General features: G+C 62.4%; 46 protein-coding genes and 2 tRNA genes (1 of these 48 running past the window's edge). 31 read left to right on the forward strand and 17 right to left on the reverse strand.

What is annotated here, in order from left to right; genetic code table 11:
• Positions 1 to 374: 374 nt before the first annotated feature.
• Positions 375 to 2645: a heparinase II/III domain-containing protein gene (locus tag BLP88_RS13680; protein WP_175453562.1), complete on the reverse strand. Its 2271-nt coding sequence runs from the start codon at positions 2643 to 2645 to the stop codon at positions 375 to 377.
• A 248-nt stretch (positions 2646 to 2893) separates the two neighbouring features.
• The gene (locus tag BLP88_RS13685; RefSeq protein ID WP_175453563.1) at positions 2894 to 5173 is read right to left on the reverse strand and encodes a heparinase II/III domain-containing protein; all 2280 of its coding nucleotides are present in this window, start codon (positions 5171 to 5173) and stop codon (positions 2894 to 2896) included.
• Between the two features lie 638 nt (positions 5174 to 5811).
• Between BLP88_RS13685 and gltX the strand changes: the two genes are divergently transcribed.
• Both gltX and BLP88_RS13695 read left to right on the forward strand, forming a co-directional pair.
• The gene (gene gltX / locus BLP88_RS13690; protein ID WP_074590042.1) at positions 5812 to 7326 is read left to right on the forward strand and encodes a glutamate--tRNA ligase; all 1515 of its coding nucleotides are present in this window, start codon (positions 5812 to 5814) and stop codon (positions 7324 to 7326) included.
• 7 nt (positions 7327 to 7333) lie between these two features.
• A complete protein-coding gene (locus BLP88_RS13695; protein WP_245679871.1) occupies positions 7334 to 8086 on the forward strand; it encodes an HAD family hydrolase in 753 nt (250 codons plus the stop codon).
• On the opposite strand, the gene BLP88_RS13700 is transcribed toward BLP88_RS13695, so the two are convergent.
• A complete protein-coding gene (locus tag BLP88_RS13700; RefSeq protein ID WP_074590044.1) occupies positions 8083 to 9525 on the reverse strand; it encodes a hypothetical protein in 1443 nt (480 codons plus the stop codon). The two genes, BLP88_RS13695 and BLP88_RS13700, sit on opposite strands and share 4 nt — an antisense overlap.
• Before the next feature lie 341 nt (positions 9526 to 9866).
• Here BLP88_RS13700 and BLP88_RS13705 point away from each other — a divergent pair.
• Positions 9867 to 9938, forward strand: a tRNA-Gln gene (locus BLP88_RS13705).
• Between the two features lie 129 nt (positions 9939 to 10067).
• Positions 10068 to 10140 (forward strand) — tRNA-Glu (locus tag BLP88_RS13710).
• A gap of 1120 nt (positions 10141 to 11260) precedes the next feature.
• Here BLP88_RS13710 and BLP88_RS13715 read toward each other — a convergent pair.
• Positions 11261 to 11812 (reverse strand): DUF1697 domain-containing protein, encoded by a 552-nt coding sequence (locus BLP88_RS13715; protein ID WP_074590046.1) that lies wholly within the window; start codon positions 11810 to 11812, stop codon positions 11261 to 11263.
• Positions 11813 to 11905: 93 nt separating this feature from the next.
• Between BLP88_RS13715 and BLP88_RS13720 the strand changes: the two genes are divergently transcribed.
• Positions 11906 to 13177 (forward strand): GAF domain-containing sensor histidine kinase, encoded by a 1272-nt coding sequence (locus BLP88_RS13720; protein WP_074590048.1) that lies wholly within the window; start codon positions 11906 to 11908, stop codon positions 13175 to 13177.
• Between the two features lie 10 nt (positions 13178 to 13187).
• Here BLP88_RS13720 and BLP88_RS13725 read toward each other — a convergent pair whose 3' ends face one another.
• Positions 13188 to 13907, reverse strand: a complete 720-nt coding sequence (locus tag BLP88_RS13725) for an IclR family transcriptional regulator (protein ID WP_074590050.1) — start codon at positions 13905 to 13907, stop codon at positions 13188 to 13190.
• A 112-nt stretch (positions 13908 to 14019) separates the two neighbouring features.
• Between BLP88_RS13725 and leuC the strand changes: the two genes are divergently transcribed.
• Positions 14020 to 15465 carry a 3-isopropylmalate dehydratase large subunit gene (gene leuC / locus BLP88_RS13730; RefSeq protein ID WP_074590052.1) on the forward strand — a complete coding sequence of 482 codons (1446 nt, stop codon included), beginning with the start codon at positions 14020 to 14022 and terminating at the stop codon, positions 15463 to 15465.
• Between the two features lie 9 nt (positions 15466 to 15474).
• A complete protein-coding gene (gene leuD, locus BLP88_RS13735) occupies positions 15475 to 16074 on the forward strand; it encodes a 3-isopropylmalate dehydratase small subunit (protein WP_074590054.1) in 600 nt (199 codons plus the stop codon).
• 80 nt (positions 16075 to 16154) lie between these two features.
• On the opposite strand, the gene BLP88_RS13740 is transcribed toward leuD, so the two are convergent.
• A complete protein-coding gene (locus BLP88_RS13740) occupies positions 16155 to 17519 on the reverse strand; it encodes a hypothetical protein (RefSeq protein WP_175453564.1) in 1365 nt (454 codons plus the stop codon).
• A gap of 265 nt (positions 17520 to 17784) precedes the next feature.
• Between BLP88_RS13740 and BLP88_RS13745 the strand changes: the two genes are divergently transcribed.
• The 5 genes from BLP88_RS13745 (at position 17785) to BLP88_RS13765 (ending at position 23046) form a co-directional block, all read left to right on the forward strand.
• Positions 17785 to 18528, forward strand: a complete 744-nt coding sequence (locus BLP88_RS13745) for a DUF6270 domain-containing protein (RefSeq protein ID WP_074590057.1) — start codon at positions 17785 to 17787, stop codon at positions 18526 to 18528.
• Positions 18529 to 18659: 131 nt separating this feature from the next.
• Positions 18660 to 19985 (forward strand): UDP-N-acetylglucosamine 1-carboxyvinyltransferase, encoded by a 1326-nt coding sequence (gene murA / locus BLP88_RS13750; RefSeq protein WP_074590059.1) that lies wholly within the window; start codon positions 18660 to 18662, stop codon positions 19983 to 19985.
• Positions 19986 to 19997: 12 nt separating this feature from the next.
• Positions 19998 to 20849 (forward strand): lysophospholipid acyltransferase family protein, encoded by an 852-nt coding sequence (locus BLP88_RS13755; protein WP_084111209.1) that lies wholly within the window; start codon positions 19998 to 20000, stop codon positions 20847 to 20849.
• Positions 20846 to 21895: an NAD(P)H-dependent glycerol-3-phosphate dehydrogenase gene (locus BLP88_RS13760; protein WP_074590061.1), complete on the forward strand. Its 1050-nt coding sequence runs from the start codon at positions 20846 to 20848 to the stop codon at positions 21893 to 21895. The genes BLP88_RS13755 and BLP88_RS13760 overlap by 4 nt, the downstream gene beginning before the upstream one ends.
• Before the next feature lie 2 nt (positions 21896 to 21897).
• Complete coding sequence (locus BLP88_RS13765; RefSeq protein WP_074590063.1) at positions 21898 to 23046, forward strand: D-alanine--D-alanine ligase family protein; 1149 nt, start codon at positions 21898 to 21900, stop codon at positions 23044 to 23046.
• A 48-nt stretch (positions 23047 to 23094) separates the two neighbouring features.
• Here the strand turns inward: BLP88_RS13765 and BLP88_RS13770 are convergent, their stop codons facing one another.
• Entirely contained in the window at positions 23095 to 23595 is a 501-nt protein-coding gene (locus BLP88_RS13770) for a DUF3515 domain-containing protein (RefSeq protein WP_074590065.1), read from the reverse strand.
• Positions 23596 to 23717: 122 nt separating this feature from the next.
• Between BLP88_RS13770 and BLP88_RS13775 the strand changes: the two genes are divergently transcribed.
• The 9 genes from BLP88_RS13775 to BLP88_RS18785 all read left to right on the forward strand — a co-directional run bounded on the left by BLP88_RS13775 (position 23718) and on the right by BLP88_RS18785 (position 34333).
• Complete coding sequence (locus tag BLP88_RS13775) at positions 23718 to 24767, forward strand: LCP family protein (protein WP_074590067.1); 1050 nt, start codon at positions 23718 to 23720, stop codon at positions 24765 to 24767.
• 533 nt (positions 24768 to 25300) lie between these two features.
• On the forward strand, positions 25301 to 25639 hold the full coding sequence (locus BLP88_RS13780; protein ID WP_175453565.1) for a hypothetical protein: 339 nt from the start codon (positions 25301 to 25303) through the stop codon (positions 25637 to 25639).
• 5 nt (positions 25640 to 25644) lie between these two features.
• Positions 25645 to 26904 (forward strand): glycosyltransferase family 4 protein, encoded by a 1260-nt coding sequence (locus BLP88_RS13785; RefSeq protein ID WP_074590071.1) that lies wholly within the window; start codon positions 25645 to 25647, stop codon positions 26902 to 26904.
• Complete coding sequence (locus BLP88_RS13790) at positions 26901 to 28646, forward strand: glycosyltransferase family 4 protein (protein ID WP_074590073.1); 1746 nt, start codon at positions 26901 to 26903, stop codon at positions 28644 to 28646. The genes BLP88_RS13785 and BLP88_RS13790 overlap by 4 nt, the downstream gene beginning before the upstream one ends.
• A gap of 47 nt (positions 28647 to 28693) precedes the next feature.
• A complete protein-coding gene (locus BLP88_RS13795; protein ID WP_245679872.1) occupies positions 28694 to 29527 on the forward strand; it encodes an ABC transporter permease in 834 nt (277 codons plus the stop codon).
• On the forward strand, positions 29514 to 30392 hold the full coding sequence (locus tag BLP88_RS13800) for an ABC transporter ATP-binding protein (protein ID WP_074590076.1): 879 nt from the start codon (positions 29514 to 29516) through the stop codon (positions 30390 to 30392). The genes BLP88_RS13795 and BLP88_RS13800 overlap by 14 nt, the downstream gene beginning before the upstream one ends.
• A gap of 107 nt (positions 30393 to 30499) precedes the next feature.
• Positions 30500 to 32272 carry a glycosyltransferase family protein gene (locus BLP88_RS13805; protein ID WP_084111212.1) on the forward strand — a complete coding sequence of 591 codons (1773 nt, stop codon included), beginning with the start codon at positions 30500 to 30502 and terminating at the stop codon, positions 32270 to 32272.
• A 25-nt stretch (positions 32273 to 32297) separates the two neighbouring features.
• The gene (gene wecC / locus BLP88_RS13810; protein ID WP_074590080.1) at positions 32298 to 33584 is read left to right on the forward strand and encodes a UDP-N-acetyl-D-mannosamine dehydrogenase; all 1287 of its coding nucleotides are present in this window, start codon (positions 32298 to 32300) and stop codon (positions 33582 to 33584) included.
• A 2-nt stretch (positions 33585 to 33586) separates the two neighbouring features.
• Complete coding sequence (locus tag BLP88_RS18785) at positions 33587 to 34333, forward strand: DUF6270 domain-containing protein (protein WP_257028137.1); 747 nt, start codon at positions 33587 to 33589, stop codon at positions 34331 to 34333.
• Here BLP88_RS18785 and BLP88_RS13820 read toward each other — a convergent pair.
• The 6 genes from BLP88_RS13820 to BLP88_RS13845 form a co-directional block, all read right to left on the reverse strand.
• On the reverse strand, positions 34326 to 36713 hold the full coding sequence (locus BLP88_RS13820) for a polysaccharide lyase family 8 super-sandwich domain-containing protein (protein ID WP_084111215.1): 2388 nt from the start codon (positions 36711 to 36713) through the stop codon (positions 34326 to 34328). The two genes, BLP88_RS18785 and BLP88_RS13820, sit on opposite strands and share 8 nt — an antisense overlap.
• Positions 36634 to 38169 carry a hypothetical protein gene (locus BLP88_RS18790; protein WP_139163401.1) on the reverse strand — a complete coding sequence of 512 codons (1536 nt, stop codon included), beginning with the start codon at positions 38167 to 38169 and terminating at the stop codon, positions 36634 to 36636. Before BLP88_RS18790 ends, BLP88_RS13820 begins: the two co-directional genes overlap by 80 nt.
• Positions 38166 to 40937 (reverse strand): glycosyltransferase, encoded by a 2772-nt coding sequence (locus BLP88_RS13830; protein WP_084111218.1) that lies wholly within the window; start codon positions 40935 to 40937, stop codon positions 38166 to 38168. The genes BLP88_RS18790 and BLP88_RS13830 overlap by 4 nt, the downstream gene beginning before the upstream one ends.
• Before the next feature lie 11 nt (positions 40938 to 40948).
• Positions 40949 to 42205, reverse strand: a complete 1257-nt coding sequence (locus BLP88_RS13835; RefSeq protein WP_074590089.1) for a nucleotide sugar dehydrogenase — start codon at positions 42203 to 42205, stop codon at positions 40949 to 40951.
• Positions 42206 to 42443: 238 nt separating this feature from the next.
• Complete coding sequence (wecB, locus tag BLP88_RS13840) at positions 42444 to 43583, reverse strand: non-hydrolyzing UDP-N-acetylglucosamine 2-epimerase (protein ID WP_074590091.1); 1140 nt, start codon at positions 43581 to 43583, stop codon at positions 42444 to 42446.
• A 454-nt stretch (positions 43584 to 44037) separates the two neighbouring features.
• Positions 44038 to 44616 (reverse strand): YdcF family protein, encoded by a 579-nt coding sequence (locus BLP88_RS13845; protein ID WP_084111221.1) that lies wholly within the window; start codon positions 44614 to 44616, stop codon positions 44038 to 44040.
• Positions 44617 to 44691: 75 nt separating this feature from the next.
• On the opposite strand from BLP88_RS13845, the gene BLP88_RS13850 reads away from it, so the two are divergent.
• Genes BLP88_RS13850 through rsmD form a run of 4 tightly spaced genes read left to right on the forward strand, consistent with a single transcriptional unit; the run spans position 44692 to position 49709 of the window.
• A complete protein-coding gene (locus tag BLP88_RS13850; protein ID WP_074590093.1) occupies positions 44692 to 45705 on the forward strand; it encodes a thiamine-phosphate kinase in 1014 nt (337 codons plus the stop codon).
• Between the two features lie 22 nt (positions 45706 to 45727).
• Positions 45728 to 46801, forward strand: a complete 1074-nt coding sequence (locus BLP88_RS13855; protein ID WP_074590095.1) for a DAK2 domain-containing protein — start codon at positions 45728 to 45730, stop codon at positions 46799 to 46801.
• Between the two features lie 19 nt (positions 46802 to 46820).
• Positions 46821 to 49097 carry an ATP-dependent DNA helicase RecG gene (locus BLP88_RS13860; protein WP_074590210.1) on the forward strand — a complete coding sequence of 759 codons (2277 nt, stop codon included), beginning with the start codon at positions 46821 to 46823 and terminating at the stop codon, positions 49095 to 49097.
• Between the two features lie 45 nt (positions 49098 to 49142).
• Positions 49143 to 49709, forward strand: a complete 567-nt coding sequence (gene rsmD, locus BLP88_RS13865; protein WP_074590097.1) for a 16S rRNA (guanine(966)-N(2))-methyltransferase RsmD — start codon at positions 49143 to 49145, stop codon at positions 49707 to 49709.
• A 70-nt stretch (positions 49710 to 49779) separates the two neighbouring features.
• Here rsmD and BLP88_RS13870 read toward each other — a convergent pair whose 3' ends face one another.
• Positions 49780 to 50583: a spermidine synthase gene (locus tag BLP88_RS13870; RefSeq protein WP_175453567.1), complete on the reverse strand. Its 804-nt coding sequence runs from the start codon at positions 50581 to 50583 to the stop codon at positions 49780 to 49782.
• Positions 50583 to 51851, reverse strand: coding sequence for an aminotransferase class I/II-fold pyridoxal phosphate-dependent enzyme (locus BLP88_RS13875; RefSeq protein WP_245679873.1), 1269 nt, complete (start codon positions 51849 to 51851; stop codon positions 50583 to 50585). Before BLP88_RS13875 ends, BLP88_RS13870 begins: the two co-directional genes overlap by 1 nt.
• 91 nt (positions 51852 to 51942) lie before the next feature.
• Between BLP88_RS13875 and coaD the strand changes: the two genes are divergently transcribed.
• From coaD to BLP88_RS13905, 6 genes are all read left to right on the forward strand, one after another.
• A complete protein-coding gene (gene coaD, locus BLP88_RS13880) occupies positions 51943 to 52443 on the forward strand; it encodes a pantetheine-phosphate adenylyltransferase (RefSeq protein ID WP_074590099.1) in 501 nt (166 codons plus the stop codon).
• Between the two features lie 132 nt (positions 52444 to 52575).
• Positions 52576 to 53103 carry a YceD family protein gene (locus BLP88_RS13885; RefSeq protein ID WP_084111227.1) on the forward strand — a complete coding sequence of 176 codons (528 nt, stop codon included), beginning with the start codon at positions 52576 to 52578 and terminating at the stop codon, positions 53101 to 53103.
• Positions 53104 to 53136: 33 nt separating this feature from the next.
• Positions 53137 to 53340 carry a 50S ribosomal protein L32 gene (gene rpmF / locus BLP88_RS13890; protein WP_074590103.1) on the forward strand — a complete coding sequence of 68 codons (204 nt, stop codon included), beginning with the start codon at positions 53137 to 53139 and terminating at the stop codon, positions 53338 to 53340.
• A 25-nt stretch (positions 53341 to 53365) separates the two neighbouring features.
• Positions 53366 to 54085, forward strand: a complete 720-nt coding sequence (gene rnc / locus BLP88_RS13895; protein WP_074590105.1) for a ribonuclease III — start codon at positions 53366 to 53368, stop codon at positions 54083 to 54085.
• A gap of 6 nt (positions 54086 to 54091) precedes the next feature.
• Complete coding sequence (mutM, locus tag BLP88_RS13900; RefSeq protein WP_074590107.1) at positions 54092 to 55045, forward strand: bifunctional DNA-formamidopyrimidine glycosylase/DNA-(apurinic or apyrimidinic site) lyase; 954 nt, start codon at positions 54092 to 54094, stop codon at positions 55043 to 55045.
• Between the two features lie 43 nt (positions 55046 to 55088).
• Positions 55089 to 55565, forward strand: coding sequence for a hypothetical protein (locus BLP88_RS13905; RefSeq protein ID WP_074590109.1), 477 nt, complete (start codon positions 55089 to 55091; stop codon positions 55563 to 55565).
• A 55-nt stretch (positions 55566 to 55620) separates the two neighbouring features.
• Here BLP88_RS13905 and BLP88_RS19315 read toward each other — a convergent pair whose 3' ends face one another.
• The gene (locus BLP88_RS19315; RefSeq protein WP_084111230.1) at positions 55621 to 56265 is read right to left on the reverse strand and encodes a CatB-related O-acetyltransferase; all 645 of its coding nucleotides are present in this window, start codon (positions 56263 to 56265) and stop codon (positions 55621 to 55623) included.
• 58 nt (positions 56266 to 56323) lie between these two features.
• Positions 56324 to 57671, reverse strand: the final stretch of a protein-coding gene (locus tag BLP88_RS13915) for an FkbM family methyltransferase (protein ID WP_175453568.1). The gene runs 1766 nt beyond the window's last position; the window shows 1348 of its 3114 coding nt (coding positions 1767-3114); its start codon lies off the right edge, out of view; the stop codon is at positions 56324 to 56326.

Genomic DNA, 57671 nt, shown 5'->3' on the forward strand with positions numbered 1-57671 from the left:
CGGACGCCGGTGAGACGCTGGAACCGACGAAGGGCCGGATCAGACGCCGCGCAGGCTATGGCGGACGCTCACGCGTTACGCCGCTTCTAGCTTGGCGCCCGGCCCTTCGCCCCGGGTGCAGCCCGAACGACGCCAGATGACCCGGTGAAATGCCCGAGGTCGGATAAGTCAGCGTGGGCGCACCCCGAACCATCGCCGGTCCAGCCAACAAACCGTCAGCCGCCACACCCGATTACGCGCGCCCCCGGCCCCCTCCCCGAGGCGTGAACCGCCGCGCCCTGGACACAGCCTTGACACGACCTATAGCCAGCTAATTGGCCCTCTCAAATTTGGCAGAGGGAAATGTGGTCAGGGGGAAACCCTGGCAGAGGTTCCTATTTGAAGGTTGCGGTGAGTGTTGTCGTGGTGACTTTGGGTAGGGAGAGTGTGAGGAGGGTGAGGTTGGCGCCTGTGGAGCTTGTTTCGGGTGCTGGGGTGGCGGTGAGTTGGGCGGTTGCGGGTGCTCCGTTGAAGGTTATTGTGAGGGTTTGGGCTGATTTGGTCAGTGTTGCTTGTGACCCGGTTATTGTCACGGCGGCGTCGGTGACGATTTGCCAGCGGAGGTCTCGTGGCTGGGGTGCTTGGATTGAGTCGGTGAGATTGACGCCGGCGGTTGTTAGGGTTGCGCTGCGGAGGGCTTTGGTGGTGCCGGGAAGGGCGGCTCGGAGGTCCACCACGGCGCCGGTGGGTGATGGCACGGCCAGGGCGGCTGTTGCGGTGAGGGGTTGGTTTTTGCCTGAGTCGCTGATGGTTGAGTGGCTTGCTGTGCTGGTCTTCCAGTACGTCCAGCGTTGGGTGGACGAGAAATATCCGGGAAGACTGTATGAACCTGCGCCCGGGTCAACAATCCAATCGACGCCTTTGCTGTGGTAGCTGAACGTTCCGAGATCCAGGTGGCTGTGCAGGGATCCGTTGACTCCGCCCTTGAGTGCGGCAGTTTTTCCTGGAGCTTGTAGGACCGCAAGGCCTGTGGTGGAGAAGCGTGAAGATACGGGCTGGCGTGGGGCCGAGGGGCTGGTCCACCACCAGAGAAGCCGGACGTCCCTTGCTTTCTGGTATTCCCCGATGACCCACCCGGCAACTGTGGAGTCCTTGCGGGCGTAGGAGTCCCATGCCGGCATGAGCGGGGACATCCGTTGCGGGGAACTATCGGCGAAATCCACGGCTTGCCCGCTCGGTGTGGCAGCGTCGATTGCGTACTTTGATACGTTCGCGAGGGATGGCAAGGGAACGGGGGTGGTCCCGTAGACGTTTGCCGCGGTCGAGTACAGGGATGATAGGGCGGTGCTCTGATAGTTCCAATACCCCGGTCCCTCAAATGATCCGCCGTCTGTTGTGATCATTTTGAGGGCGGGCTGGACTGCTATGAGGGCTGCCTTTGACAGGGCGGCCGATTGAGTGGGGCGGTCTTTCAGGAAGGCTACTGCTGCAAGAAGCGCTGCGGAATCGTGAATGGCTGAGAGGTTCGTGGGTCCGTCTACCCAGTTGTCGTGATCAGACAACATGCAGCTCAGAGGTCCGATCCACTTGACGAGAACCGAATCGTTGACGACAGGCAAGCCTCCGATCCAGTCCGCGGAGGTCGCCGCTGCGGTCAGCACCGTCGCCGAACGAACATCGAGAGTAAGACCTGGGCCTGCCAGGAGGATATCGCGGGTGTCTGCTGCGAGTTTTTCGCGTGCAAGGATGTCTTGCCCCGCGAGCCAGCCGTAGCCAAGGCGCATGACCCTGGTGGGGAACCATATCCAGGGCGTTGCCGGATCGCGGACAATGGCTCCTTCTGCGATGGCTGACCTGAGCAGGTACGCATGTTCTTTTGCTAGCAGGGGGTCGGCCAGCATCCGGACTTTGGTGTCTTGGACCAACTTGCTTGTGGTGATGATCGAGGGTCCCTGGGAAAGCGGCTGGGGACGGAATGTGTCTTGTGCTGCCGGCAGGGCACAGCCGCCCGGGAAGCCGACCCAACCCGCGGCAGGAGTGATTGAGCCTGTTCCGGATTTAAGAGCCGCGAGCGGCGCCTCAACCGTCAGAGGCGGGGAGGTCACTGCTTTGCCGACTGTTTGCAGTTGGGTGTTCACCCCGGCGGAGAGGAGGGTGCTCAAAGCTGTGGCCCTCTCCTCCAGGTAGGCGTACGCCTGGCTTGAGATCTGGCCGTCCAGTTTGTCCTGCAGGGCTTTGGTCACGATAGAGGCATGTTCAAGCCGTATTTCCTGGAGCCGGACCAGTTTAGTGGCCGCTTGTTTGGCAGTGGATGAACGAACAGATTCTGTGGCGACAAGTTTTGCTGCCGCGTCGACTTCGGCCTGTGTTGTGGCAGCCGAGATGGCAGCGGCAGCAGCACGCATCGTCACCGACGTCCCCGAAATCGCTGACGCGAAGGTATCCGCCTGACCACGCGGAAGAGTCCGACCAGCCGCTCGCGCATAATCGAGTTCATTGGCGGACACGTAGTACGCAGCCCGCAACGCTGCCCTTTGTTCCGAGATGGTCTCTGTGGACTCCAGTAGAGGAGAGATCAAAGGAGCTCCGTGGCTGACCGATAATCCGGAACCACAAAAAGCCAAGATCAGAGTGGCCGCCAAGAGCGGTTTTGCGAGGATATTCAATGTAATTCCCCCTTGTGGCATCGCCGATTGCGACGATGTCACCTACCTCGATAATGCACTCTGCCAAGCTTCGGCTCTGGGCTGAGCCGACGAAGTTGAGACCATTCCTTCAACGAGTTAGGGTACGCCCCCGCGACAACGAACGTAAGGACCTGTGAGTGTCTTTTTCGTGCGCGAATTTCGTTCTAAGGCCCCTACGGGGACGACCTGAGCCCCTAGAGGGGGGTCTTCTATGCAGAAGGAGGCCTCTATTTGAAGGTGGCGGTGAGTGTTGTTGTGGTGATTTGGGGCAGGGTGAGTGTGAGGAGGGTGAGTTTGGCGCCCGTGGAGCTTGTTTCGGGTGCTGGTGCGGCTGTTAGTTGGGCGGTGGGTGGTGCTCCGGTGAATGTGATGGTCAGGGTTTGGCCGGATTTGTTCAGTGTTGCTTGTGTCCCGGTTATTGTCACCGTGGCGTCGGTGACGATTTGCCACCGGAGGTCTCTTGGCTGGGGTGTCTGGATTGAGTCGGTGAGGTTGACGCCGGCGGTTGTTAGTGCCGCGCTGCGGAGGGCTTTGGTGGTGCCGGGCAGGGCGGCCCGGAGGTCAACGACGGCGCCGGTGGGGGATGGTACGGCCAGTGCTGCTGTTGCGGTGAGGGGTTGGTTCTTCCCTGAGTCGCTGATGGTGGAGTGGCTTGCGGTGCTGGTCTTCCAGTACGTCCAGCGTTGGGTGGAGGAGAAATAGCCGGGAAGGCTGTATGAGCCGGCGCCGGGGTCGATTATCCAATCGACGCCTTTGCTGTGGTAGCTGAACGTTCCGAGATCCAGGTGGCTGTGCAGGGATCCGTTGGTTCCGCCCTTGAGTGCGGCGGTTTTTCCTGGAGCTTGTAGGACCGCAAGGCCTGTGGTGGAGAAACGGGCGGATACTGGCTGTCGTGGGGTCGTGGGGCTGGTCCACCACCAGAGAAGGCGGACGTCCCTTGCTTTCTGGTACTCGTTGATGACCCATCCGGCAACAGCGGAGTCCCGACGGGTGTAGGAGTCCCATGCAGGCATGAGCGGGGACATTCGTTGCTGGAAACTATCGGCGAAATCTATGGCTTGCCCGGTTGGTGTGGCTGCATCGATTGCGTATTTGGAGACGTTTGCGAGGGACGGGAGGGAAACGGGGGCGGTTCCGTAGACGTTTGCCATGGTCGAGTACAGGGATGACACGGCAGTGCTTTGATAGTTCCAGTATCCCGGTCCTTCAAATGAGCCGCCGTCTGTTGTGATCGATCTGAGGGCCGGCTGGACTGCCGTGAGGGTTGCCTTTGCCAGTGCGGCTGATTGTGTGGGGCGGTCCTTCAGGAAAGCTACTGCGGCAAGGAACATCGCCGAGTCGTGTATGGCTGAGAGATTCGTGGGTCCGTCTACCCAGTTGTCGTGATCTGCCAACATGCAGCTCATAGCCCCGATCCACTTGACGAGCACGGAATCGTTGACGGCGGGCACGCCTCCGATCCAGTCCGCGGCGGTCGCCGCCGCGGTCAACACCGTCGCCGAACGAAGAGACCCCATTGTTCCTGGGCCTGCCAGGAGGATGTCGCGGGTGTCTGTTGCGAGTTTGTCGCGTGCGAGGATGTCTTGCCCCGCGAGCCAGCCGTAGCCAAGACGCATGACCCTGGTGGGGAACCATATCCATGGCGTTGCCGGATCACGGACAATGATTCCTTCCGCGATGGCGGACCTGAGCAGGTACGCATGTTCTTTGGCTTGCAGGGGGTCGGCCAACATGCGTGCTTTGGTGTCCTGGACCATTTTGCTTGTGGTGATGATCGAGGGTCCCGGGGAAAGCGGCTGTGGACGGAACGTATCCTGCGCTGCCGGCAGGGCGCAGCCACCCGGGAAGCCGACCCAACCCGCGGCAGGAGTGATGGATCCTGTTCCGGACTTGAGCGCTGCGAATGGTGCTTCGACCGTCAGGGACGGGGAGGCCACCGCTTTGCCGACTGTTTGCAGCTGGGTGCTCACCCCGGCGGAGAGGAGGGTGCTCAATGCTGCGGCCCTCTCTTCCAAGTAGGTGTATGCCGGGCTTGAGATCTGACCGTCTAATTTGTCCTGCAGGGCCTTGCTCACGACCGAGGCATGCTCGAGGCGTATTTCCTGAAGCCGGACCAGTTTAATGGCCGCTTGTTTGGCAGTGGATGAACGAACAGATTCTATGGCGACAAGTTTTGCTGCCGCGTCGACTTCGGCCTGTGTTGTGGCAGCCGAGATGGCAGCGGCAGCAGCACGCATCGTCACCGACGTCCCCGAAATCGCTGACGCGAAGGCTCTTGACTGACCACGCGGAAGAGTCCGACCGATGGCTTGTGCGTCGCTAATCTCCTGGAGGGAAACGTAGTACGCAGCCCGCAGCGCTGCCCGCTGCTCGCTGATGGTAGGGAGTGACCCCGCAACCTGAAAACTTCCATTAACAGACAAACTCGCATAGGACGTCATGCCGGTGAGAAAGACAGACGTGAAAGCGAAAATTGTCAGTATTAAGCAATTAATGAGCCGCTTCATTGCTGCCCCCAGATTCGACAACGCTGACGCCGAGGAGTTCGACTTGGTACCGAAACTTTGGCATCGGGGGTGGTTTCCAACAATGAGCAGAAATACTCGTTTTTCGATTTTTGTAAAAGTCGGGTACATCTAGCGAAAGCGGCAAGTAGTCAGTCGCGAAAATATGAGTACGCCGGTACCCTCGGCGAGTACCCTGGGCGCCAGCGGCGTGCTCAGTACCGAGTACCCGAGCTCAGACGCAGGGTTGCTCAGGCGCCGGGCTTACTGATCCTCTGTATGAGGGATGGCTCGCCGTTCGAGCTACGGCAAAGGCAACTCCAACGGATTTGGGAACTTGACCTTAGACGCGAATTCCTAGTCAAAGTATTTGAAAGGATCACATCGAGCCGCCGCTTGAGAGAATGGGAGCGACGGGTCATATCATTGCCAGAGTGTAAATTGACAAGAGGCTTTCGGTTTCATCGGAAATTGTTGCGTAGGCGGCCATATATGGGTAGTCGAAAAAGTCCGGGTTGACTCTCTTCTTATGCGCGAGGATTGGCGACTTTGAGGCAGACCCGAAGAGCGTCGTTGCGATGCTTCCGGCGCCCGGCCCACCGCCGGGCGCCGCCCGCGCAGGCGGTAAAGTTGGAACCACTATGACTACTGCTCCCGCGTCCAACCCTGCCGCCATTCCTGCCGTCACCGCCGAAACCCCGGTCCGCGTCCGCTTCTGCCCGTCGCCCACCGGAACCCCGCACGTCGGCCTGATCCGCACTGCCCTGTTCAACTGGGCTTATGCGCGGCACACGAAGGGCACCCTGGTCTTCCGCATCGAAGACACGGACGCCGCCCGCGACAGCGAGGAAAGCTACCACCAGCTGCTGGACGCCCTGAAGTGGCTCGGCATCAACTGGGACGAAGGCGTCGAGGTCGGCGGCCCGCACGAACCCTACCGCCAGTCCCAGCGCAGCGGCATTTACCAGGACGTCATCGCCAAGCTGAAGGCCGGCGGCCACATCTACGAGTCCTACTCCACCCCGGAGGAAATCGAGGCCCGCCACCGCGCTGCCGGCCGCGACCCCAAGCTCGGCTACGACGGCTTCGACCGCCACATCACCGAAGAACAGCTCGCCCAGTACAAGGCCGAAGGACGCGAACCCGTGCTGCGCCTGCGCATGCCGGACGAAGACCTCACCTTCACCGACCTGGTGCGCGGCGACATCACCTTCAAGGCCGGATCCGTCCCGGACTTCGCGGTGGTCCGTGCCAACGGCGCCCCGCTGTACACCCTCGTCAACCCGGTGGACGACGCCCTCATGGGCATCACCCACGTGCTCCGCGGCGAAGACCTGCTGAGCTCCACGCCGCGCCAGATCGCGCTCTACCGCGCCCTGTACGCCATCGGTGTCGCCGAGTACATGCCGGAGTTCGGCCACCTGCCCTACGTCATGGGCCAGGGCAACAAGAAGCTCTCCAAGCGCGATCCCGAGTCCAGCCTGTTCCTGCACCGCGAACGCGGCTTCATCCGCGAAGGCCTGCTCAACTACCTGTCCCTGCTGGGCTGGTCGCTCTCCGCTGACGAGGACATCTTCACCGTGGAGCAGCTCGTGGAGAACTTCGACATCCACGACGTCCTGGGCAACCCGGCCCGCTTCGACCTGAAGAAGGCCGAGGCCATCAACGGCACCCACGTGCGCATGCTCTCCGCCGAGGACTTCCGTGAGCGGCTGGTGCCGTACCTGCGCGATGCCGGCCTGGTGGGGGAGATCCTCACCGCCCGCCAGGAAGAGATCCTCACCGAAGCCGCGCCGCTGGTCCAGGAACGCATCACCCTCCTGGGCGAGGCCCCGGAGATGCTCGCCTTCCTCTTTAAGTCAGACGACGCCGTCGACGTCGCCGACGACGCCCGCAAGGGGCTGCCGGAGAACCTCGGCGAGGTCCTGGACGCCGCACTGTCCGCGCTGGAGCCGATCGAGGACTGGAGCGCCGAGAACATCCAGACCGCCCTCAAGCAGGCGCTGGTGGAAGACCTCGGCATCAAGCCCCGCCTGGCCTTCGGACCGGTGCGCACGGGCATTTCCGGACGCCGGGTCTCCCCGCCGTTGTTCGAATCCATGGTCATCCTGGGCAAGGACTCCTCCCTCGCCCGCCTGCGTGCCTTCCGCGGCTAGGAACACCATGGGCAGCACGATGGAGGGCACTTTGAGCACAGCCCTGTTTGGTTCCGGAGTTGCCGTCAGGGGCGTTCTCTTCGACATCGACGACACGCTCGTTGACCTTGAGTACTCCATGACCACCGCGCTGCGCGACGTCAGCGAACACCTCCTGCCCGGGCTCGACGCGGCCGGGTGGGAGAAGTTCGGGCGGATTTTCACCCACGAGACCACGCACTTCTACGACCGTTACCTCGCCGGCGAGCTCACCTTCAATGAGCAGCGCCTGCTCCGCGGCCGGGCGGCGCTGGGGCATTTCGGCGTCGAACTCGGCGAGGGTGAGGAATCCCACGCCTGGCTCAGCGAGTACGCCCGGTTGCAGCCGAGCTACGTCCGCGCCTTCGACGACGTGGTGCCGGTCCTCGATGCCCTCGACGCCGCAGGGATTCCCTACGGCGCCGTCAGCAACAACGTGCACGACTACCAGCGGGTGAAGCTGGACAGCGCCGGCCTGTCCCGGATCTCGGTATTGGTGGGAACGGACTCAGTCGGCGTGCCGAAGCCGGACCCCGCCATTTATCTTGAGGGGGTCCGGCTGCTGGGCACCCGGCCGGAAGAGACTTTGTACGTGGGGGACAACCGACTGCTCGACGCCGACGGCGCCACCGCGGCAGGCCTGCGCGGCGTCTGGCTCAACCGGGTCGGGGAAACCGCTGAAGGCTTCAGCGGCCGTGAAATCGATTCGCTCGCCCGGCTGCTGGAGCAGGAACGGGTCTAGTCCCGGACGGCGCTGCGGCGCCTGCGCAGGAACACGAAGGTTCCGACAGACCCGGCACCGAGGGTGCCGACAACGCCGAGCGCCGCGGCCGTATGCGCGCTGTCCGCCGCGGCCGACGGCGACACGGCCGCCGCGCCCTTGTGCAGTTCGGCGGTACCCGCCGCGATTCCGCTGTTGCCGTCCGCGAGCTTGGCAGCTCCCTCGGAGAGGCGCAGGGAACCTGCTGCGAGCCGCGTGTTGCCGTCGGAGAGCCTCGCCGCGCCTGCCGCCAGGGCACTGGAACCGTCCATCAGACCGGGATTCGCGGGATCGTTTGGCTCCCCGGTGATGCCGGCGAGCAAGGACTTGGTGCCGTCCGCCAACCTCGCGGTTCCGTCGCTCATCCCCGCCGTTGCCTTCAGGAGACCGGGGCGGGCGGGATCGCCGGGAACGCCGTCCATGCCGGTCCTGATCTTTGCCGTACCCTCGGCCAACCGCTGCGCTCCGAGCACCAGCCCGGGGGCCGCCGGGTCATGGCTGTTGAGCTTTCCGGCCAGGGTCCGGAAACCTGCCGTCAGCTTTTTGGAGCCGGCGTCCAGTTCCCCGCTGCCGGCAGCAAGCCGTGACGTTCCGGCATGCAGCTGGGTGGCTCCAGATTGCAGCCGGGAAGCCCCCGCCTGCAACTGCGCCGCGCCGCTGTCCAGGCGCCGGGCGCCGTCGGCCAGCGCGTTGATCTGGTCCTTCAACAGGCCCAGGGGAACGGCGCCCTGAACCCCGTTTGCGGCGTCGGCGAGCTTTTGCAGGCCCTGTGCAAGGGCGGCTGTGCCGCTGCCCTGGGCCGGATCATTGTTGGCTCCCGGGTAACCCTTGAGCAACGTGGTCCCGTTGGAGAGTTGGGCCGCCCCGTCCTCGAGTTGCCCTGCGCCGCTGTCCACCTGCGCGGCACCGGCCCGGAGCCGCGCGGCGCCGTCGCTGAGCCGGGTGGCACCGTCCCCGAGGTTGTTTTCCGCGGTACCGCTTTCACTTGGTGTGAGGGCTGCGGACAGCTGGCTGATTGCGGCGGAGAGCCGCTGCGCGCCGTCGTCCGCTTTGTACACGCCGGGGGCAAGCTTTGCATTCACGTCGTTCTGGATTTTGACCGCCCCGCTGGCGAGCCTGCCCGCGCCTTCGTTGAGTTTCTCTGCACCGGGCGCGAGCTTGTTTTCGACGCCGGACTGGATTTTCGCCGCTCCGGCCGCGAGCTTTCCCGCGCCGTCGTCGGCGTCTCCGGCGCCCTCGGCGAGTTGTTCGGTTCCGTCCCTCAGCTTGCCGGCCCCCGCTGCGGCCTGGGCGGCCCCCTCATTCAGCTTTGCCGCCCCTGCGGTGATTCTTTCCGTGACCATGGCGTAAAACGCGAACAGGCCGATGAGCAGGAGGATGAGAATGCTGAGGGCGACGATCTGGCCACGGCTCCGTGGCATGGTTTGGGTGAGGCGACGAGTCAAAGGCTTTCCTCTCGATGACTCCCTGCTGCCACACTGCAGTCAGGGACCCCCATGAAATGGCGTGGCCGCCATTGGATCCGCTGCGGGGCCCGCGGGGCCACGGATTGGTTACCGAGCGGTAACTTACCGAGCGTAAACTTAAGGCCGCTCGCGAATCAAGGGCCAGTTTGTGGAGCGCCCTCCGGAGGTGGTCCGGTTCCGGGCGTGGCTGGCTGCCTCGATTTGTGCGCGCCGGGAGTCTCGGGTAAAGTAATTACTCGTGCTGAGGGGCACGGAGCGGAAGGTTGAAGCCTTCAGGTCCGGTCCGAAAGCGCCAATGGGATATGGTGTAATTGGCAACACTACGGTTTCTGGTACCGTCATTCTAGGTTCGAGTCCTGGTATCCCAGCTCTGGATAAACCAAGGTAAAACGAGGTTGATTCGGAAGTTTCGAACGGTTCGCCGATTTGGAACAAAGCTGAATGTATGAAATAATAATTCAGCTTGATCGTGGGAAGCCGCAATCGAAAAAGTGCTTGGCCCCATCGTATAGCGGCCTAGTACGCCGCCCTCTCACGGCGGTAACGCGGGTTCGAATCCCGCTGGGGTCACAAAAATCCCCCGGAATTGAAGGATTCCGGGGGATTTTCTCGTTTTAACAGAGTTCGGCATGAGAACCATTTTCGGATCATATGTCAAAACGCCCTAATTTCGCATGTGTTACGTGGTCAGCTCTGATGGTGCGCGGTTCCGGAGGACTTCGCTTAGGGCTGGGGTATAGGGTCTGTCCCGAGCTGTGCGCGTCCGTGGGTGCGCTGTCATCTGGTTCTTTTGGGGTGTGGTGGCGGGTTTCAATGAGACTCGGCAGCCGCGCGGGGCGGTTTTCGTTGCTCACGTGAGGGACGTAATAAACGGTCCTTCTGGTCATGCAGGTGTGAAGGTTGTCGCGGACATGGTCCAGGCGAGTTTTCGCCGTTGGCGATCAGGATGAGTGGGGAATATTTTTGCGCTTTGCGCCGCGAGGCGTCCTCGCGCTTACCAGCGAACTACTCTGTTGCAACACCTCGCGGCTCCTTCGCGGCGATTCCACCTACGGTCCACAGAACGCGCTGGTCCGAAGGCGCGCATTACTCCAGTCTGGAGGCAGTCACTGTGTTCCGGCATGTGACAAGGTTCCTGAAACGGTTAAGAAGGTGCTCTCCCAGTACTTCTATTTCGATGGGGAGACTGGCACAGGTGAACCCGCGCGGTTCACGCCAATGTTGATCGATCTTGAGGAATTCGAATCGTTTCACGACTGGGAGGTGAGGAATATCCGGAAATTCTCCGGAGGGAAAAGATGCGTCAGAAACTGAAAGCGCTTTCCCTTGGATACTTCACTAGGGAGTTCCCTTTCAAATTGCACCTCCCCGATGTGCATGACATAAATAATTCGATGGCCGAACGGTCCGGCGGACCGATCCGTGACAATCTCAGGAGATCTCTGGAAGAGATGGGTGGAGCGCCGACGCGAGCCTATAAGGTCTCACCGGTGAAGTGCCCGCACCACTGGAGTAAGACATACGGGGTCTTCGAACCCAAAGCGGGCCACAAGCAAGGCGAAATCGTTGTTGAAGGACGCCTTGCAGCGTACATTTCCATCCACCGCCACGGCGAGTTCGCAATCTACACTCAAATTATTGGGCACGGCGAGGACCTGGGTAACGGAGTCCTCACCTTGCTGTTCCTCGCTCATAGTGCCGCGACGGCGTCCCGCACCTTGATCATCGTGCGCAGGTTCCGCGTGGTGGTCGCCGCCTTGTAGCGCGCCTTGGCGGTGATCTTGCTGAAGGGGCTGTCCAGGGTCCCGCCGGCGGGCGCGAGCCACGCCAGCGCTTCGGGACCCAGCCGCTCAAGGTCCACCCCGCCGTTGGACGCGCTGCCCAGGGCTGATCCGGCGTCGAACAGTTCGTCAAGTACCCCCGTGTCCGAGGAGAGCGTGATGTAGCTGTGGGTGGATTTGTCATCAGGGGGATAGGGGCACGCCTTCACCAGGTCCGCCACCCGCGCGCCGTCCAGGACCACCACCCATGCGTCGTAGCCGAAAGAATCCCGAAGGCACTTTTCGAAACGTTCCTTGACGGCAGCCGATGTCAGCTCGCTCGCAAGGACGACGTTTCCGCTGGCCAGCAGGGTTTTGACGTTTTCGAAAGGTAGGTCGCCCAGGGCGTCCTTCAGCTCGGTCATCTTGATGTTGATTCCGCCTACGTTGATTCCCCGGAGGAAGACCGCATAGCTGTTCATGCGCCCCACCTTATAACGCCCTTAGGGCGGGTTTTCGCGGCTGTGTGCCGGTATCATCGGCAGGACATCGGTATGTAGCTGGGGAGATACTCAATGACGCACGCCCGTGGGCAGTTGGCCTTCACCGACGACGTTAGCCGGGACCTGGAGCTGCTGGAGTACGGCCTCGACCCCAGCCTGGACACGCCCCTCCTGCCGAATGCGGCTGTCTACAGCGCGCTGCAGAACGTGGTCCGCCTCGCCACCGAGCTTTGCGGCGCTCCGCACGGCGTGGTGAACATCATCAGCGCCGATCACCAGCACCAGGTGGGGGCGTGGGGTGTTGAAGCGGGCATCTGCCCGCGCGAGGATTCCATGTGCGCGAAGGTGTTCCTCTCCGGGGAGAAGACCGTGGTGGCGGACGCGTCGCAGGACCCGCGCTTCGCCGACAACCCGTTTGTCACCGGCGACATCGGCAACGTCCGCTTCTATGCCTCCATCCCGCTGGAAACGGCGTCAGGCTTCGTCCCGGGAACACTATGCGTCTTTTCGGACGAGCCCAAGGAGCTGGGGGCGGAGCAAGTCCGCTTCCTTGAGGTACTGGCAAAGCAGGTGGTGGAGCTGCTTGAGCTGCAACACCGTTCGTCCCAACTGGATCGCGCGTATGCGGAACTGAAGGACACCAATGCCAAGTTGGAGGATAGCAATGCGAAGCTGAAGGACAGCAACGCGAAGCTGGCTGCCTTCGCGGGACGTGTCAGCCACGATCTCCGCATTCCACTCACCACGATCCTCGGCTACGCGGAACTGGTGGAAGACGACCCCGACATCAAGGCGGGCAGCGCGGTTGCCAAGTACCTCGAGCACATCGGCTTCAGCGGACGCCGCATGCTCGGAATGCTCGAGGACGTGCTCAGCTACTCGCGGGTGGGCGGCGGCATCCAGCCCATCCGGGTCTCCCTGCAGGAAACCGCCCGGAACGTCGCACGGGACCTCGGCATCGAGGACGCAGGCATCGTCGAAGCACAGGAACTGACGCTCCAGGCGGACAGGGGACAGTTCCGCATGCTGATCCAGAACCTGGTGACTAATGCGATGAACTACCGCAGCCCGGACAGGGACCTCCGGATCCGGATTACGGGTGTCTCAAACTACCAGGGCGTTGCGGTCTCCGTTGCCGATAACGGCAAGGGGATCGCCCCCGAAGACCGGAGCAAAGTCCTGGAGCCGCTGGTCCGCCTGCTCCGGCAGGGCGACGGGCCAGGCATGGGCCTGGGCCTGTCCACCTGCCACAAGATCGCCGAGGCGCACGGCGGCGAACTCACGCTCTCGGAAACTCCCGGGGGCGGAACCACGGTGACGGTTACTTTCCCCGCCGGGAACTAGCCGAACAGCCTCAGTCGCTGCCTTTGCGCAGCGCCTCGGTGAGGACGCGCGCTGCGTTGCAAACCACTTCCGCGTGCAGCCGGCCCGGCTGGCGGGTGAGGCGCTCGATCGGCCCCGAAATGGAAACGGCGGCGATGACCCGTCCGGACGGTCCGCGCACCGGCGCCGAAACTGAGGCGACCCCCGGCTCGCGTTCACCGAGGCTCTGGGCCCAGCCCCGGCGTCGTACTCCGGCCAGCACCGTGGGGGTGAAACGCGCATTCTGCAGGCCGTCCAGCAGGCGGTCGTGATCCTCCCAGGCGAGCAGCACCTGCGCCGCGGAGCCGGCCTTCATGGATAGCTGGGTGCCGACGGGAATCGTGTCCCGCAGGCCAATGGGGCGTTCCGCGGACGCGACGCACACACGCCAGTCGCCCTGGCGGCGGAAGATCTGGGCGCTTTCGCCGGTGGCGTCGCGCAACTGGATAAGCACGGGGCCGGCGGACGCAATCAGCCGGTCCTCGCCCGCGGCCGACGCCAGCTCCACGAGGCGGCTGCCAAGGACGAAGCGGCCCTGGATGTCGCGGCTGACCAGGCGGTGATGGACAAGGGCCAATGCCAGGCGGTGCACGGTGGGCCGGGCGAGGCCTGTGGCGGCCACCAGTTGCGCCAGCGAGGTAGGTCCGGCCTCAAGAGCGTCCAGCACCTGGGCCGCTTTATCAATGACACCGACTCCACTAGAATTGTCCATGTACTGATATTGCCGTCTCAATATCTGAGATGCAAGTTGTTTCGCTGGCGCACTTTGCGGCGCTCATGTTCAGTGGATGTAGACAATCCAACCGCAGTGAAGGGAGCAGGCCGTGGGGAAAACACTGGCCGAGAAAGTTTGGGACGCGCATGTGGTGCGCAAGGGCGACGGCGAAGGAGCCAACGCCCAGCCGGACCTTCTGTTCATCGACCTGCACCTCGTGCATGAAGTGACGTCCCCGCAGGCATTCGAAGGCCTGCGCCTGGCCGGGCGCCAGCTGCGCCGCCCGGACCTCACCATCGCCACCGAGGACCACAACACCCCCACGCTGGAAATCGACAAGCCGATCGCGGACCTCACCAGCCGCACCCAGATCGAGACCCTGCGCGCCAACTGCAAGGAGTTCGGGGTCCGCCTGCACTCGCTGGGCGACAAGGAACAGGGCATCGTGCACGTTGTCGGCCCCCAGCTCGGTCTGACGCAGCCCGGCATGACCGTGGTCTGCGGCGACTCGCACACTTCCACCCACGGCGCCTTCGGTGCGCTGGCCATGGGCATCGGCACCTCCGAAGTGGAGCACGTCATGGCCACCCAGACGCTTTCCCTGAAGCCGTTCAAGACCATGGCCATCAACGTTGAGGGCACGCTCCGCCCGGGCGTCAGCGCCAAGGACATCATCCTGGCCGTGATTGCCAAGATCGGCACCGGCGGCGGCCAGGGCTACGTCCTGGAATACCGTGGATCCGCCATCCGGGCGCTGTCCATGGAAGCCCGCATGACCATCTGCAACATGTCCATCGAGGCCGGTGCCCGCGCCGGCATGGTCGCTCCGGACGGGACCACCTACGAATACATGAAGGGCCGGCCGCACGCTCCCGAAGGAGCAGACTGGGATGCCGCCGTCGAATACTGGAACACCCTGCACACCGACGCCGACGCAACGTTCGACGTCGAGGTGGACCTCGACGCCGACACCTTGGAGCCGTTCGTGACCTGGGGAACCAACCCGGGCCAGGGCGTCTCGCTCAACGACGCCGTGCCGTCGCCCGAGGACTTCGGCGACGAGAACGCCAAACTGGCCGCCGAGCGCGCCCTGCAGTATATGGGCCTGGAAGCCGGCACCCCCATGAAGGACATCCGCGTGGATACCGTCTTCCTGGGTTCGTGCACCAACTCCCGCATCGAGGACCTGCGGGCCGCAGCCGACGTGATCCGCGGCCGGGCGAAAGACCCGAATGTGCGCATGCTGGTGGTTCCGGGTTCCGCCCGTGTCCGCCTGGAGGCCGAAGCCGAGGGCCTGGACAAGGTGTTCAAGGAATTCGGCGCGGAATGGCGCTTCGCCGGCTGCTCGATGTGCCTCGGCATGAACCCGGACCAGCTGGCACCGGGGGAGCGCTGCGCCTCCACCTCGAACCGCAACTTCGAAGGCCGCCAGGGCAAGGGCGGCCGCACCCACCTCGTCTCGCCGGTGGTGGCCGCAGCGACCGCAGTGCGCGGCACGCTCAGCTCGCCTTCTGACCTGGAATCCGTCTCCGTCGCCACCGGCGACGCCGCCTAGGAGGACCCCTTGGAAAAGTTCACCACCCACACCGGCATCGGTGTCCCCCTGCGCCAGAGCAATGTGGACACGGACCAGATCATCCCCGCCGTCTACCTGAAGCGCATCACCCGCACAGGCTTCGAGGACGCCCTCTTTGCCGGCTGGCGCAAGGATGAATCCTTCATCTTGAACCAGGAACCGTTCAACGCCGGCTCCGTGCTGGTGGCCGGGCCCGACTTCGGCACCGGTTCCTCCCGCGAACACGCCGTCTGGGCGCTGAAGGACTACGGCTTCAAAGCCGTACTTTCCTCCCGCTTCGCCGACATCTTCCGCGGTAACTCCGGCAAGCAGGGTCTCCTGGCCGCACAGGTGGCTCAGGACGACATCGAGCTCATCTGGAAGGTGCTGGAAACCAACCCCGGCACCGAGGTCAAGGTGGACCTGGTTTCCAAGACGGTGGAATGCGGCAACGTCGTGGCACCCTTCGACATCGACGACTACACGCGCTGGCGCCTGCTGGAAGGCCTGGATGACATCGGCCTGACCCTGCAGCACGAAGAGGACATCACGGCGTACGAAGCCACGCGTCCCTCCTTCAAGCCGAAGACCCTGCCTGCGCGCAGCTGACGCCGTTTCAAAAGGGAACGCCGCCGTCGAATAAACCATTCGACGGCGGCGTTCTTGCTACCCGCGTTAGTCCTTCCGGATTACCGGACGACGGACACGGTGGGCGAGGAGGTCTTGGCTGCCGCTGTGTATCCGGTTTTGCGCCCGGTGACGCGCACGGTGATGGGTTTGCCGGCGTCGCTGGCGGTGAGTTTGTAGCTCGTGGCGGTTGCTGCGGTGATAGGTGTGCCTGACCTGTACCACTGGTAGCTCAGGGTCACGGGTGCGGGGGACCAGGTTCCGGGGACGGCGGTGAGGGTGTAGCCGACCTTGGTGGTTCCACTGATCGTCGGCATTGGTGCCACCGTCAAGGGCAGGTCCGGAGCCGTTGCTGACACGGTGAGTGTGGCGAGGTCTTGGAAGCTGCTGGTGTTGTTGCCGAGTGTGTCGCGCAGCGGGTAGAGGGTTATGGTCCAGGATCCGGTGGCCGAGCCTTGGGGGATCGTGATGGATCGTTCCCAGGTTCCGTCCTGGGCGGTGCCTGAGACCAGGGTCATGCTTCCGAAGCCTTGGGTTTGACCGCTCTGGTCGTGGCTGGCGATCAGGGTGGGTGCCTGGGTGCCGGTCTGGTCGGTGAGCCGGACGCTTACTTTGGCGGTTGCCGGGCCTGTGGCGATGTCCAGTGCTTGCGGTGTCACGCTCGAGGAAGCTAGGACGGGCGCAGCGGTGTCCGAGACGGCCCCAGTGATGTTGAGTGTGGCGAGGTCTTTGAAGCCTGTTGTGTTGTTTCCGAGGGTGTCGCGCAAGGGGTAGAGGGTCACGGTCCAGGTTCCTGTGGCCGAGCCTTCGGGGATCGTGATTGATCGTTCCCAGATTCCGTCCTGGACGGTGCCCGAGACCAAGGTCATGCCTCCGAAGCCTTGGGTTTGGCCGCTTTCGTCGTGGCTGGTGATCAGGGTGGGTGCTTGGGTGCCGGTCTGGTCGGTGAGCCGGACAGTTACCTTGGCGGTTGCCGGGCCTGTGGCGATGTCCAGTGATTGCGGTGTCACGCTCGAGGAAACCAGCACCGGACCGGCGACGTCAGAAACTGCGCCAATGACGGTGAGTGTGGCGAGGTATTGGAAGCTGCTGGAGTTGTTGCCGAGTGTGTCGCGCAAGGGGTAGAGGGTCACGGTCCAGGCTCCTGTGGCCGAGCCTTCGGGGATCGTGATTGATCGTTCCCAGATTCCGTCCTGGACGGTGCCCGAGACCAAGGTCATGCTTCCGAAGCCTTGGGTTTGGCCGCTTTCGTCGTGGCTGGCGATCAGGGTGGGTGCTTGAGTGCCGGTCTGGTCGGTTAGCCGGACAGTTACCTTGGCGGTTGTCGGGCCTGTGGCGATGTCCAGTGATTGCGGTGTCACGCTCGAGGAAACCAGCACCGGTGCCGAGATGTCCGACGCCGCAAAAGTTGTCTGCGGCGCTGCCAACGACAACATACTTAAAGCCGCTGCTGCGACGGTCACCTTTGCGAGCTGTGCTTTGAATCTTGGATTCTTGAAAATCAAGTGGTGCCCCCAGTTCATGCGGTCAATGACCGCGCATTCCGTGTCCGCGAACGGCGGACTTCGTGATTCTAGCGGCCGAAAGCCTTGGGCTGGCACCGGATTCGCAGCGAGTAGGTCTCGGCGCATGCGGTGTACAAGTGACCATGCAAATTCCGGTTGCGGAACGGCCCTCTGTTAAGGTTCTTCAATGCACAAAAACCTGATGATCTACGGCAGCAGTGTGTCCAGGGATCCGTTCGAAGACCTTGGTTCCGATTACGCATTGCTCGCCTACATTGCTCGTCAGTCCATGATCAGTGCCCTTTCACGGCCCACCGCCCTTCTCACCGAAGAGACGCTTGGCTCGGCACTCCAGAACCGCTCCCTCAACGGAGACCTGAAATCCAATCTCCTGCCAACACTTCAGCGCTACGCACCCGAAGCCGATCTGCTGGTTATTGATCTGACAGATGAGAGGCTGGGGGTGATACGCCTCCCTGACGGGAACTATGTGACCCGTTCCCCGGAGCTCATGAAGTCCCCCCTGCCTGCGGGAATCGCAGGAAAAGCTCGACGAATCGCTCCAGCAACCGAGGAGCACTGGACCCTGTGGGAGTCCGCTGCGAACCGCCTTTTCGGCTCCCTCACGGCCATGGGGCTGCGTGACAAGACCCTCGTCCTGAACACCCCGTGGGCGCGGGTGACGGAGCACGGGGAAGCTGTTCCGCCCTTCCGGGACAGCGCCCAGGACGTTGAACTGAACGCCTATCTCGCCGAATGCTGTGCACACATCCGGAGCCTCGGATACACGGTTGCGACGCTCCCGCCGGAACTGCGGGTTTCCGAATCCAGCCACAAATGGGGCCCGTCCCCGTACCATTTCGGATCCGCCGCGAGGCAGTGGATTGCCGGGCAGATGGCGTCAGCGGCCGCCGGCGTCGCAGTCGCATAACAGGGTTGCTTCCAGGGGACAGGAGACCCGGGCCCGGCGCCCGCCGCATTTCAGATCATTAACCCCAGCTTCTATGCTTAGCTTGAGCCCTCGGCAGTATGGGGGCATCAACTCGTGAGGAAACGGTATAGATGAGCAGTGTCCTGACAATCCGCGGCGGTGTGCCGCTGGCCGGCCGGGTTACCGTCCGTGGCGCGAAGAACCTGGTGCCCAAGGCGATGGTCGCGTCCTTGCTGGGAAGCGAGCCTTCGGTGCTCCGCAATGTCCCGGAAATCAAGGACGTCGAAGTTGTCACCAGCCTGCTGAAACTCCACGGCGTGACCGTGGAAAAGGATCCTGTCACGGGCGACCTGACCCTGGACCCCAAGGACGCCAAGACTGCGTCCAGCACGGCGATCGACGCCCATGCCGGGGACTCGCGCATCCCGATCCTGCTCTGCGGCCCGCTGATCCACGCGATCGGCGAGGCGTTTATCCCGGACCTCGGCGGCTGCAAGATCGGGGACCGTCCCATCGACTTCCACCTGAACGTGCTGCGCCAGTTCGGTGCCGTGGTGGAAAAGCGCCCCGGCGGCATCCACATTTCCGCGCCCAAGGGCCTGCAAGGTGCCAAGATCTCCCTGCCCTATCCGTCCGTCGGCGCCACGGAGCAGGTGCTGCTCAGCGCCACCCGCGCGGAGGGCATCACGGAACTCAGCGGCGCGGCCACTGAACCCGAGGTCATCGACCTCATCGCCGTGCTCCAGAAGATGGGCGCCATCATCAGCGTCCAGACGGATCGCACCATCCGGATCGAGGGCGTCAAGGATCTGGGCGGCTACGACCACCGCGCCCTGGCGGACCGCAACGAGGCTGCGTCCTGGGCCTCGGCGGCACTGGTGACCCGCGGCGACATCTTCGTCGAAGGCGCATCCCAGCGCGACATGATGACCTTCCTCAACACCTACCGCAAGGTGGGCGGCGGCATGGATATTCGCGAGGACGGCATCCGTTTCTACCACCCGGGCGGCAAGCTGAGCCCGCTGGTCCTGGAAACCGATGTGCACCCGGGCTTCATGACCGACTGGCAGCAGCCGCTCGTGGTCGCCCTGACCCAGGCCGAAGGCGTCTCGATCGTCCACGAAACCGTGTATGAAAACCGCTTCGGCTTCACGGAAGCACTGAGCCGCATGGGCGCCACTATCCAAGTGCACCGCGAATGCCTGGGCAGCGTCCCGTGCCGCTTCGGCCAGCGAAACTTCCTGCATTCGGCTGTGATCTCCGGCCCCACGCCCCTGAAGGGCACCGATATCGACATCCCCGACCTCCGCGGCGGATTCAGCCACCTCATCGCCGCCCTGGCGGCAACCGGAACCTCCCGCGTCACCGGCATTGACATCATCAACCGCGGCTACGAGCGCTTCACCGAAAAGCTCGCCGGCCTCGGCGCAGATTTCGACATCACCGAATCCAAGTAAGCGGGGGACCCTTTGAAGGAACCGGCCAAGAGCCGTGCCACGTTCGTGCTCCTCGCGGGGATTGCACGGCCGTTGATGAACATCCTGATGGCCAAGAAATGGGAAGGCGCGGGGAAGCTTCCCAAGGGCGGCTTCATCGCCGCGCCCAACCATTGCACCGAGATCGATCCCATCGTGATCGGGCACATGCTGTACAACCAGAAGCGGCCCCCGCACTTCCTCGCCAAGGCAGGGTTGTTCAAGGCACCGGTTCTCGGTTCCCTCCTGCGCGCCACCCGCCAGATTCCGGTGGAACGCTCGACGGCGGGTGCGAACCGCTCGCTGCAGGCAGCCCAGGAGGTGGTGGACGCCGGCGGTGCCATCATCATCTACCCCGAAGGCACCCTGACACGCGATCCCGGACTGTGGCCGATGAAGGGCCACACCGGCGCCGCGCGGCTGGCCATCCAGACTGGCGCCCCGGTGGTTCCCATGGCGCACTGGGGAGCCCACGAAGTCTTCCCGCGGTATGCCAAGCGCTTCCATATCTTCCCGCGGAAGACGTCCCGTGTACTGGTCGGTGAGCCGCTGGACCTCAGCAGCTTCGCTGACCGGCCGTTGGACCGGACCACGCTGAACGAGGCCACCGAGCTGATCATGGACGCCATTACCGCGCTCCTGGCCGAACTCCGCGGCGAAGAACCCCCGGCCGTACGCTGGGATCCCGCGGCGAACAACCAGTCCAAACAGGGCCGCTTCCAGGCCCGCGGCACCGAAAAGCCCAGCAGCACGGCGAAGCCCAGCAGCACGGCGAAGCCCAGCAGCACGGCGAAGCCCACCAGCACAGCGAAGCCCAAAAGTACGGCGAAGGGGGAGCTGAAGTGACTGAGGCCGGCACCGACTGGGAACCCGCGGTAGTCGCCGTCCTGGGCGCCGGCTCCTGGGGGACCACCTTCGCCAAGGTCCTCGCCGATGCCGCCACGGCCGCCGGGAAGGAACGGAGCATCCGGATCTGGGGACGCCGCCCCGAGGTGGTGGAGCAGATCAACACCCTGCACCTCAACGAGCAATACCTGAAGGACACTCCGCTGCCGGCCGCGATCTCCTCCTCGACCGACGTCGCCGAGGTCCTGGACGGCGCGGAACTGGTGATCCTCGCAGTCCCCGCGCAATCACTGCGCCCCCAGCTCAAGGAATGGAAGGAACTCGTGGCGCCGGGCGCCGTCGTGGTTTCCCTCATGAAGGGCTTGGAACTGGGCACGGATTCGCGCATGAGCCAGGTGATCGCCGAGGAACTGGAGATCCCGGAAGGCCGCGTGGCCGTGGTCTCCGGACCCAACCTGGCGATGGAGATCGCCCGCCAGGAGCCCACGGCGTCCGTGGTGGCGTGCAGTGACGAGGACACGGCCGCGGCGATCGCGCACTGCTGCACCGCCCCGTACTTCCGCCCCTACACCAGCACCGACGTCGTCGGCGTGGAGATCGGCGGGATCGTGAAGAACGTGATCGCCCTCGCCGTCGGCATCTGCGAAGGCAAACAGATGGGCGACAACACGAAGGCCTCGGTCATCACCCGCGGCCTTGCAGAGACCTCCCGCCTGGCCCTCGCCCTCGGCGGCGATGTCCACACAATGGCCGGGCTCGCCGGGCTGGGCGACCTTGTGGCCACCTGCTCGTCACCGCTGTCCCGCAACCACACGGCGGGCCGGTTGCTCGGCGAAGGGCTGACCCTGGACGAGGTCACCGCCAAGATGACCCAAACGGCGGAGGGCATAAAATCCGGGTACGCTGTCAACGAGCTGGCCGTCAGTCTCGGCGTCGAAATGCCGATCACGGCGGCCGTGGTGGCCGTGCTGGAAGGCAAACTTTCCGTTGATGAACTCGGGCCCCGGCTCCTTGCCCGCTCCCTGAAGTCCGAAGGCGATTACTGACTGTGACCGAAAAGAACCAGACGACCGGAACCCCCGACGGCGGCCGCCGGCCGCGCGTCGCCGTACTGTTCGGCGGCCGCTCCAGCGAGCACGCCGTCAGCTGCGTGACGGCAGCAGGAGTGATGGGGGCGATCGACAAGAGCAAGTACGACGTCGTCCCGATCGGGATCGCGAAGACCGGCCAGTGGGTTCTTCCCAGCGGGGATCCGAGCCAGTGGTCGCTGAGCTCGGCGGAACTGCCGGAAGTCGCGCCCTCGGGCAAGACCGTGACCCTCGCCGAAATTGGTGGCACCCACCAGCTGGTGGTCACTGAACCTAATGCCGTCCCGCAGGAACTCGGCTCCGTGGACGTCGTCTTCCCGCTGCTACACGGACCGTGGGGCGAGGACGGAACCATCCAGGGCCTGCTGGAACTTTCGGACACCCGCTACGTGGGCGCCGGCGTGCTGGCTTCCGCCGTCGGCATGGACAAGCACTTCATGAAGGTGGTCTTCGAAGCCGCCGGGCTGAAGGTTGGGCCCTACGTGGCGGTCACCGACCGCGAATGGAGCAACGACGCCGAAGCCGTCCGCAAGCGGGTTGACCGCCTGGGCTACCCGGTGTTCGTGAAGCCGGCCCGCGCCGGATCCTCGATGGGGATTTCCAAGGTGGACTCGCTCGACGGGCTCGACGCCGCCATTGAAGAAGCCCGCCGCCACGACCTCAAGCTCGTGATCGAAGCAGGAATCACCGGCCGCGAGATCGAATGTGCCGTCCTCGAGGGTCGCGGCACGGACGCGCCGCGGACCTCCATGCCGGGCGAAATCGCCGTCACCTCCGGTGGGCACGAGTTCTACGACTTCGCCGCCAAGTACGTCGAGGACGGTGCCGCCGCACTGAGCTGCCCGGCGGACATGCCGGAGGAAGCGATCGCCCGCGTCCGCGAGCTCGCCGCCGCCGCGTTCGACGCCGTCGGTGCCGAGGGGCTGAGCCGGGTGGACTTCTTCTACACCCCGGATGGCGAATTGATCATCAACGAAATCAACACCATGCCCGGGTTCACGCCCAAGAGCATGTACCCGCAGATGTGGGCGGCCTCCGGCCTTCCGTACCCGGAGCTGATCGACGAGCTGATCCACCTCGCGCTGAACCGCAAGACCGGCCTGCGCTAGCGGACGGGGCTGCTGTCGCCGTCGGGGAATCCCGACGGCGGCAGCGCGTCACTTGCTCTTCGGCAGGTTCTGCAGGTCTTCCTGTCCCACGCAATGGCGGACGGCTTTGATCTTGCCGGCCGCCTGGGACAAGTCCGCCAGCACCGTGGCGGAGCTGATGACGTTCGGGTCCATGAGGATTTCCGTGGCGGGCTCCCTGCCGTAGGTGGTCAGGGTCCACACGGGGTTGCCTTCCTTGATCACCCAGTCGACGTCATTGACGCTGACGCAGCGGTCCGTGGTGGGGCCGGGAACATTCACGCCGCAGCGCAGGACCACCTGGGACGGTTCGCCCCAGGCCGCGGTCGCCTGGCTGTTTGTCTTGCGCAGTTTGGCGTCTCCGATCGCGTCCGGCAGCGCCACCATCATCGGTGCGCAACCCGGATTGGCTGCGTCGGCCGCCGCCTTGACGTCCACGGCGGGCGCGCAGGCGGTGAGGGCCAGCAGGGATGCGGCTGCCGCAAGCGCCGCAGCCTTCGGAAGGGATCGTTGCGCGGACGGAAAATTCACCCCTCAAGCCTACGTGGCCACCGGTCACGCGGGCGAACCTGAGGAAAGGCTGGATGGGCTTTCCTGCCGGTCGTGGGATGATGGCGTGAACGGTTTTGCCATGGGGACAAAGGAACACAAGGATGCACAACGACGAAATGCTGCCCGAAGCAACGCAGGAAGAACCGGCGCCGCGGAAGAAATCGCATGTAGCCCGCAACGTCCTGCTCGGCTTCCTGGCGGTGGTCCTGGTAGCGGGAGCGGTCAGCGGCTTCTATCTGTACAACTTGGCCAACAGCTTCAACACGAAGACCCAGAAGATCGAGCACGCCTTCCCCGAAGAGTCCACCCGGCCCACCAAGCCCGCCCTGCCCAACGGCGGTGAGGCGACGAACATCCTGGTGCTGGGCAGCGACTCCCGGTCCGCCACCGTGGACACCGCCAAAGAGGGCGCCCCCTCGGACCAGCGCTCTGATTCCATGATGCTGGTCCACATCCCCGCGGACCGGAAAAACATCTTCATCACCTCGATCATGCGTGACACCTGGGTGGACATCCCCGGCCACGGCAGCGCCAAGATCAACGCGGCCATGGCCTTCGGCGGCATCCCCCTGGTGGTGCAGACCGTTGAAGGCATCCTGGACACTCGCATCGACCATGTGGCCGTGATCGACTTCGAAGGCTTCAAGTCCATGACGGACGCGCTGGGCGGGGTGGAAGTCAACGTGCCCATCGCCTTCAGCGCCCGGGACTTCGACTTCGCCAAGGGCAAGCAGGTGCTGAGCGGGGACAAGGCCCTGGTCTTCGTCCGTGAACGCTATGCCTTCCCCGACGGCGACTATCAGCGCGTGAAGAACCAGCAGCTCTTCCTCAAGGCACTGTTGGGCAAGTTCCTGACCACCGAAACCCTGACCGATCCGGGCAAGATCAGCGCGGTGGTTGACGAAGTATCTCCTTATGTGTCGGTGGACCAGACCCTGGACGCCGTCGCGGTGGGCCAGCTCGCCCTCGAACTGCGCAACGTCCGCTCCGGCGACGTGCAGAGCTTCACCCTGCCCAACAGTGGCACCGGCTGGTCCGCCGACGGGCAGTCGATCGTGGTGGCGGACCAGGCAGCCATCGACGCCCTGAAAAGGGCCCTGAAAGAGGACAAAGTGGGCGATTACCTTAAAGCCGAGGGCATCGCCAATTAGTCCAGAACAAGGACTTCGATGACGCGCGGCGGCCCGGAGTGAATTATGCTGGGCAGGACGTTAATTGACTGGACGTACGGAACTTTTTTGACTAACAGGCTGGGTGGGCTGTGGGCCGCACTTGCGGAAGGCAGGCACCGGCGCAATCGCTGCGGGGGGCAACGATGAGGAAGTATCGCAAAGCGGTGGGCGGGGGCGCCGCAGCGTTCGCGTTTGCATTGGCGCTCGGCGTTCCAGTGGCCGGGGCGCACGCGGACGAGACGGCTCCCGCAAGTGATCCGGTGGTTGTGGAGCCGGTCCCGGTTGATCCCCTTCCGGAAGAGTCACCCCTGGATCCCATCCCTGAGGAGCCAGTGGATCCGGCACCCGTCGACCCGGCTCCCGAGGAGCCAGTGGATCCGGCGCCCGTTGACCCGGCTCCTGAAGCGCCGCTCGAACCCTTACCGGAGCAACCTATCGGGCAGCCCGAGGGGACGCCCCCTCCGGCGCCACAGCCTCCGTCAGTGTCTGGAACGGGCCCGGCGCCCGCTCCGGTGTTCGCCCCGTTGCCTGCTTCTTCCTCGCCAACATCTGGTTTTCAAGAACTGATCCAGGAACTGGCTCCTGTGGTGCCCGCCCCGAAGGATCTGCCGGGACCGTCTGCACCAGCCAGCACGACGCCCGAGGCCAAGGTTCCGGTGCCGACGGCAGCCGCCTCGGTACCTCTGCCGGAACCGGTTGCAAAGACCATCGATTCGGTGGTGTCGGTGGCTACCGGCAGTCCTCTGTACGTGCAGGTCATCACCGTTTTCGCCCTGCTGGCGGCCGGATTCCTCTACTTCCGGTTTATCGGCTCTAAAGCCCGTCGATCGCTGGTCCGGAGTCATAAGTAAGCCCGATGCAGACAACCTCACAACCGGGCGTTGGGAAGCAGCGCTGCAAGGACGCGCCGCGCCTGACGCTCGTCACCCACTCCTACTGGCCTGAGAGCAGTCCGCCCCAGCGGCGCTGGAGCGCCTTCGTCAAGGAATTCGCCGACGCCGGCTGGGACGTCGACGTCGTCGCCCCCGTCGCGCACACCCCGCACGGACGCCGGGAGCTTCCCCGGAAAGAGGCCGGCTGGCCAATGCGCAGCCAAGAGGGCCCCAACTCGGAGCTGATTGTTCGCGTTCCCTACCTGCGGCACGGTGCCTCCCACCTCGCCCGTTTCCTGGACCAATGCTATTCGGCGGCGCTGTCGGTGCCGCTCGGCTTGCTGACCCGGCGGCCCGACGTCGTCATCGTCACCGCGCCCAGCCTGCCCACCCTCGGCGCCGGCTACGCCCTCTCCAGGCTCCGGCGGGTGCCCCTCATCGTCGAGATGCGGGACGCCTGGCCGGACCTGGCCCGCGACGCGCGCCTCGTCCAAGGCAAGGTCAAGAGCCTGGCCGAGCACGCCGTCGAATTCGTGCAGCGCCGGGCGGACCTGGTGGTCACCGTCACCGAAGGCTTCGCCGCAACCCTCAGGGCCCGGGGATTGGCGAAGGTCGCCACCGTGAGCAACGGTGTGCGGCTGGATCAAATCCCCACGCTGGACCCCCCGGCACTGGAGCGGGACACCTTCGAGGTGCTCTACCTGGGCAACCATGGCAGGAGCCAGAAACTCGACATCGCCATCCGGGCCAGCGCCCTGGTGGGCGGTTCCATGCACCTGCACATGGTGGGCAGCGGCGTGAAGCGCCGGGAACTGGAGCAACTGGCCCGCGAACTGGACGCGCCGGTCACGTTCCACGATCCGATGCACGGCAAGGATGTCCTGGAACGGTACGCTTCCGCGGACACCTGCCTTGTCTCCCTCAGGGACGACTGGAAGTCCTTCGAGACCACCGTGCCGTCCAAGACCTACGAAGTGCTCGCCGTCGGCCGGCACGTTACAGCGGTGGTCCGCGGCGAGGCCGCCCGCATCATCGAAGACGCTGGTGCGGGGGACATCGTGGCAAGCAGCCCCGAGGCCCTGGCCGCACTGTGGACCTCCCTCGCGAAGGACCGAGGCAGACTGATCCGCAACGGCGACGGCCGGCAATGGGTCAAGGAGCACGCCGACTTCCCCTACCTCGCGGCACGCTACATGGAATTAATCGAAGGCGTCCTGGCCACCTCTGGGGCGCGGCGCCGGTGAAAGAACTGCTGAACAACCTCCGCCTCGCCGCAAGGACCGCGCGCGAGCACCTGGCGGACGACCCCGCCCTGCTGGCCCTTCAGGTCTCCCGGCGCATGCCCTCGTCCCTGGTGCGCGGGCTGTCCAAAGCTGTGACCCGGGCTGCGGGCCCGGGATCGTCCCGGGGGCCCGTGCTGCTGGCCGGGCTGATGGCCGGCGAGGACCAGGACGTGGTCCGGCGGCTTGAGGCCGCCCGTGAACGCGGCAGGCTGTCCGCCGAACACAGCCGGGTGATGGCCGACGTCGCGCTGGTCGCCAACCGGCCCGATCTCGCGGATTCCTTCCTCCGCCATTCGAGCGGCGCCCGCCGCGACCGTGCCGTCCGGGCACGCCGTTTCTGGTACGACGGCGAGCCGGGTTCCGCCGTCGGGATCCTGGAAGGCGCCACCAGCGGGGCCGAACGCCGGCAGGGCCGGCGGCTCGCCGCGGAATTGCGGCTGCTCGAGGGGTGGGCGCCCACGCTCGCGCCTGTACCGTATGAGGCGCACCCGCGCCGCGTGCTCCATGTCCTGACGAATTCGCTGCCGCACACCGCCAGTGGCTACGCCCAACGCTCGCATTCGGTCCTCCTGGCCCAGAAGGACGCCGGGTGGGACACCATGGCCGTCACCAGGGTGGGCTACCCCGTGCAGGTCGGCAAGCTCGCGGCCCGCCACCGCGATGTGGTGGACGGGATCACCTACCAGCGGCTGCTGCCGCCGCGCCTGGCGCCCACCATCGACGGCCGTCTGCAGCAGCAGGCCGAGGCCTTGCTGGATGTCGCCCTCGAATTCCGGCCGGCCGTGTTGCACACCACCACTCACTACGTGAACGCCCTGGTCACCCGCGCGGTGGCCGAAGCCCTCGGCATCCCCTGGGTCTACGAGGTGCGGGGCCAGCTCGCCGACACCTGGGCGTCCACCCGGGGTCCGGAAGCCAAGCAAAGCCAGCGCTACCGGCTGTTCCAGGAACGCGAAGCCGAAGCCATGCGGTCTGCGGACCTGGTGGTGACCCTGGGCGCAGCGATGAAGGGGAACATCGTGTCCGCCGGGGTGCCGGGGGAGAAGGTGCTCGTCGCCCCGAACGCCGTGGGCGGCGGCTTCCTGGAGGAACCGCGGACGGCCGCGGACGCCAGGCGGCAGCTCAGCCTCGACCCGGAGTCTTTGCACATCGGGACGGTCAGCAGCCTGGTGGCCTACGAAGGCATTGACGACCTGGTCGCCGCGTTTGCGCTGCTCGCGCCCCGGCATCCGCAGCTGAAGCTGCTGGTAGTGGGCGACGGCGTGGCGCTGCCGGCACTGCGCGAACAGGTACGCACCGCCGGGCTGGAACACCGGACGGTGTTCACCGGAAGGGTCCCGCGGGACCGGGCGCAGCTCTACCACCAGGCCCTGGATGTGTTCCTAGTCCCGCGGAAGGACCTGTCCGTCGCGCGGGACGTGACACCATTGAAGCCGGTGGAGGCCATGGCCAGCGCCCGGCCCGTGGTGGCCAGCCGGCTTCCGGCCCTGGCCGAGATCGTCGAAGACGGCGTAACGGGCCTGCTGGCATCAGCCGGGGACCCGGAAGATCTGGCCGCGCGGATCGCAGACCTTCTCGGTTCACAGGACCTGCGGGAAAAGCTCGGCGCCGCCGGGCGCAAGACCGTCCTGGAGACCAGGACCTGGAGGGCAAACCACCTCCGATTCGTCGAGACAACTGAGAGCCTAGGATGGTCCATATGAATTCTCGCGGACATACGCTTCCTGAGCCGGACGTTGTTGAAACTAGAGTGAGCCTGCGCACGCTCAGTGAGGTCGGCGGGAGGCCGACATTCATCGACTATCTCGTGCGGCTCTGGGATTACCGCCACTTTGTATTTTTCGATGCGAGGGCACGTGTCATGCATAGCCATGTTCAGGATCGGTTGGGCAGCCTTTGGCTGATCTTGAACCCGCTACTTTCTGGCGCCACTTATTACTTCGTTTTTGGGGTCATGCTTGGAACCGGAAAAGGCATTGAGAATTTTGTGGCATACCTCTTGATTGGTGTGTATCTCTTCAACTTCAGTACGAGGACGATCAACGCGGCCTCCCGTTCGATCAGCGGCAACCTGCGGATTCTTCGAGCTTTTCCTTTTCCACGGGCGGTGCTTCCTTTGGCGAGCAACTTGCGCGAAGCCATGTCGATGGTTCCGGGGATGCTGGTGGTCCTCTTACTTATCGTTGCTTTCCCTCCTGCTGAAGTGATATCAGAGAAGTGGCTTCTGCTAGTACCGATCCTTGTGCTCCAAACGACTTTTCACTTGGGCGTTTCTCTTATCCTCGCGAGAATTGTCTCTTTCGCGCGGGATGTCACGCACCTGGTCGCCTTCGCCATGCGGGTCTGGCTATATATTTCTGCGGTCTTCTTTTCTCCGGATAGGTTCGCTGATCATCCGATAATAAAGACAATTCTTGAGATTAACCCGATGTTTCGCGTGTTGGACATGGCCCGCGATTGCCTCATCTACAATCGCCTGCCGGCTACGCAGTCCTGGTTAATACTCGCGCTGTGGTCCCTGGTGACCCTGATCATGGGTCTCGTGTTCTTCTGGCGGGGTGAGGAATCCTATGGACGCGACTAACCAATTCGTTTCTGACCCGGCAGTGGTTATCGATAACGTCAGCATGACTTACAAGGTAGCCACGAATGAATCGAACCCCTCGGGGGACCCTGCATGGTCAAAGTTGATAAAGCGGCTCACTCCCGGGCAGCGGATGGCCACGGTTCACGCCTTGAAGCCGATGTCCATGGTGGCCTCACATGGTGAAACGATCGGCGTTATCGGTAGAAATGGATCGGGTAAAAGCACTCTGATGCGGCTAATCGGAGGGAACGAGCGGCCAACCACAGGCTCAGTCCTTGCTACGAATACGCCCGTTGCGCTGGGTGTAAGTGCTGCCCTTATGCCTGATCTCCCGGGCGAGGAGAACATTCATCTTGGCTGCTTGGCAATGGGCCTTACACCTACGCAGGTAGTCGCCAAGTATGACCAGATCGTGGAACTTTCAGGTCTTGGAAGCGCGATACACCTTCCTATGAAGTCCTATTCTTCGGGAATGTCTTCGCGTCTGCGGTTCGCTATCGCAACCGCCATCGATCCGGAGATTCTCATTCTGGATGAGGCGCTCAATACAGGTGACGCCGAGTTCAGCCAACGGACCAAAGCAAGGATGACTGAACTTCGAAAGCAAGCGGGCTGCGTGTTCTTAGTTAGTCATGCCATGGAGTCAATCAGAGACTTGTGCAATCGCGTGATTTGGCTCGATAAGGGAGATTTCCTCCATGACGGCGAACCGGAAGCCGTGATCAAACTGTATGAGCGCTTTATCGAACAATTGCGCAGGGGAGATCTTGCCGGCGCCGACAAAACGAAACGCGCTGCTCGTCGTGAGATGCAGGCTGTTGAGATCCAAGAGTCGGAGCGCGGGCGCAGGAGCATCCGTTGAGGGAAGGGCTCAGCCTCGCAGACATTAGGACTGCAGTTTGGCATTTAAGACGAGGCGGTCCAAGGCAGTTCCAAGAATGGCGCCGCCGAAATTCAGCTGTACGACTGATGCCAAAGGTCAAGAAGAATCGACGTCGGCAGCCAGACGGCCGGTCCCTCCCTTTGTATTCCGGTCGCCCGCGCAGGCCGGAACTTCGTGTAGCCCAGATTCTTGATGCCTTTTCGGAAGCAGCATTTGCCCCGGAATGGCAGGGCGTTCCGCTGTTGCCGGGAACATGGAAGGAAGAGCTGGACGCTAAGCGACCTGACTTGTTGTTTGTCGAGTCCGCGTGGGCAGGGAACGACGGCCAGTGGCGCCACAAGCTCCTGGGGTCGAAGGGCCCGAGCGAGGACGTTCAGCGCCTCGTTGAATACTGCCGCGAAGCCGACATACCAACCGTGTTCTGGAACAAGGAAGACCCGCCACATTTCGAAGACTTCCTGCCGCTCGCCCGCCTATTCGATACCGTCTACACTAGCGACTCAAGAATGCTTCCCAGATACAGAGAAGCATTAGGGCACGACAACGTTCACGTGCTGCCTTTCGCTGCACAGAGCAAGATCCACAATCCTGTGAGGCCGCGCCGAGGGTGGCGGCAGTACGGTCCGGCCTTTGCCGGTATGTACTTTGCCCATAAGTATCCCGAGCGGCAGGCGCAGATGGATTTTCTTTTGCGGGGTGCCGCAAAGGCCGGGGAGCGTTTCGGGAAGCCGCTGTCGATCTACTCTCGGATGGCAGGAAAAGATCCTCAGTATCAGTTCCCTGCCCCACTGGATAAATACGTCGTTGGCAGTCTCGACTATTCAGATATGGTCGCAGCCTACAAGAAGCACAGCGTGTTCCTAAACGTAAACTCCGTTGTCGACTCGCCGAGCATGTGTGCGCGCCGCATCTTCGAGCTTCTCGCTTCCGGTGTTCCGGTTGTCAGTGCACCGAGCAGAGCGCTGCCAGAGTTCTTTTCTGACGATGAACTTCTAGTCGTAGATTCGCAAGAAGCTGCTGAGTGGGCAGTGTCAGCAATACTTAAGAACGACGAGCTGAGTGACCGCCTGGTACACAAGGCCCAGCGACGGATCTGGAAGCAGCATAGTTACTCCAAACGCGCATCGACTATTCTCGAAGATTCAGGAGTACACGATAGTGCGCTAGGCACGAGACAGCTGGTTAGTTGCTTGGTCTCGACCAACCGACCCCATCAGGTATCGCACGTTCTCGATCAGTTCGCCGGGCAGAACTATCAGGACAAGGAATTGATGCTTCTCCTTCACGGGGAGGGCTTCGATGTGCAGCAAGTTGAGGAACTGATCGAGACCAAGGGCATCACGCAGTTCCGGATCCTCCGTGCACCTGAAGAGAAGTCGCTGGGCGAATGCCTCAACTTATTAGTCAGTTCGAGCCAGGGAACAATTTTGGCGAAGATTGACGATGACGACTTCTACGGTCAGTACTACCTCTCTGACATGCTCTCGTCGCTCGAGTTTTCGGACGCTGACATCGTAGGAAAAGCCTCCCATTACATGTATTTGAAAGAGCGCGAAATTCTCCTTCACCGCTTTGCGGAAAAGGAGCATCGGTTTGTTCACCAAGTCATGGGGCCGACAATTGTTGGCAAGCGTGAGACTTTTGAGCGAAATGTGTTTCCGGAACTCGCGCGCGGCGAGGACACTGCATTTCTGCGTAGGGTCAGCGAGTCTGGAGGGTCGATCTATTCCGCGGACCGCTTCAACTTCATTCAAATGAGAGGGAGCGGATCCCACACTTGGAACTTTACGGAACTTGAGGCGTTGGCTACAGGGGTAATACAATTTTACGGCGACCCCGCCAGGCACGTGTTCTTGTAGAAGGCTGGATTCTAGGAAGATTATTTTGAACAGAAAAACAAACCTTCAGAAGCGGATCGTCGTGGTGGGGCTTGGCTACATCGGCTTGCCAACAGCGGCGATACTCGCTACCCATGGCTGTAGCGTCGTTGGAGTCGACATTCGGTCGGACGTTGTAGCTGCCGTGAACAGGGGCGAAGTACCATTCGTTGAACCTGACCTCGATATCGCCGTCACTGCGGCGGTGACCAAGGGAGCCCTTGTCGCGAGAAGCTCCGTTCCGGTGGCTGATGTCTACATTGTGGCCGTCCCGACACCGCTCGGATCCGACCGCACCCCGGACCTTTCGTTTGTCGAGAAGGCAACGGCCCAGATCGCTGCAGTGCTTCGCGGTGGTGAGTTGGTGATCCTCGAATCCACTTCGCCGCCCGGGACAACTAGAAAGATGTCGGAAATTGTTGCGTCGCTTCGCCCTGAACTGAAGGGCAGCATTTTGTTTGCCCATTGTCCAGAACGCGTATTGCCTGGACGGATGATGGTCGAACTTATTGAGAACGATCGGATTATTGGCGGCCTCACAAGCGAGGCAGCCGAGAGTGCAATGGAGGTCTACGCGACTTTCTGCAGAGGTGAACTGATTCCGACCACCGCAACGACAGCAGAGACTGCCAAGTTGGTAGAGAATGCTTATCGCGATGTGAATATCGCATTTGCTAACGAGCTATCCATGCTCTCAACGGCGCTCGATATCAATGTATGGGAGCTGATTTCCCTTGCGAACCATCATCCGCGGGTGAACATCCTTAATCCGGGTCCCGGGGTCGGGGGACATTGTATTGCGGTTGACCCATGGTTCTTGGTTGACGCAGTACCTGAGCATTCTTTGCTCATAAAGCAAGCGCGTCTATCGAATCTTTCGAAGACTGAATTCGTATTTCGAGAGATTTCCACCCATGTTGGTGCTGTTGGCGTTCCCGCTGTCCTTGTCCTAGGGGTCTCCTACAAGGCAGATGTGGACGACCTTAGAGAGTCCCCTGCGATTGAGATTACTGAAGCTCTTGCAAAGGAACACCCCACCGTTAGTTTCTTGGTCCGGGATCCTTTTGTGGTGGATCTGCCTGTGCATCTTCGGGAGTTGCCGAACGTATCACTGGTGGACTCGATAGAAATGATTCCGGATAGTGCTATCGTTTGCGGTCTTGTCGGGCATAGCGATTTTAGAAATTTGGATCTCTCTCGCTTTGATCCAGAAAATGTCTTCGATGTTTGCGGAATATGGCCTTCCACGGAGGACAGCGTTGTGAATCTCCCTAGCTCGCCGGTGCGGGGTTGATCATGAGGGTTGCTATCCACGGATCGTGTATTTCCCGGGACGTTTTCGAGCTCGCTCCCCGCGACAATGTTGACTTGGCTGCCTATGTCGCGCGTTCGTCATTCATTTCAGCGATGGCGCCGAGGCCTAGTGTAGTGGGTGCGGAAGCGCAGGCAGTGACCTCGAGTTTCCAACGACGGATGTTCTTGAACGATCTTCGTGGAACGGTTTTTGACGTCCTGGGAGCAACTTCTTACTCTTTGTTGCTGATTGACATCATTGATGAGCGTTTTAATGTGTTCTACCGAGGAGGGGAAAGGATAACCGATTCGCAAGCGCTGCGGGAGTCAGGATTTCTCCGAAAGGCCGGCGGGACTTGGTCAAGACTTGAAACGATGACGGACGAGCATTTTCTGCAGTGGTCGGAAGCGGTCGCGCGTTTTTTTGAGCGTTTTCAGCGGGAGAATCCATCCTGCGGCATCGCCTTTCTCGATGCAGACTGGGCAACGACCGCTAGTGTGGAATCCATTGAAGTACCGAAGTTTGCTGGCAAGAGCGCCGAGCACGCCAACAGGGGTTTTGAACGGTATCGAAGTCTGCTGGCGACCTACGCCACATCAGCTGATCACGTGATTCGGCCACCGAAGGAGTTCATCGTCAGCGACGTCGGACACAAGTGGGGCTTGGCACCGTTCCACTACACCCAAGGATTCTACGACTACGTAGCCGATCAGTTGGTGAAGATCGCGATGCTGGATTCGACTACCTAAGCTCAACGAGTACGGAACTACCACGCAGATTCTTCGTTTCAATGAGGAGCCGGATTCCGTTCCGCGTCTGCTGAATGGCAGTACCTGGCCGGGATGTACTTTTGATCTGCCACTGGCGCTTCCCTGCGATGTGGACCTGCACCACTGGTGCGGTCTGGGTTGGATCGGAAACCGCTAGCTGGAGGATCCCCCCTTTTTTGACGATACACAATGAGCACGGTTCTTCGGAGCTGACAGCGCCCGCGGCTCCAGGCGCCCAGAAGTTGATCCCGGTGAAGCCTCCATAACTGATTCCCTGTGCGATCCGATCGTTCCGGAGGATCTTGATCGGCTGCTTTCGTGCAAGCGCCATTGTCTGGCTCAGTGAGGCAGCTGGCGCCAGCGCGTAGGCGTATGACGCATCGGTGGGGCTTTTCCCGTGAGGGTGTTCGATCGTCAGAAATTCTCTCTGCAAGCTTTCATCGGACCCCTCAGTGTTAATGCTTCGCCAATTTCCCTTTCGCATCTCCCGTCGGAACCTGCGTGGTTGTCCGTCGAGGAAGAGATAGCCACCGGTTTCATTGCTGTAGGCCCAGCGAGCATTTTCGGCTTCGCTCGAAACGTCGTTGCTAGCTGGTAGACGATGGCCGTCTACGATCAATGAGTCGGTCCGCCATTCTTGCACCATGCGGTGTTCGACCGTAGTTACAACTTCAGCACCTGATCGGCTTTCAATGTCTGAACCCATGGAGATCAACATGCCCCCAGGGAAGAACCATGACTGGCGTGCTGACATAGGGATTTGGTGCGGTGCGAGGAGGTGATGCCCCACCGCAGCGAAGGGTCCGATCTGGCTGCCACCGGTCCAGTCATTTTGTGGTGTTGAAGCGCCGTTTCGTGCCTGGGGATCGACAGGTATGGGTGTTCTATCGACGACTGTTCCAGGGAGGCCGGATAGATTTGCGGTTGGCCAGAAGCCATCTTCAAAGTTGTTGGGGACTGTGTCCCTATATAGGTATCGCATGCCTGCAGAGGTGTGATGACCCTTGAAGTTCTCCCCATTTCCACTTTCAAACCACGGGGTCCGACGGCTCGTCATCGCGAGGCTCAGAGCCCAGCCTTTCTCCCGGTGTACGACCCGGTCCATCTGGGGGAAAAGACGATGGCCAAGGGTTTCCTTGACGATAGCGTCCGGGAGTTCACTGGCTTTGGATCGCACCAGTGAGGAAGTCTTTCGGGCACGATCCGTAAAGTGCTCTCTGTCCCGGAGCTGTTCCAGCCACCCCTTGCAAAGCCGTTGCCAACGCTTGGTGCGCGTCGAGGGGAACAGCAGAGAGATTCTGATGATGGCATCGATGGTGTCCAGCGCGTCGACAATCCCGGTTTCGGTCTCGCGGGAAATTGCGCGACCGCGGACAGCATCGATCATCGAACCATTGACGATGAATGGGATGTACGACTCTTCCACAGACGACATAACTCGGGATTGCGTCTTGGCGTCCAGGGCTAGCGAGGTGTCCCGGACGAGCGCCATGAGCGTTGCTATCACTTTGAGAGCGGCAACGCCATAAGTTCCGTTATAGGGGACATTCTGATGCTGAATAAATGAACCATCGACGTGGAAGCCGGCTCCATGCTCTACCGGAGTCCAAACACTCTGCACCAGCTCCAACGAATCAGCCAGAAGCCTTCGATCCTCAGTTATCAAGCTGAACAGCAGGTCGTTCAGACCTAAGTCAACTCGGTTTGCACCGTCGGAAGAAGTGGCGCGCCCCGTCGAACCGCCTTGGAAGACGGCGCTGGACGAGTAGCGCCGAATTGCCGCCATGCAACTTCTTGTTGCGGCCTCCGGGAGTGCCATATCGAGCAAGATCACGGTGTTGAGAAACGCCCGCGGAATGGATATCTCCCAGGTGTACCAGGCACCTGAAGGGTAGTTCTTGTTCTTGAAAACCAAGTGATCAAAACGTTCTATCGAGGAACTGAGGATCTCGAAAAGTTCGGCGGACCTGAAGTATCGGGAAGCCGGTGAGGCCCAGGATTCTGCGCAAGATTGCAGGCGCGTCCACCCGCTTGATATCACCGATTCATGAATGAGGGGCTGATCCTCGAACACGCGGTTGTCATTGGCCGCTCGCGCAAGTTCTACTAGGCGGCTGACCCCCGCGTCTCGAGCCTCCCACAGTGCGTGCTGTGCCTGTCCTGAAACAGCGATATCGCTGCCAAGGAGTATTTGCCTCCACTTCTCGCGCATCGCTGCGAAGCGGGGTGTCTGTGTCTGTGGGGAAGCAGGCTCCTGTTCTCCGGGTCGAGGCTGTGAATCACCGGTAAGGAGTGCAAGGGCAGCCAGTAATGCACTGGCTTGGACAACGCGGCGCCTGGATATTTGAGTCATCTGCATGAAGAGGGATCGTCTGGGTTCCTAGGTATTCAACAATGGCTTTGGCCGCACCGGCTCCGTGATCTGCTTCCAGTTCGTGACTGTGGGCCGTGAACTTTCCGGAGCGAACGTCCGAAAGGAATGCCTCCACTTGAATGGCGAGTCGCGGTGACTCTTTGGCCACGGCTCCTAGTCCGGAGCGTTCAACGATCGAGGATCTTAGCTCCTGGTTGTCCGTGGAAGTGCTCGTATTTGGAATCCAGAACCCGGGCAGCGCCGAGTGAATCGCCTCATGGACGGTGTTGTAGCCTGCCGCAGCAATCAAGCAGTCGAAGGCGGCGAAAAGGCGCGAAATCGGAAACTCCCTGACAACGTGCACACGGGACCCAACGTTTGGTGTGGAAACAGTAAGCGGGGATAGAGCGAGTACAACATCGGTGTGGAGGTCAGCCGAAAGGACCCCTTCGATTACATCTCGTCTGGCGGTGGAAGTGTCATTGATCTGTCCTGCGCCGAGCTGAACCAGGACATAGCGTCGATCGTGTGGGAGGGAGAGCACGTCCAATGCTTCCTCTCGACTTAGTTGGCGCTTATAGGGGGCAAAGGTGATAGCGGGGACATCAACGTGGTCTGCGCAGTTGGCGACTGGGCCCCTATCATGATTTGCCGCAATATCACCAGGGACGATCACGTGGTCCGCGTATGATTTCGTGTCCTCAATTTGGACTGCCGATGCGTTGTTTTTCCAAAGGCCACGGCGGAGCCAGATGACTCGTGCGCCGTGACGGCGAGCCGCTTCGTGGACTCCGCGATAGATCCATGTGCCGTCAAAGACGACCGCTGCCGGCTTGTTTTCGCGGCAGACGGCATCCATAAACTCCGCAAAACGATCGTTCCAAATCTCAGCTGGAAGCTGACTCTTAGTTTGGCTGTCGAAAGATAGCACCGAAAAGCCGAAGCCTTCGACAATTTTTGCCGCGCTGGACAGGGACACAAAGTGTGAATCGAAGAGAGCTTGACCGGCACTTGCGATGCTCATGCACCTTGTTAGGTGCCCAACACCCGCCCCATTGCTTGTCACGAAGAGTACTCGCGGGAGAGCCGAGCCTGCCTGCCAAGGAAGGCGCAGGTGGCTGGCTACGGGGGTCAGCCCGCCGGAAATGCCTTCATCAAGGGCTCGAACTCGGTTTACCGTGCGTTCGATCCTGTCAAGCTTGAGGTTGAGGTGATAGTTGAGTCTGGATGCGTCCTTACGTGCGCGCTCGACGTCCATCTGGGTTGCGCGCACGCCACGGGACAGATGCCGAAACACGATCCCGGAAGCGGAGATCACCACAACCAGATCCAGTAACGAAAGTACTGCCAGGGACACAATCCCGGCTTGAGTTGCTGCATGAAATGCAAAAACCGCAGTGCCTGCGTGCACCAACACGCAGGCACCACCGGCAACCCACATCAGAGGGACAAGACGCTTCATGCGTACGTGTTCTCCGATTTTTCATCCGCATGGGTCAGGTTCTTGAGCCTGCTGATGAGAGAGCTCGCCGAATAGCGTTCTTCGATTACACGGCGCGCACGATGTGCCTGTTCAACGTACAGATGCGGGCTCGAAACGAAGCTCGCGATCACAGCTGGCACTTCGCTGGCGTTTGCATAGACAGCGCCTTCTCCGAAGGTACCTTGCATATACGGCGGTACGATCACGACCTTTCCGGCCGCCATCGCTTCCGCAGTCGCCATGCCGAATGACTCCGTTAGCGCGTCGTCGTGGAAATAGACCCAAAAATCGATTCCGCGAAGAAAGTCAGAAACCGGAACGGTGCCAAAGGGCAAGTACTCAGGTCCGGCAATGTTCTTCTCCCCGAACTTCGATTTGAGCGACTCGTTGCCGCCAAGTACAACGGTTCGGAACTGCTCACCGCCAATATAAGCGCTGCGGAAGTCATCAAGGCGGCTTGGCCACTTAAGAGGATTGTCGCGGGTATGGCGTCCGACCACGGGGGTGCCCGTTGGCGCCGATACATCCGGTGCCTCATCAAGAGCTACTACACCAGGCCAGACTGCTGACTCTAGCCGTGCTGCTGCTACAAGAGGCCGGCACAGCCGTAGGGTAGGCGCTGATTCAGCGACTACCCTCGTCCGGCAGGAAAACATGGTATCGACATTCGAAATACAGTCGTTGAGATCAAAAAGCATGCCCGAGCCGCCGGTCAGCATCGGGGGATTGTTGACGATAAGTACAACGTTCTTTGCCACGATGTTGGAGCTGAGATTCTCGGCGTACTGGACAACGCTGGGGTGTCTGATGACCACGCTGTCGCACTCGACAGAGTCTGACAAGGAGAGCAGTTCGACGCTACTTCTGGCAAGCAGAGCGAAGAAGCGTTCGGTCATGGGGGTCCCGGGCTTGTTCAATGGAGAATCGAGTTGGATCACACCAACTTTGAGTCCCTCTTTCGCAGCGGCTTCAAGTTCCGTGAGCGTGAGTGTCGACGTTCCGCCTGGGAAACGGAAGTCTGTTGCATAGATGACATCAAACTTTGAACCTCGGGGAGTTCCGCTTGCATTTAGATTACTGGCGATCGCAAATGGAAGTCTTCCCTTCCTCGCATTAGTTGCAATACGGCCGGCGTCGCGTTCGTGCTGATGCCAGCGCGTATATGCCGCCAAGTAAAGGCGGCGGGAGGGATCGACATAGCCGCGCTTCATCTCTCCGGAGGTCAAAGAATTGGCCCGGGTGCGAGTGAACGACATAGGGTGCGTACCAACGATGGGGAGCGCATCGCCGTACCAGTTGACCAGTCGGTCTCGGAACTCGGCGTCAGCCCCGCGTCCGATAGCATCCCATGGGCCCAACGACTCAATCACAGATCGGCGCACCATTAATGAGGAGAAATTCGGTTGCGTAAACTGGGGATTATTGTTGATACGCAGAAACTCCAAATCTTCCGTGCTTCGCGAATGGTTGCTCAAGTTCGCCGGAATTGATGGGTTCTGAAGCAGGTGCTCCACTTGGATTTGGAGCTTTTGCGCATGTGACCAGTCGTCATCGTCGTGAACCGTGATGAAGTCACCGGTGGCCAGTTCGAGGCCACGGTTCCGAGCACAATAGGGGCCCTGGTTTTTGTCGCTTAGGACCAGCTTGATTCGCTGATCAATTCTGGACACTTCCCGAAGAAAATCGACGTGTTCAGGGTCGGAGCAATCATCAATAATGATGATCTCCAGGTTTCGCCAAGTTTGCGAGACGAGCGAATTGATAGCTGTTTTCACATAAGCCGAGCCGTTGTAAGTAGGGACCAGCACCGAGATCTTAGTCGAATCGTTCGCTACTCCGTCAGAGCTAACTGTTTCCAGCCGGTCAAGCAGGGAACCATCCCCGTCAGAGAGGCGAATACCCAGCAACCCTGCGGACACGAAGAAGGCGTCGAGTGTCTCGATCCACCGGCCGCCCTGAGCAACACCATCCACCTGGTTGATGGAATTCAGCGAAAGAAGAGCTGCATGAACCGGGAAGTTGTGTGCAATCCGGAAAGATTTGATGTGCTCCCGGACAGCCCGGAGATTCCCGCTTGCTGAGAGGGCCTCAACGAAGATGAATCGATCGGTCTTGCCAAGGGAATTGGCGCCATGAGTTTTCTCAACGAAGCTGAAAATCCGCACAGCATTCTCAACGTCTCCCTCGCAAGCCTGCTGATTGGCGAGAATACGCGCTAAGGCGAGCATGTGCTTATGGTTGAGACTCTTCAGCCCCTTGCTGGTCGTCAGGCCGATGCTTTCCACGGCAAGTAGCCGGATGAGTTCTTTGAAATTGAGCTCGTTTGAGGACGCTGCGTAAGCAAAGGCGTCTCGGATCGAGGTACTGGCGGACTGTAGAGTGAAGGTCTCGATCGCACCGGGCATCTCACTGATTCGACGTGCCATCTCTTCGGCCGGCCCGGTTTTCAGGATTCCAGTCACAGTTTTTGTTTTTGGATTCGCTGACGTAGGAAGCTTCTTGATGGACCGTGAATTCTCTAGCAGCCGAGTGTCGAGGCCGCTCAGACTCTTCTGAATCGCTGATGTGCGGCGATTAACAAGTCTGACGCCGATAATCTGCAGGATTACGAGCGATCCGATGGCGGCAGAAATCAACATCAAGCTTGCGGGCCACCATTGAAAAATACTTGAAACTGCGGCCATTCCTAAGGAAATCAATGCGAAGAGCGCAATGCGAAGTTGCCATTTGCCAAAGCCATTTAGCATATTGAGGGTTCCTAGAGGCGCTCGGCCGACGCTGATGCAGAGGCGCCACGCGTGTCAAAGAAACGTTTGGATTTTGCAGCGAGAGCTTCGACGTCATAGCTGCTGTGATTCTGCAGGAGCAGAACGATTTCTGCGTTGGCGGTTGCTGCCTCGAGATCGCCGACACGTTCATAGGAGGCATCGGCGACCTTCCAGTCCGCAACCATCGGATCATGGAATTGGAGGACTGCTCCACGGGCTACAAGTTCCTTGGCCACGTCGGTAGCCGGGGATTCGCGCTGGTCAGCAATATTTGGCTTGTAGGTCACACCGAGGATCAACACCGTGGCACCCGAAAGGGCAAGCTGGTCATTGTTCAACTGCGCTTGGACACGATCGACCACGTATCGCGGCATCGAGTTGTTGATCTCTTCTGCAAGTTCAACGAACCGGAAAGGATAGCCCAGAGATTTCCGTACCTGGTAACTGAGATAATTGGGGTCGATCGGAATGCAGTGGCCGCCAACACCCGGGCCTGGGTAGAAGGCTTGGAATCCGAAAGGCTTCGTCTTTGCTGCGTTGATGACATCCCAAAGGTCGATATTCAGTTCGTGGCAAAACTTTGACATCTCGTTTACAAGGGCGATGTTGATGTGACGATAAGTATTCTCAAGGAGCTTGGCTGTCTCGGCCTCCTTGGCGCCCTTTGCCGGAACCACAGTGTCCACGAACTGGGAATAAAAGTCGACAGCGGCCTTTGTGGATTCCTGGGTGACGCCGCCGACTACCTTGGGAGTGTTCTTGAGACCATAGATTTTGTTTCCGGGGTCGATTCGTTCCGGTGAGAAGGCCAAGTGGAAATCCTCGTCGAGCTTCTTGCCCGCGCTTTCAAGGATTGGGAGGCACAACTCTTCCGTGGTCCCAGGGTAGGTCGTGGACTCAAGGATGACAGCGGTTTTCTTGCTGATGTTCTGTGCAATGGTTCGCATTGCGGATTCGACCGCATTAAGGTCGGGACTTCCAGCCTCACCCAACGGTGTCGGAACACAGATGACAACGACGTCAGCATCAGCGATTACGGACGGATCATTGCTAGCTTTGAAGCCTTGACTATTCATGGCTGCAATGTCAGCATCACTCAAATCGTCGACATGAGAGATGCCATTGTTGAGTTGCTCAACAACCTGAGCGTTGAGCTCCAGGCCGGTGACCCGGAGTCCTGCTTGCGTAGCTCCCTTGGCGAGCGGTAGTCCTACGTAGCCTTGTCCGACAACGACGACATTCTGCACTGTGGATCCAATCGTATTCTTGGCCGCAGCCCGGAGCGGGCGGCGATGGTCTAGATGCCCCGAAACATACCAATCGGAGGCTTCGTCAGGTCGGGAAGAGTTTGAGCGCAGGATGCCGTACAGCGTTCCCCCGACGCGACTTCGGTCTTAGCGATCATATAACGACTTCGCCGACGGACTCCTGTGAGTCCTCGGCAAACGCGATGGTGTCCCGCAACTGTAGGACGGCAGGTTTCAATCAGATGAAATCGTCCATTCGTTGCCCCAGACCGAAGAGGGCTTCTATGGCTGCTATAGTCCTGGCCGCCGCCCTGCCATCACCGTATGGATTCACAGCATTCGCCATTCCATCGAAGACGCTGCGGTTACGGAGCAGGGTTTGGACCTCTCTGACTATCCGATCTTCTGCGGTTCCGATCAGACGAACAGTTCCAGCAGAAACGGCTTCGGGCCGTTCCGTGTTTTCGCGCATCACCAGAACCGGCTTACCGAGGCTCGGTGCTTCCTCCTGGACTCCGCCCGAGTCTGTCAGTACGAAATGGGCAAGGGAGAGCATGCGTGTGAACTCGCCATAAGCAAGGGGCTCCGTCACAATTACGTTCGCTATGTCTTTGATGGACGGGAGAAGGGCTTCGCGGACGACGGGGTTCTTGTGGGCCGGGAGCACAATTGTCAGCTCTGCCTCGTCCTCGGCGATGCGCGCCAGCGCGCGGCCGATGCTGAGCATGGCATTGCCTTGATTCTCGCGCCGGTGGGTGGTTACCAGGAGGACCCTTCTGCCTGAATCGACGAGCTCTTCCAAGGCTGGGTCGCTGAATGGGACCTCCTTGCCCACAGTACTGAGTAGGGCATCGATCACCGTATTCCCCGTCACCACAATATCTTCGCGTGAGATACCTTCGGCCAGCAGATTCTCCTTGCTGGTGTTGGTCGGGGCCAAGTGGAGGCTGGCGATCTGCGAGGTGATCTTCCGGTTGCCTTCCTCGGGGAAGGGCGAGAAGAGGTTTCCGCTACGCAGGCCGGCTTCTGCATGAATCACTGGAATGTCATGATAGAAAGCCGCAATCGCTGCCGCGGTCGATGTCGTGGTGTCGCCTTGGACAATGACTGCGTCGGGCTTTCCATTTTGGAAGATCTTGTTCAGCCCGTCGACCGTACGCGTCATGATCTCCGAAAGACTCTGGCCACGCTGAAGGATATTGAGGTCGTGGTCAGGGACAATCCCGAAGAGTTCGTTGACTTGGTCCAACATTTCGCGATGTTGGCCGGTTACTGTTACGACACAATCGAACTCGGCAGAGTCTCTCAAGGCCAGAATGATTGGTGCCATTTTGATTGCTTCGGGTCGCGTTCCGAAAATGGGCATGACTACTGGCATTGTTCTCCCCCGCGGATTCGAATTACGGCCAACGTCACGAATGCTACTTGAAAATTGAAGTTTCTTTTCAATGTGTCGGCTATGAATAGAAAATAATGGCAAGCACTAATACTGGAACAGTGACGACCGCTGCGATGACGAACACCAGTGCGATCATGCGCTTGTGTCGGGGCTCGGCCGGCCGCCTATCGCGTTTTGGCGCCCGAGGCTTAGCCGCGATAGATGCATGCGGCCTTGTTGTTATGGGGGACCGTGCTGCCACGAACATTTCGTCCGGAACAGCCGGCCGGAAGCGTCGGCGGCTCAGGTGCCGGGGGGCTGGAAGGAGCTCCGAAGTACGTTCACTTGAGGTGTCCACCGGCTGCTCCTTTCGCTTCCGCTTCCGTAAAGGCCCGCAACGATTCTAGCCGGGTACTCCGGAGGATTCCCGCACCCCCGACCTTCCACGGTCGCTTCAAGGGCACTCCGGGCGCAGGTTCACGTCGATCACCCCGGCCCCTTCGACCACGAAGCGCCGCAGCCATTGCAGCGAATCCAGAGCCGGTTTGGACGCCACCATGTGGATCTCGGCCGGGGTGCATTGCCGCATCAGGGTTCCCGCCCGCAGCACATGGTACGAGGACGTCACGACGGCGATTGAGCGCCAGCCGTTCGCTTCGGCCAGCTTCCCGACGGCGGCCGCCTCGCCACGCGTGTCCATGCCCTCCGGCCGGAAACAGACCAGGGATTGCTGCGGAAAATGCGCCCCCTTGCAAAGCGAGTCGGCCGAAGCATTGCCGGGCGTGTCGGTCCACGAAAGCACGAGCACCGGCGGGTGCGGCCCACCGGGCGCGGACTGCCCGCCGGCGGCGGCCTGCGCGGCAGCCAGGCGTTCATCGCTGCTGCCGCCCAGGACCACGACGGCGTCGACGGCCGGGGGAGCGGGGGTGGAGACCAGGCAGAAAAGCTGAAGCGAAGCGGCGAACCAGAGAACGAAGAGGCCAAGCGCTCCGGCTGAAAGATACTTCAGCGGCCTCCTGTTTTTCTGTTGCACCCTGCAAGTCTAGAAGCAGGCGGGCGGTATCCCGTCCGCTCACTGAATGTCAGCCCGAACGACTAGCGTAGAAGCGTGCCGGAAAAAGAACTCACTGTCGCCGACCTCTCCGAGAGCGGGCTGCTCGCCCGGATCTTCCCGCGCCTGGAGTCCAGCAGCAGCGTCCTGCTCGGGCCGGGTGACGACGCCGCCGTCGTCGCGGCCCCGGACGGGCGCGCCGTCGTCTCCATCGACACCCAGACCCAGGACCAGGATTTCCGCCTGCACTGGAACAACGGCTACCGGAGCACCGGTTACGACGTCGGGTGGAAGTCCGCCGCCCAGAACCTCAGCGACATCAACGCCATGGGTGGAACCGCCACCTCCCTCGTTGTCAGCCTCACCATGCCCGGCGAAACCCCGGTGTCCTGGGTGGAGGACTTCGCGGACGGCCTCACAGCCGGGATCGCCGGGCTCGGCGCCCCGGACTGCTCGGTGGCGGGAGGAGACCTCGGGCGGGGGCGGGAGATCGCGGTGACGGTCGCCGTCGTCGGGACCCTGCACGGCAGGGAGCCGGTGCTTCGCTCGGGGGCACAGCCCGGCGACACCCTCGCGCTGGCCGGCACCCTCGGCCGCGCCGCCGCGGGCCTGGCCCTGCTGGAGAGCAGCGTGCCGCTGGAATCGCTCACCCCGGAGCAGCGCGCCCTCGTGGACAGCCAGTGCCGCCCGGTGCCCCCGCTCGCCGCAGGCCCCCTGGCTGCCGCCGCCGGGGCCACCGCCATGATGGACGTTTCGGACGGTTTGATGCGCGACGGCGGCCGCCTCGCCAAAGCCAGCGGCGTGGACCTGGACCTCGATCCGATCGCGCTGAAGGCGCAGGCCAACGCCCTGGAGGCCGCGGCCTCGCTGCTGGACGCCGACCCCATGGATTGGGTGCTGGGCGGGGGAGAGGACCATGGCCTGCTGGCAGCATTTCCGGCCGGGATTCTGCTCCCGGAGCCCTTCACTGCGATAGGCTCAGTCAGGGCCGCTGCCGGGGCAGGACGCGGCGTCGTCCGGATAGCCGGGGAGTCCGCCGAGACCGTGGGATGGGATCACTTTGCAGACTAAGATCGCCGCCAATGTACATGCGATGAAACGCTGGCTGGGCAAGGCAGAAACCACCCTCGGCAACCACAGCGACCGGCTCAACGCCATCAACATCTTCCCGGTGGCAGACGGCGATACCGGCACCAACCTCTACCTCACCGTGCGGGCAGCCGCGGCAGCCCTTAGCGCCGCGGAAGCCGCGGCCGCGAAGGGTCCCGGCGACGGCCAGGCAAAACCGGAGCAAGCCAACGACGTCGGCGCCGTCCTGGCAGCAGCGGGCCGCGCCGCCATGGAACAGGCCCGCGGAAACTCCGGCACCCTGTTCGCTGTCTTCCTGTGCGCGATGGCCGAACCCCTCGCCGGGCACAGCAGGCTCAGCGCCCCGCTGCTGGCCTCGGCCCTGCACCGGGCGCAGATCCGTTCGTGGTCGGCGCTGAGCGAACCCGTGTCCGGGACCATGTTGTCCGTGCTCGAAGCGGCCGCCCGGGCCGCCGGCGAAGCAGATGCCGCCCAGAACGGCGACGACAGCAACCACGCCCTGGGCCTGGCCCTGGACGCCGCCGTGGATGCCGCCGTCAAGGCCGTCATCCGCACCGAGGAACAGTTGGCGCCCCTGCACGAGGCCCACGTCGTCGACGCCGGCGGAGTGGGCATGCTCCTGGTCCTGGACTGCCTGCGTGCCGCCGTGCTCGGCGAGGAACTGCAGGAGGAACTCCTGGACGGGCTGCACGGCTACGACGTCCAGGACCCGCACATCCATGCCGGGCTGCCCGATGACGACGGTGTGGAAGTCATGTGCACCATCGAACTCTCTCCCCTCGCCGCGGCCACCCTCCGCCAGAAGCTCGACGAACTGGGCGACTCCGTGATCATGAGCCAAGTGGGCAGCGTCGCCGGCTCCGGCAGCCGGTCCGGCGACGACGAAGACGATGACGACGACGAAGCCGACGGGGTCGAGGCCAGCTACCGCTGGCGCGTCCACGTGCACGTTCCCGACGCCGGCCCTGCGGTGGCGGCCATCCGTTCCCTCGGCGAGCCGAGCGACATCTCCGTCAGCCAGCTGGCGCTGCCCCGCGACCCCGGCGCTTCGGAAAGCCTCAGCCCGCATGAATCCTGAGCCGGTGAACCGTGAACTGGTGAATCCTGAACTGCGCCTGCCGCTGGACCGGAGGATCGGGAAGCGCTCGGCGTCCGTGATCACCAAGCACCTCGGCCTGGAAACGGTCGGGGAGCTGCTGGACTATTTCCCGCGCCGCTACCTCACTCGCGGCGAACTCACGCCGATCGCGAAGCTGCCCCTGGACGAGGAAGCCACCCTGGTGGCCCGGGTCATCTCCAACTCCACCCGGCAGATGCGCGCCCGCCGAGGCTCGCTCACCGACGTCGTCGTCACGGACGACGCCGGCGGGAACCTGGCTGTTCCCGGAACCCCCGGAACGCTCAAGATCAGTTTCTTCAACGGTTTCCGCGCGCGGAGCGAGCTGCAGCCGGGCCGCCGGGCCATGTTTTCCGGGAAGGTCAGCCGCTATGGCGGCGCCCTGAGCATGACGAACCCCGACTTCATGCTCCTGGATGAAGACCCGGACGCGGCCGGCAGCATGGACCCGGAAAAGCTCGCGGCCATGCCGATCCCTGTCTACCCGGCCACCGCCAAACTCACCAGCTGGTCCATCCACAAGGTCATCACCACTCTGCTGGACACCATCGACCTGGACCGGATCGAGGACCCCCTCCCCGCCGCCATCACGGACCGGGAAGGATTCGCGGACATCGGCAGGTGCTACCAGCTGATCCATTCGCCCGAAACTGCGATCGACTGGAAACATGCACGGGACCGTTTCCGCTACCAGGAAGCGCTCGTGCTGCAGGCCGCCCTCGCCCGGCGGCGCGTCCAGCTCGCCTCGGAGGAAGCGACGGCGCGCCGGCCGGCCCCGGAGGGCCTGCTCGCTGCCTTCGACCGGCAACTGCCGTTCACCCTCACGGCCGGCCAGGCCGCCGTCGGGAAGACGCTCTCGCAGGAACTGGCGCAGAATTCACCGATGAACCGCCTGCTCCAGGGCGAGGTGGGTTCCGGGAAGACGATCGTGGCGCTGCGGGCGATGCTCCAGGTGGTCGACGCCGGCGGTCAGGCGGCGCTGCTGGCGCCCACCGAGGTTCTCGCCGCCCAGCATTACGAATCGATCCGGCGCACGCTGGGCCCGCTGGCCCGGGACGGCATGTTCGGCGGCGCCGGAATGCTCGGCCAGGAATCCGGCACCGCCTCTGTCCAGGTGACCCTCCTCACCGGGTCCATGCCCGCCGCCGCGCGCAAGCAGGCCATGCTGGACGCGGCGTCCGGGAACGCCGGCATCGTGATCGGCACCCACGCCCTGCTCAGCGACAAGACCACCTTCCAGGACCTCGGCCTGATCGTGGTGGACGAACAGCACCGCTTCGGCGTCGAACAGCGCGACGCCCTCCGCGCGAAGGCCCAACGCCCGCCGCACCTGCTGGTCATGACCGCCACCCCCATTCCGCGGACCGTGGCGATGACCGTGTTCGGGGACCTCGAAACCTCGGTGCTCGACGAACTGCCCGCCGGCCGGGCCCCGATCAGCACCCACCTGGTGGGCCTGGCCGAGAACCCCGGCTGGGCGACCCGGATCTGGGCCCGCTCGCGCGAGGAGATCGACGCCGGGCACCAGGTCTACGTCGTGTGCCCCAAGATCGGCACGGACGACGACGGCGACTTCACCCCTGGCGAGGGTGAGCACGGCGGGGACGAGCCTGATCCGCTGGCGGAGGACGGCCCGGCGCGGGAGCTCGCGTCCGTGACCGCCGTCGTCGAGGGCCTGCGGCAGGAGGATGCCCTGCGCGGCGTCCGGATTGAAGCGCTGCACGGCCGCCAGGACCCGGTGCTCAAGTCCGAAACCATGGCCTCCTTCGTGGCGAACCAGACGCAGGTGCTGGTCTCCACCACCGTGATCGAGGTGGGCGTGGACGTGCACAACGCCACCCTGATGGTGATCCTCGACGCCGACCGCTTCGGCATCTCGCAGCTGCACCAGCTGCGCGGCCGGGTGGGCCGTGGCGGGCTGCCAGGCACCTGCCTGCTGGTCACCAGCCTGGAACCCGGCCACCCCAGCCGTCGCCGGCTGGACGCCGTCGCAGCCACCACGGATGGTTTCGAGCTGTCGCAGGAGGACCTCAAGCTGCGCCGCGAGGGCGACATACTCGGCGCCTCGCAGTCCGGCGGGCGCTCCACGCTCAAGCTCCTCCGGGTCCTGGAACACGGGGACGTGATCGAGCGGGCCCGGAGCGACGCGCAGCAACTCGTGGCCGAGGACCCGGAGCTGCGCCGGCATGAACCGCTTGCGGCGGCCATCGACGAATACCTCAACCCCGAGAAGGAGGCGTTCCTTGAACGCGGATAGCCTGAACGTCCCCGGCCTCGACGGTCAGAGCCCGGAGCCACACCGTTGAGCCGGATCATCGCCGGAGCCGCCGGCGGCAACCCGTTGCAAAGCGTGCCCGGAAGCGCCACCAGGCCCACCACGGACCGGGTCAAGGAAGCCCTGTTTTCGCGCCTTGAAGCGTTGGGGGTGATCGACGACGCCCGGGCGCTGGATCTCTATGCGGGCTCGGGAGCCCTTGGCCTCGAGGCAGCCAGCAGGGGTGCGGCCTCGGCGGAACTCGTGGAGTTCGATGCCCGTGCCTCGGCCGTGTGCCAGCGCAACGCCGACACCGTCAACCAGGCCCTCGCGCGGAAAACCGTCTCCGTCCACCGTTCCAAGGTGGAGTCCTTCCTCGAAAGGGCGGCGGATGGCGCCTTGTGGGACCTGGTGTTCCTGGACCCGCCATATCCGCTGGACGAGCAGTCCCTGCAGGCTGTCCTGGCCAAGCTCGCCGGCCACCTCGACGACGGAGCCGTGGTCGTCGTCGAACGGTCCTCCCGTTCCCCGGAACCGGACTGGCCGGACACCCTGGAACGCTTCGCGGGAAAGAAGTACGGCGAAACGATGCTCTGGTTCGCGGAACCGGCCTGACCCGCCCAACTAGCTCGCAGTTGTTGTCGTTTTGAGGCTTCAAAACGACAACAACCGCCAGTCAGTTGGGTCAGTCGGACAGCGGATCCAGCTCCACGCCGCGGAGCACGGTGGCCGGGTGCGGGCCGCGGGCGAGCAGTGCCTGGGTCCAGGCCTCGGGCCACCGCCGTTTGCTGCCTACCAGGATGATGTTCCCGGGATAACGGCCGGCGAACATGCCCGTCTCGGCGAAGGCCACCAGATCCGCCAGCGCCCCGGCCCCGATGGCCCCGCGCATCGCGGCCACCTGGCTGCGCACCAGCGTCAGTGCGGCCTCGTCGCCGACGTTGGTGACCAGCAACCCGTCAGGGCCCAGCCGCGCCGCAGCCTCCTCGTAGAACTCCCGGCAGGCGATGTGCTCCGGTGCCTCGGGTCCGGAGAAGATGTCCAGGATGACGACGTCGAACAGCAGTTCCGCCGGCAGCGCGGCGAGTTCGCCGCGGGCGTCGCCGATCCGCGTTTCCAGGCGGGTCCCCTCCGGCATGGGCAGCTTCTGCAGGACGAAGTCCAGCAGTTCGCGTTCAAGCTCGACGGCGTACTGCACCGACCCGGGCCGCGTCGCCTGGATGTAGCGGGCCAGGGTGAGGGCCCCTGCACCAAGGTGCAGCGCCGATACCGGTGCGCCTTCGGGGCCGGCCAGGTCCACGACGTTGGCGATCCGGCGCAAGTATTCGTAGAACACTTCCTCGGGCCGGGCCAGGTTCACGTGGGATTGTTCGGCGCCGCCGATGCTCAGCACGTACGCGCCGTCCACGAGCCCGTCCGGCTCGATGCTCGCGTGCTGCCCGCTGGATCGCAGGAAGCGGCGGGCCTGGTGGCTTTCCGCGGCAGCCACTAGAGCTTCTCCCGCAGGGTGGCCAGCCGGGAGGCTGCCTCCACCAGGACGTCCTCCTTCTTGCAGAACGCGAAGCGCAGCAGGCTGCGGGTCCGTTCGGCCCCTTCCGGGTGGCAGAAAACGGGGACGGGAATGGCGGCCACCCCCACGAGTCCGGGCAGCCGGCGGGCGAGCTCGACGGCGTCGCTGATTCCCAGCGGGGCCGTGTCCACGTTGATGAAGTACGTTCCCTGCGGCAGGTAGACGCCCAGGCCGGCGGCCCGCAGGCCGTCGGCCAGGATGTCCCGCTTGCGCTGCAGGGTGGCGGCGATGCCGGTATAGAAGTCGTCGGGAAGGGCCAGGCCCCGGGCCACGGCGGCCTGGAAGGGCGTGCCGGAGCTGTAGCTCAGGAACTGCTTGACCGTGCGGATCGCGGCGACGAGGTGTTCGGGTCCGCTGAGCCAGCCGATCTTCCAGCCCGTGAAGGAGAAGGTCTTGCCGGCGGAGGAAATGGTGATGGTCCGGTCCGCGGCGCCGGGCAGCGTGGCGACGGGAATGTGGGGGACGCCGAACGTCAGATGCTCGTAGACTTCGTCGCTGACGATCAGGGCGTCATGCTTTTCGGCCAGTTCCACGATCCGTTCCAGGACCGGACGCGGGAACACCGCGCCGGCGGGGTTGTGCGGGTTGTTCAGCATCACCACTTTGGTCCGCGGGCCGAACGCCGCCTCCAGCCTGTCCAGGTCCGGCATGAAACCCGGGGCCAGCAGGGGAGCGGTGACATGCACGCCTCCCGCCAGGCCGATGATGGCCCCGTAGGAGTCGTAGAACGGTTCGAAGGTGAGTACCTCATCGCCCGGCTGGATGAAGGCGAGCAGGGAAGCGGCGATGGCCTCGGTGGCGCCGGTGGTCACCACTACCTCGTTTAACGGATCCGGCCGCAGTCCGTAGAAGCGCTCCTGGTGCGCGCTGACCGCCTCCCGCAGTTCCAGGATTCCCTTGCCTGGAGCGTACTGGTTGGCCCCGGCGGTGATGGCCTCCTGGGCCGCCGCCTTCATCTCTTCCGGGCCGTCCTCGTCGGGGAACCCCTGGCCGAGGTTGATCGCTCCGGTCTGCATGGCCAGCGTGGTCATCTCTTCGAAGATCGTCACGCCCAGGGAGCCGTCTTCCGAGAGCAGGTTGGCGCCCGTGGCCGCCCGCCGCCACGGGGCCGCGTCCCGGTCCGGGGTGTGCCGGCTGCCGGGGAACTGGCTGTTGGAAACGGGGCTGCTGGGGACGGGGCTCGTCACGCGGGTCCGCCTTCCTGGTGTCGCTGGATTCCGGCGGGACCGGCCGGTGTGTGTCATGGTATCCCGGCAGGGGATGCGATAGCTTCGAGGCATGAGACGCGCAGTGTGCCCTGGTTCCTTTGACCCCATCCACAACGGACACCTCGAAGTCATCGCCCGGGCCGCCGGCCTGTTCGACGAAGTGATCGTCGCGGTCTCCACCAACTACACCAAGAAGTACCGCTTCACCTTGGAGGAGCGGATGGACATGGCACGCGAAACCCTGGCTTCGCTGCGCGGCATCATCGTCGAACCCATGGGGGAGGGGCTGCTGGCCGAATACTGCCGGCAGCGCGGGGCCACCGCCATCGTCAAGGGACTGCGCTCCTCCTCGGACTTCGACTACGAACTGCCCATGGCCACGATGAACCGGCAGCTCACCGGCGTCGAGACTGTCTTCCTGCCGGCGGAGGCCCACTACATCCACCTGTCTTCCACCCTCATCAAGGAAGTGGCCCAACTGGGCGGCGATGTTTCCGACTTCGTGCCCAAATCGGTGCTGAAGCGGATCCTCGCGGGCGAGTCGGCTCCGGATCAGCGCCGGAGCGGGTAAGCTGGACCGGTGCCTCTGGCCGCTGCCCTGTGCGGCGGCCCCGGTTTGAGTCCGTTCGGACGTTCAGGCTAAGATGGTACGTCGGTCATATGTTCTACAGGAGTTCTCATTAAGCGAGATGCAGGTTCGCCCTTGATGCTGCTTGTCAAGGACCTCGGGCGCAGCCCGGGAACCATGCGGACACTCAAAGAACATGTACCTGCACCAAGTGATCTTGGTGTGGCGCTCATTGGCGTTCAGGAAGGCTCGGACATCGAGCTCGACCTGAGGCTTGAGGCCGTACACGAAGGAATTCTGGTATCCGGAACCGCGTTCGCCGAGGTCAAGGGCGAATGCGGACGATGCCTGGATCCCCTTGCGTATGACCTTGAGGTCAATGTGCAAGAACTTTTCCTCTATGAAGGCGTTGAGCTTTCGGACGGGGAAGACGATGAAGAGCAACGTCGAGTCGAGCACGATCTGATCGATCTTGAGCCGGTGTTGCGGGACGCAGTCGTGACCACGCTGCCGTTCCAGCCGGTGTGCCGGGAAGACTGCCAGGGCCTTTGTTCCGAATGCGGAATACGCCTGGAAGACGAGCCGGGGCACCACCACGAGGTCCTGGATCCTCGCTGGGCTGCCCTAGCTGAACTGGCTGAGACTGACCGGCAAACTGATTAGTAAGTGTTCGTCTAAGAGAGAAATGAGATAGCCGTGGCTGTTCCCAAGCGGAAAATGTCTCGCGCAAACACCCGCGCCCGCCGTGCCCAGTGGAAGGCTTCCGCCCCCCACCTGGTAAAGACCATCGAGAACGGCCAGGTTGTCTACAGCCTGCCGCACCAGGCAAAGGTCGTTACCGACTCTGCTGGCACCGCGCTGTTCCTTGAGTACAAGGGCCGCAAGGTCGCTGACGCCTAAGTCCGCCATACAGGCTGATTAAAGGATGTCTTCAACTGAAGAGCTTCTGAAGCGTCTCGGCGTCACCATTGACGCCGAGACGCTTCGTCTTGCTCTGACACATCGCTCGTACGCGTACGAGAACGGCGGGATCCCCACCAACGAACGCCTTGAGTTCCTCGGCGACTCCATCCTGGGCTTCTCCGTCACCGACTTCCTCTTCCGGGAGAATCCGGACCTTCCCGAAGGCGAGCTCGCCAAGCGGCGGTCCGCCGTCGTCAGCACCCGCGCCCTCGCAGTGATCGGCCGCGAGCTTGGCATCGGCGAGTACATCTACCTCGGCCAGGGTGAAAAACTCACCAACGGGAAGAACAAATCCTCGATCCTCGCGGACACCATGGAAGCGCTCATCGGCGCCACCTACCTGTCCAACGACATCGAAACAGCCCGCCAGCTTGTCATGCGCCTGGTGGGGCCCCTCCTGGCGGATGCCGCCGCGCTCGGCGCCGGCACCGACTGGAAGACCAGCATCCAGGAACTCGCCGCGAGCCGGCAGCTCGGCACCGTCTTCTACGCCGTGGAGGGCACCGGTCCCGACCACGCCCGCATCTTTACCGCCGAACTGCAGATCAACGGCACCGGCTACGGCAAGGGCACCGGCCATTCCAAGAAGGAAGCCGAGCAGGAGGCCGCAGCGGACGCCTGGCGGACCCTCAGCTCCGCTAAAGCCGCCGCCGGTTCCGGTGACGCCCCCGGCGCCGGCTGAGCAGCCATGCCCGAACTGCCTGAAGTAGAGGTGGTCCGCCGCGGCCTGGCCCGCTGGGTGCGCGGCCGCACCATCACCTCCGTGGACGTCCTGGATCCCCGCTCCATCCGCCGCCATGCCCTCGGTCCGGAGGACTTTGCCGGAAATCTTGAGCAAGCCACCGTGCTGGACGTCGTGCGCCGCGGAAAGTTCCTGTGGATGCCGCTGGCCCTGGACGGCGCGCCCGCCCACGAAACAGGAACCGGCGTCGCGCTCATGGCGCACCTGGGCATGAGCGGACAACTCCTTATGCAGGACCCCGAGGTCCCCGACGAAAAGCACCTCAAGGTCCGGCTCCGGCTCAGCCACACGGACGGTATGCCCGAACAGCTCCGCTTCGTGGACCAACGGATCTTCGGCGGACTGTTCGTCACCTCCCTGGTCCCCACGGCCGACGGCGGCCCCGGCGGGCTGGGGGAGTCACCCCTTCCCGAGATCGCGGCGGAAGCCGCGCACATCGCCCGCGACCCCCTGGACCCGCATTTTTCCTTCGAGGACTTCTACCGGAAACTCAGATCCCGCCGGACCGGCCTCAAACGGGCGCTCCTGGACCAGGGCATCATCTCCGGCATCGGTAACATCTACGCGGACGAAGCGCTGTGGCGGGCCCGGCTGCACTACGCCCGCGCCACGGATACCCTGCGCCGGGCCGATGCCGCGCGACTGGTAGAGGCGGCCCGGGACGTCATGAACGACGCCCTCGCGGCAGGCGGCACCAGTTTCGACTCCCTCTACGTGAACGTCAACGGCGATTCCGGCTACTTTGCCCGCTCGCTGGACGCCTACGGCAGGACCGGGCAGGCCTGCCGGCGCTGCGCCGAAGCGGGCCTGGCGGGCGTGATCAAGCGCGAACAGTTCATGAACCGTTCCTCGCACACCTGCCCCGTGTGTCAGCCCCGTCCCCGCAACGGTCGCTGGTAGCGGGTCCGTTTTCCGGCGCCGCCTCCGGTGGCAGACTGTGGACATGAAAGCCTGGGCCATCCGGACGGCCATCGCGTTTGTCTTCAACGGCATCACGCTGTGGGCCGCCTCGATCCTGCCCGGCGTCCGGCTGGGTGGCGGCTTCCTTTGGGTGGTCCTGGTCTTAACCGCAGCCAGCCTGCTTCTGCGCGGCGCCGCCGCAGTCCTCTTCCGGAGGCTGGACGCACGGCAGCGGGCGGACGAAACGCAAGCTCCCGACGGCGGACAGCCGGCCCGGTCGAAAGCCGCGCGGAAAGCGCTGGTGGCGGCCGCCGGACTCGCCTTGAGCCTTGCGGCCGTCTGGCTCACCACCGCCTTCGCCGGCGGCCTGGTCATCACCGGAACGGCCGGCTGGGTGCTCCTCACGGTGGTGGTGTGGCTGGCCTCGGTCATCTTCGAGTCCGTAGACGACGGGCTCGAAAACAAGGCGCAGCAACTGCTCGGCGGCACCGGCCCGGGCGAGAGCGAGGTCAAAGAATAACGTGGACGGGGCAAGTTTCCGTGAACGGCTTTGACATTCCCACGAACAAGCCAGTCTAGGCCTTCGGCCGCAAAACCTGATAACTGACGGGGTAATTCTCCAGAGAGCTGCTCGGCGTCTCAATTGCCGACACTGTGTCTGCTAATGATAGGGAGACAAGCTGTTTCAGTCTGGTTGGATCGTATTTCCACCATGCAGTGCTGACCAATCGCTTGCGCATGTGTTGGTCGAATCGGAAGCGAATATGCTTGGCTGGGACCCCTCCGACGATTTCATAAGGTTCGATGTCTCGGGAAACAACAGCGCCGGCGGCAATAATCGCACCGTCTCCGACGGTGACGCCTGAGGAAATTTTCACGCCGTCGCCGATCCAGCAATCGTTTCCGATAACCACGCGTCGTTTGGGTTCAGTTCGGGCCAGACGCAAGGATGAGGATGGCAATTTAGACTCAAAAAATGGCGATGTCGAAAAACTCTCGAAATTGTGATGACCTAGGCCGAGTGATACATCGCGTCCGATACTACAGTACCTTCCAACTTCGACATACGAACGAATCCGACCCGAATTCATATAGCTACCAAATCCAAAGTATACGGCACCCTGGAGTTCGGCATCGATAATGCGGACCTCTGGCTCTGCGAATACACACCAACTGTTTCCCTTTGCATTGAGAATTAGGGGTGCTGCGTATTTTGACATTGAATTCTCCTCTAATAGGAACAGGCGAACCGAATCAACGTTGTCGCGCCGGGCAAAATTATTGAGTTCGGCTAATCAGGCGGCGAAGCTGCATGTACATTTGCCCAGAAGTGCTTTGGATATCTTCGCTTAACGCCCGGTGCCGGCCTGCGCGGCTTTGGCTTCTCCAGACCATCTCATCGCGATACACAATCGGCAAGACTTCTTCCAGGTCGCCGGGTGTGTCAATACGAATGCCGGCTAGCCCCAAATATTCAGAGAGCGACTGAGGCATGTTCTGGTAAAAGACCGGCACTCCGAGGGAGGCGACTTCGACGGGGACCATCTCGAAGGTTGCGTACTTAATCGGGGTTACCATCGCGCGAACTGTCGAAAGTCGCGCGGCAAAATCTTCCCGGAGGAACGGCCACACCTCATCGATGTCAAGATCGACCTTGTACTTGGGCTGATATTGGCGGACTGCAATGATCTTAGCCTCAGGTACGCTACGCCGGATCGCTGCAAGCCACTCAGAAGCGGGACGAGACATCAGAGAATCGTCGCTAAGTTTCGCAATATCGCCCACAAAGATCCCGGATGAATTATGGAAAGTCACACTCGGGGATGCCGGAAGCAAAAGGGTCTTCGGAACAGTTACAACAAGATGGGCGACTGTGGCTAGCTCGGGATGCGATTGCATCGATTCGGTAAATACCATCAGGTAGACGCGACGACCGAATGAACTCTCCCAATCGAGAAGTTTGGATCGGATGGAGCGGTATCGCGATGGCTTCTCGTTGACCGAAAGGTTGATGACCACGGTGCGTCCGGCTTTCGCATGGTGTTCAACTATTTCTTCAACTTTCGAAAAGTCTGGGCGCTCTGGATCGCCCACGTAGATCATTACCAGATCCACCTTGCTGCCGCCCAAATGTATCGGGTCGCCGGTTTCAATGTCCTGTAGGTTTACGTCCGCCCCATATACTCGAAGCTGGGATGCAGTTAGATGGCAAGACTTGAGAATCCCGCCCTTCTTCCAGCGCTCCTTGTCAGTACGTCCAATTATCGCAACCTTGAGCTCTTCCCTCGAAGTTGCCTCTTCTGCTGTATATGTCTCCCATCGTCCATGATCCTTGACTAGCTTCGAAACAAGGCTTCGGACGTCGAGGGTCTTTTCTCCCTGGCTCTTGCCCAATGACACGTTCGAGATGGACGGCGCCTCACGATCAATAGGAATTGCCCAACCACGCTCGTGCCTCAATACGATCATTGGGACTTTTTGGTTCTGCGCCTTTCGGGCAAGAAAAGCGTCCGCCATATTGGGATACTCAAAGTCTGAGAATTCGATCTGTATCGTACTCGTGTGAAATCCTGCTATGCCTGTTCCAAGGAGATGAACTGGGGTATCTTTGCCGCGAAGTGTCGAG

The sequence above is a fragment of the Arthrobacter cupressi genome (genome assembly GCF_900099975.1).
In the GTDB taxonomy this organism is placed as follows: domain Bacteria; phylum Actinomycetota; class Actinomycetes; order Actinomycetales; family Micrococcaceae; genus Arthrobacter; species Arthrobacter cupressi.

What these genes read in the sequence shown, in the direction of transcription:
- BLP88_RS13820 (WP_084111215.1), bottom strand. Translation starts at nt 36,713, where the DNA reads ATGCAGATGACTCAAATATCCAGGCGCCGCGTTGTCCAAGCCAGTGCA.
- BLP88_RS13855 (WP_074590095.1), top strand. Translation starts at nt 45,728, where the DNA reads ATGAAACGCTGGCTGGGCAAGGCAGAAACCACCCTCGGCAACCACAGC.
- BLP88_RS13720 (WP_074590048.1), top strand. Translation starts at nt 11,906, where the DNA reads ATGACGCACGCCCGTGGGCAGTTGGCCTTCACCGACGACGTTAGCCGG.
- BLP88_RS13685 (WP_175453563.1), bottom strand. Translation starts at nt 5,173, where the DNA reads ATGAAGCGGCTCATTAATTGCTTAATACTGACAATTTTCGCTTTCACG.
- rnc (WP_074590105.1), top strand. Translation starts at nt 53,366, where the DNA reads ATGTCTTCAACTGAAGAGCTTCTGAAGCGTCTCGGCGTCACCATTGAC.
- BLP88_RS13805 (WP_084111212.1), top strand. Translation starts at nt 30,500, where the DNA reads ATGCCAAAGGTCAAGAAGAATCGACGTCGGCAGCCAGACGGCCGGTCC.
- mutM (WP_074590107.1), top strand. Translation starts at nt 54,092, where the DNA reads ATGCCCGAACTGCCTGAAGTAGAGGTGGTCCGCCGCGGCCTGGCCCGC.
- murA (WP_074590059.1), top strand. Translation starts at nt 18,660, where the DNA reads ATGAGCAGTGTCCTGACAATCCGCGGCGGTGTGCCGCTGGCCGGCCGG.
- BLP88_RS13785 (WP_074590071.1), top strand. Translation starts at nt 25,645, where the DNA reads ATGCAGACAACCTCACAACCGGGCGTTGGGAAGCAGCGCTGCAAGGAC.
- BLP88_RS13800 (WP_074590076.1), top strand. Translation starts at nt 29,514, where the DNA reads ATGGACGCGACTAACCAATTCGTTTCTGACCCGGCAGTGGTTATCGAT.
- BLP88_RS18785 (WP_257028137.1), top strand. Translation starts at nt 33,587, where the DNA reads ATGAGGGTTGCTATCCACGGATCGTGTATTTCCCGGGACGTTTTCGAG.
- BLP88_RS13700 (WP_074590044.1), bottom strand. Translation starts at nt 9,525, where the DNA reads ATGCCACGGAGCCGTGGCCAGATCGTCGCCCTCAGCATTCTCATCCTC.
- BLP88_RS13745 (WP_074590057.1), top strand. Translation starts at nt 17,785, where the DNA reads ATGCACAAAAACCTGATGATCTACGGCAGCAGTGTGTCCAGGGATCCG.
- BLP88_RS13715 (WP_074590046.1), bottom strand. Translation starts at nt 11,812, where the DNA reads ATGAACAGCTATGCGGTCTTCCTCCGGGGAATCAACGTAGGCGGAATC.
- BLP88_RS13695 (WP_245679871.1), top strand. Translation starts at nt 7,334, where the DNA reads ATGGGCAGCACGATGGAGGGCACTTTGAGCACAGCCCTGTTTGGTTCC.
- coaD (WP_074590099.1), top strand. Translation starts at nt 51,943, where the DNA reads ATGAGACGCGCAGTGTGCCCTGGTTCCTTTGACCCCATCCACAACGGA.
- BLP88_RS13775 (WP_074590067.1), top strand. Translation starts at nt 23,718, where the DNA reads ATGCACAACGACGAAATGCTGCCCGAAGCAACGCAGGAAGAACCGGCG.
- BLP88_RS13830 (WP_084111218.1), bottom strand. Translation starts at nt 40,937, where the DNA reads ATGCTAAATGGCTTTGGCAAATGGCAACTTCGCATTGCGCTCTTCGCA.
- gltX (WP_074590042.1), top strand. Translation starts at nt 5,812, where the DNA reads ATGACTACTGCTCCCGCGTCCAACCCTGCCGCCATTCCTGCCGTCACC.
- BLP88_RS13905 (WP_074590109.1), top strand. Translation starts at nt 55,089, where the DNA reads ATGAAAGCCTGGGCCATCCGGACGGCCATCGCGTTTGTCTTCAACGGC.
- BLP88_RS18790 (WP_139163401.1), bottom strand. Translation starts at nt 38,169, where the DNA reads ATGAAGCGTCTTGTCCCTCTGATGTGGGTTGCCGGTGGTGCCTGCGTG.
- BLP88_RS13725 (WP_074590050.1), bottom strand. Translation starts at nt 13,907, where the DNA reads ATGGACAATTCTAGTGGAGTCGGTGTCATTGATAAAGCGGCCCAGGTG.
- BLP88_RS19315 (WP_084111230.1), bottom strand. Translation starts at nt 56,265, where the DNA reads ATGTCAAAATACGCAGCACCCCTAATTCTCAATGCAAAGGGAAACAGT.
- wecB (WP_074590091.1), bottom strand. Translation starts at nt 43,583, where the DNA reads ATGCCAGTAGTCATGCCCATTTTCGGAACGCGACCCGAAGCAATCAAA.